Below are 56544 nucleotides of genomic sequence, written 5' to 3'. Positions count from 1 at the left end.
ATGACGCAGCCAAGCTGCGGCGAAACCCGGCACCCCGGCCTCGCGCAGCACGTCATCGATGGCGCGCTGATCCTGGGGCATCGAGGCGCCGGCGAACGCGAGCGCGACCGGCCCCAGGTCGAGGTCGAACAGGCGGTTGCCCGCGCGGGACTGGTAGTAGTAATCGCGCTTGGGCTGCGCGGTGGCGACGATCTCGATCTGCCGGCCATTGAGGCCGAAGCCCTCGTAGATCGTGCGGATCTGCGGCTCGGTCGCCTGCGGATTGGGCAGGAAGATGCGGCTCGCGCAGCTCTCGATGATCGCCGGGGCGATGGTCGAGTCCTTGATGTCGGCGAGCGACTGCGTGGCGAAGATCACGCTGACGTTCTTCTTGCGCAGCGTCTTGAGCCATTGGCGAATACGCGCGGCGAACACCGGGTCGTCGAGGAACAGCCAGGACTCATCGAGGATCAGCAGCGCCGGCGCGCCGTCGAAGCGCTCCTCGAAACGTGCGAACAGGTAGCCCAGCACGGCCAGCACCGCGGCCTTGCTGGGTATCAGCGCCTCCATCTCGAAGCACTGCACATCGGCCATGCCCAGGTAGTCGAGGTCGGCGTCGAGCAACTTGCCGTGCGCCCCACCGAGCACATAAGGCGCCAGCGCCTGGCGCAGTGCGTTCGATTGCAGCAGCACCGACAGGCCGGTGAGCGTGCGCTGCTCGACCGGCGCACCGGCGAGGCTGCCGAGCGCCGACCAGATGGCCGCCTTTTCGTCCGGCCCGACGGCCACGCCCTCGTGCGCCAGGCGGCCCTCCACCCATTCGGCCGCCCAGGTGCGGTAGCCCGCCTGGTCGATGTGCGCGAGCGGCTGGAAGGCGATCGCGCCATCGGCGCCCAGGTCATAGTGCTCGCCGCCCAGCCCCAGCACCGTCGCCCGCATGGAGCGCCCCATGTCGAAGGCGAAGATGCGCGAGCCGGGGTAGCGGCGGAACTGCAGCGCCAGCGTGGCGAGCAGGACGGACTTGCCCATGCCGGTCGGGCCCACGACCAGGGTGTGCCCCACGTCGCCGATATGGGTCACCAGCCGGAACGGCGTCGCGCCCTCGGTACGGGTGACGATCAGCGGCGGGCCGTCGAGATGAGCGTTGCGCTCCGGCCCGGCCCAGACCGCCGACACCGGCATCAGGTGGGCAAGATTCAGCGTCGAGACGATGGGCTGGCGCACGTTGGCGTAGGCATTGCCCGGCACCGACGACAGCCACGCCTCCACCGAATTGAGGGTTTCCGGGATGGTCACGAAGCCCCGGCCCTGGATGACGCGCTCCACCCTGCGCAGCTTCTCGTCGGCCGTGTCGGCGTCAGCATCGAGCACCGTCACGGTCGCGGTGACGAAACCGAAGGCGACCTGGTCGCTGCCCAGTTCCTGCAGAGCGGCGTCCGCGTCGGCCGTTTTGTTACTGGCGTCGGTATCGACCAGCGGGCTCTCCTGCTGGAAGAGGGTTTCGCGCAACAGCGCCAGGATGTTCTTGCGCTTGGCGAACCACTGGCGGCGCAGACGGCCGAGCTCCTTTTCCGCCTCGGCCTTGTCCAGGCAAAGGAAACGCGTGCTCCAGCGATAGGCGAAGCCCAGCCGGTTGAGGTCGTCCAGAATCCCTGGCCAGGTCGAGGTCGGGAAGCCACGCACCGTCACCACGCGCAGGTGCGCGTCGCCCAGCATCGGCGCCAGGCCGCCGAGCAGCGGCGTATCAGCCAGCAGCGTGTCGAGGTGGAACGGCACTTCCGGCGTGGCGATGCGGTAGCGTCGCGTCGAAATGGTCGCGTGCAGGTAGGTCAGCGTTTCGTCGTCATCGAGCCAGTCGAGCTCCGGCATCACGCCCATGAACAGATCGAAGATGCGTTCGGTCTCCGCGATAAATGCCGTGAGGCGCTCGCGCCAGTCCACGCCGGCGGTTGGCGTGTTCTCGTAAAGCAACCTGGCCGCGCGGGCATGCGACTCCTCTGGCGGCAGGTATTGCAGCGTGAGGTGGTAGCAACTCTCGAAGTGCTCGCCGGACTCCTCGAACGTCGCCCGCCGCTCCTCGTCCACCAGCCACGACAGCGGTTCGGGGAAGTCCGAGTGCGGATAATCCGCCGCCGGCCGGCGCTCGGCCTCGACGAACAGCGCCCAGCCCGCGCCGAGCCGGCGCAGCGCGTTGTTCAGCCGCGCGGTGGTGGTCATCAGCTCGCCTTGCGTCGCGCTGTCGAGATCGGGTCCACGGAAACGCGCCGTGCGCTGGAACGAGCCGTCCTTGTTCAGCACCACGCCGGGCGCCACCAGGCCAGCCCACGGCAGCCAGTCGGCAAGCAAGGCCGGGCGCTGGCGGTACTCGGTGAGGTTCAGCATCGCGGCGCCCTCCCCTCACACGTCCAGCAGCGGTTTGTGCTTGAGGTGCCGGGCGAACACCTGCATGAACTGCGGATCGACGCGCGCGCCCCATACGGCAAGTGCGTGGCCGACCAGCCACAGCGCCAGGCCCGGCAGCCAGAGCTGCAGCCCCAGCCCAACAGCGGCGGCCAGCGTGCCGTTGGCGATCGCTACGGTGCGCGGCGCGCCACCAAGCAGGATCGGCTCGGTCAGCGAGCGGTGCAGTGGCACCTCGAAGCCAGGCAGGTCGCTTGCCGTGCTCATACGACGGCCCCGCCGGAGAAGCTGAAGAAGGACAGGAAGAACGAGGACGCGGCGAAGGCGATGCTCAAGCCGAATACGATCTGGATCAGCTTGCGAAAGCCGCCCGAGGTGTCGCCGAAGGCCAGCGCAAGTCCCGTAGCGATGATGATGATCACAGCCACGATGCGCGCGACAGGGCCCTGGATCGATTCGAGGATGGATTCGAGCGGACCTTCCCAGGGCATCGAGGAACCGGCGGCCCTCGCCGTGCCGACCGTCATCAGCATGACGGCGGCCAGCAGCAAGCCACGCTGCGCGGGGCCGGCCAGGCGGCGCAGGCGTGCAAGAACCTGGACCGGATTTACGGAAAAGCGGAAAGCGGGGGCGCGTGTCGGCGTCATGGCAGTTCTCCAGGCGTGGTCGGGGACAGGAAAAAGGGCGTGAGCTGATCGGCGAGCGGCTCCCCCGGCACCTCCGCCAGGTGGTAACCCGCCTCGTCGAAACCGGTCACGCGGGCGATGCTCTCGATGCGGCGCTTGCGACCGCGGCCGGCGATGAAGACCACCACGTTGACCGCCTCGGCGATCAGCGCCCGCGGTGGATTCACCGCCACTTCGAGCACCAGTTGCTCCAGGCGCAGCAGCGCGCCCAGGGCGGAGCCGGCATGGAGGGTAGCGATACCGCCTGGATGGCCAGTGCCCCAGACCTTGATGAGATCCAGCGCCTCGCCGCCACGCACCTCGCCGACCACCACGCGGTCGGGGCGCAGGCGCATCGTGGCGCGCACCAGCTCGCGCATGGACACCACGCCCGCGCGGGTGCGCAGCGGCACGTGATCACGCGCGGCGCATTGCAGTTCGATGGTGTCCTCGAGCACCAGCACGCGGTCGCCGGTGGCGGCGATCTCCGCGAGCAAGGCATTGGCCAGCGTGGTCTTGCCGGTACTGGTACCGCCGGCGATCAGGATGTTCTGCCGCTCGCGCACCGCGCCGCGCAGGAACTCGGCCTGCGCGGCGGTCATCATCCCGTCGGTCACGTAGCGCTCCAGCGGGATGACGCCCACGGCGCGCTTGCGCAGCGCGAAGGCCGGCCCCGGCGCCGCCGGCGGCAGGATGCCCTCGAAACGCTCACCCGTTTCCGGCAGCTCGGCGGTCAGCAGCGGCTGGCCACGATGCACTTCCGCGCCGACATGCGCGGCGACCAGGCGGATGATGCGCTCGCCGTCCTCCTCGGACAGCTTCGCGCCTAGCGGCGCGCGCCCCGATGACAGGCGATCGACCCACAGCGTCCGGTCGGGGTTGAGCATGATCTCGACCACATCCGGGTCCTCGAGCGCGGCGGCGATCACCGGCCCCATCGCCGTGCGCAGCATGCGGATGCGCCGGTCCAGCGAGGTAGCCGTGGCACTCATGAGGCACGCTCCCGCGCTTCACCCAGCGCCGTCTCGTCCATGTGCGGGCTGTCCGGATGCAGCTCCTCGACCACGTCGCGTACCAGGCTACGGCCGCGCAACAGGTGGCGGCCGAGCTGCTCGACGAACTGCTCGAAGCGTGCCTTGCCCTGGGCCTTGGCCGCCTCCTGATGCGCCTCGGGCACCGGCGTGCTGACGGTCAGGAAGTAGCGCACGAACAGCGCCAGCGTCTCGATCTCGATGGTCTGGTCGCGCTCCAGGCGCTCGAACTGGCGCGACAGGCGATCCAGCCGCTTGGCGATGGCCGCCTCGCGCTGGTCGCCCGCGTCCGGCGACAGCCAGGACGCCAGGGCCGCCGCGACGATGGAGGACTTGGACACGCCCTTCTTGGCGGCCAGCTCGTCCAGGCGGCGGGCATGTTCGGGCTGGATGAACAGGTTGAGGCGGTACTGGCTCATAGCTGGATTCCGTCGTCGGGATCGAGGGAAGCCAGCCGGGCGACACGCTGCATGGCCGGATCGAGCTGGCGAGGGAGAACGGGCTGCAGGTCGTCGTCATCGAGCAGCGCCAGGTCGCTGCAGGCCGGCGCCCGCTCCGGGCTGTAGGCGACGGTCTCGGACAGTTCGGGCTGGTGGCGTGGGCCACCCTCCTCGACGCTGGCGGCCGGGTCATCGTTAAAACCCGCAATCGGTGTTGGCACGTCTGGCATGGCCAGGCCGCTCCAGTCGTCCGCTCGCGCCAGCGGTGCGTCGGCGTAGCGCCCGGCCACGAGGACGGGGGGCGGCAGCACGCGGCGCTTGAAGTTGGCGTCGCTGTAGTAGCGCAGCTTCCTGGCCCTGATCGGCGCGACGCTGGAGATCATCACCACGGCCTCGTCCGGCGGTAACTGCATCACCTCTCCAGGCGTCAGCAGCGGCCGCGCCGTTTCCTGGCGCGACACCATCAGGTTCCCCAACCATGGCGCGAGCCGGTGGCCCGCGTAGTTGCGTTGCGCGCGCAGCTCCGTCGCGGTGCCCAGCGTCTCGGAAATGCGCTTGGCCGTGCGCTCGTCGTTGGTGGCGAAGGTCACGCGCACGTGGCAGTTGTCGAGGATGGAATGGTTTTGCCCGTAGGCCTTGTCGATCTGGTTGAGCGATTGGGCAATGAGAAAGCTGCGGATGCCGTAACCGGCCATGAAGGCAAGCGCCGTCTCGAAGAAGTCGAGCCTGCCCAACGCAGGGAATTCGTCGAGCATCAGCAGTAGCTTGTGGCGGCGCTCGATGCCGTCAGAACCGTCGAGCGATTCGGTGAGCCGCCGCCCGATCTGGTTCAAGATGAGGCGGATCAGCGGCTTGGTACGGCTGATATCGGACGGCGGCACTACCAGATACAGCGACACCGGATGTTCGGCGGCGATCAGATCGGCGATGCGCCAGTCGCACCGCGAGGTGACCTCGGCCACCGTGGGGTCGCGGTACAGGCCGAGGAACGACATGGCGGTGCTCAGCACACCCGAGCGCTCGTTCTCCGACTTGTTGAGCACTTCGCGTGCGGCGGACGCCACTACTGGATGCGTCCCGTCGCCCAGGTGGCGCGTCGTCATCATCTGGTGCAGCGTCACCTCGAACGGGCATGCCGGATCGCTCAGGAAGTTGGCGACGCCGCGCAGCGTCTTGTCCTCGCCCGCGTAGAGCACGTGCAGGATGGCGCCGACCAGCAGCGCGTGAGAGGTCTTCTCCCAATGGTTGCGGCGCTCCAGCGCTCCCTCGGGATCGACCAGGATGTCGGCGATGTTCTGCACATCGCGCACTTCATGCGAGCCGCGCCGAACCTCCAGCAACGGGTTGTAGGCAGCCGACAGGGGGTCGGTGGGATTGAACAGTAGGCAGTGCGAGAACCTTGAGCGCCAACCGGCAGTGGCAGTCCAGATTTCCTTCTTGATGTCGTGGACAACAGCAGAACCTGTCCAGGACAACAGCGTGGGAATCACCAAGCCCACACTTTTCCCGGATCGGGTAGGCGCGAAAGTCAGGACGTGTTCCGGGCCCTCATGGCGCAGGTACTGACCGTCATGCAGGCCGAGGAAGACACCTGCCGGCCGGTCCAGGCCCGCCGAACGGATGTCGGCGGCCTCGGCCCAGCGCGCCGAACCATAGGTCGTGACCAGGCGCGACTGGCGCGAACGCCTGATCGACATGGCGATAGCGACGCCCACGGCCACCATGCCGCTGGCGGCTGCAATGGCGCCACCGATGTCGAAAACCTGTGGAGCATAGGCGCCGAAGAAGAACCACCAGTCGAACAACCGCCAGGGGTGATAGACCGGCGTACCGAAGCAGTCGAACCAGGGCGAGCCCAGGCGTACCTGGTAGCCCAAGGCGGCGGCTGTCCATTGTGTGGCGGTCCACACACCGGCGATCACGATGCCGAATACGGCGGCGATCTGCCCGAACAGCACGTTCGTCCCTTGCATCTCCCGGCTCCCAATCTCTCCAGTGAAGGCAGCAAAAATGCTGGCTGCGTGGTCGAGATTCGGTGCCGGGTCAGTGCCGGTCAAAGACCTTTATCGGGACAAGAATGAACTGGAGAGCATCAATTCATGCGAGAGCAGATGTAGGGAAAACACCGCAAGCACGAGCGCATGGCAGCGTGTAGGGCGAGAACACGGAAGGTGTGTGGAGGCCCCACCCACGATCAGAACTTGGGCGGCTCTTTCGGCGGCGTATAGGGCACTTTCCCATCGCCATAGAACCGTTTGCGCGTGGCCTCGGCCACACGGTTGCACAGCTCGTCACCCAGTTGGGCGCGCTCCAGCTTGCACTGCTGGCGCAGCTCTTTCAGTCGTGCGAGATCGGCCGCGAGCTCATCAACCGTAGGCAACGCCGACGGCGTCGGTGTTTCAGGCTGACCGCAGGCCGCAAGGATCAGGACACAGAGAAACGGCATAATTTTCTTCATGGCTCGATTTCCTCCCTGGTATTGGTCTGGCTAGCGATCTGGACGTCATCCGAAGAATCGATGGTCTGTACCCGCTCGATGAAACGAGCCAGCGTCGCCGATGGTTCACGCGGCGAACGCAGCAGATAGGTCGTAAGCTGGGGAGAACCCCTTAATGCGCGACCCACGACACCCGATTCGCGGCTAGCCGCGATGCACGACTCGCCGGTCAGACCCAGGGCGAAACCAGCCGCGACAAGCGCCATCATCAGGTCGCAGGAGGCCACCTGCTCCGCGACCAGGGGCTCCGCTTCGGTCTGGCGCAGGAAGCGCTCGACCTGCCGTGCATGTCCTTCGCACGCCTGTGGGTCACATAGCACCAGTGGATAACGCAGCAATTCTTCCAACGGAATGCGCTTGTGGGACAGGATGGGATGGCGCTCCGGCACCGCCGCCACCAGCGGCTCGCTCCAGGCCGGAATAGCAACGACGCCATCTCCGACCTCGTCCGACTGGGCGAAGCCCACGTCATAAAGATCGTCATGCAGTCCCTTGATCTGCTGCGACAGCGACACTTCAAACAGGCGAATCTCGACCTCCGGCTCCTCTTGCCGGCATAGCGCCAGAAACGAAGAGAAGCGCAAGGGAGATATCCCGTCCGAGAGAGCCACCCTCAGTTGGCCGCAGTACCCATTCGCGACGGCCTTCACGCTGTCGCGCGCCTGTTGCAAAGCAGTGAATACGCGCGGCACATGCTCCAGAAACAGTCGCCCGGCATGCGTAAGCCTCGTGCTCCGCGTGGTTCGCAGGAAGAGCTGCGTGCCCAGCTCTTCCTCAAGCTCCTTGATCGCACGCGATAACGGCGATTGCTCGATGTGCAACCGTTCAGCCGCGCGAGCAAAGTGCAATTCCTCTGCAACGGCAAGGAAGCAGCGCAGATGCCGAAGCTCCATTGCTTCATCCTCTCCTTCGGTGTGTGCCACTGGCTGATCGGAGATAACACCAGCGCCGGGCACGCTATTCAGCTTCAGCTACCACGACTCAGTAACGGAGATACCGCAAGCCTCTCGAGCCAAGCTGCCCGCATCGGAGATATTGCTCGAGCGGACGGCGGTTTCGGCCATGCTGCTCTGGCTCTACTGGAAGCGGCGAGAAGACTTGAACCACCTCAATCTTAGCACAGCTAAAATATCTTGACAGCGATAAGATTGATTCGTAGCCTGCGCTCCACAAGAAAGCCAGAAGAGGGGCTCCCCTCTGCGGCAATAGCCCGGAAGCCGATGTGCGCTGGCCCGTTCCAGGACGCCCATCGAATACCCAGGAGCAAACCATGACCGCCAGCATGCCTGAGTCGATCCTATCGCCGCGTCCTGCCAGGAACCTTGATTCCAGCGGTACCACGGTAGATCGCGACAAATCCTCCACCTGGGTCATCACCTCTTCCACGGGCGTCCTTTCCAGGACTTTTCCTGTCTAGTCCAAACCCGGCGAAGCACATGAACGGCTTCGCTGCGTGGGCTCGTGTCTGACCCTTATCGCCAAGCAAGAGGTTCCACTATGGCTTCACCCTACGAATGCTTCGAGGTGTCCGTCGAGGACGGCATCGCCCACCTGCAACTGAGCCGACCCGACAAGGCCAACAGCCTGACGAGAGCCTTCTGGAGTGAGCTGCCGGATGCGGTCGACCAGTTGAGCCGCTCAGGCAAGGTGCGAGCAATGGTCATTTCGGCTCAGGGCAAGGTCTTCTGCGGCGGCCTGGATGTGCAGATGTTTTCCTCGGCCAAGGAATTCCACGCTACCAGCCCGCAAGAGCGCGAGATGCTGCAAGCCAACCTGGAACTCATGCAGGGAGCGCTGAATGCCTTGGAGCGAGCGCGCTTTCCGGTCATCGCAGCGGTACAGGGCACCTGCATCGGCGCTGGCTTCGATCTGGTCGCGGCCTGCGATCTGTGCTTCGCCAGCGAGGCGGCGAAGTTCCGCATCGAGGAAACCAACGTCGGCATGATGGCCGACCTGGGCATTCTGCAACGTCTGCCACGGCTGATTCCGGCCGGCGTCGCACGCTATCTGGCGCTGACCGGGGATACCTTGGACGCCGCCGAGGCCTATCGACTCGGGCTTCTGGCCAAGGTCTTCGCCAACGCCGAGGATCTGCTCGCCGGGGCTTTTGCTGCCGCCCGAAGGATTGCCGAGCGCCCGCCAGTGGCAATCAACGGCATCAAGCGCGCGATGCTCTACAGCCGTGACCACGGCGTCTATGAGTCCCTGCAACACACGGTGCTGCTACAGAGCGCCATCCTCAGCGGCCAGGACATCCTTCGCTCCGTCGGGGCACGCGCGTCGGGTACTTCTGCGCAATTCGCCGACCTGATCGAACTGCAGAAAACCTTCTGAGTTTTTTTGACCAAATCTTATCGCTGATAAGTTGGAGATAGGTGATGAAGTATTACGATGCCGTGGTGATCGGTGCCGGCAACGCCGGGCTGACCGCCGCGACCGCGCTGCAGAGGGGCGGCAGTCGCACCCTGCTGGTCGAGCGCCACAACATTCCGGGGGGCTGCGCGACATCCTTCGTGCGCGGCAACTTCGAGTTCGAGGTCGCGTTACATCAGCTCAGCGGCCTGGGTACCGAGGACAAGCCGTTCGTGATGCGCAAGTTCTTCGACAAGCTAGGGGTGATGGACAAGGTCGAGTTCATCCAGGAACACGCGCTGTATCGCCTGGTCGTACCCGGTGAACTCGATGTCACCCTGCCGGCCAGTTGGTCCGGCATTCGCCGCCTGCTGCAGGAGATGTACCCGGCAGAGAGCGAGGCCATCGAACGCTTCATGCTGGTCTGCGAAAAGGTCAGCCTGGAAAGCTTCATGACCCTGCCCCAGGCCAGTCGCGCCAACAGTGAAGCCATGCTCAAGTCGATGTGCCCGTATTTCGTGCAATACGGTTTCCGCCCGGCCAGGGAGGTGCTGGATGAGTTCTTCCAGGACGCCAAGCTGAAGCACATCCTCGCTACCTACTGGCTCTACCTAGGCGTGTCGCCGAGCATGCTGCCGTTCTCCGACCTGGCCGTCATGCTCTACGCCTATGCGGTGTTCAAACCCTGGCACATCAAGGGCGGTTCCCAGGCCATGTCGAGCGCGTTGATCGAGTCGTTCCTGGAAGCAGGCGGCGAGGTTCGTTTCAACTGTGCGGTGGAGAAAATCCATACCCAGGATGGGCGCGTCAGCGCTGTCGGCCTGGAAGGTGGCGAGACGGTGACCTGCGCGGCGGTGGTGTCCAACGCCAGCCCGCTGATCACCTTCAACGAGCTGCTCGACCTCGACCGCCCTCCGCTGAAGATCCAGCAGGACTTCAAGTCACGGCGCATGGGCACTTCGGCCTTCGTCATCTATCTCGGGCTGGACTGCCCCCCCGAAGAACTGGGGGTCACCACCGCCTCCAGCTTCATCTACGAGACCCTCGACGAGGAGCAGATCCACGCACGCATGGGCAGCCTGGAGCCTCCGCTCGGCGGCATGCTCACCTGTTACAACCTGGAAGATCCGAGTGCCGCGCCAGCAGGCAAGAGCCAGGTAGTGCTGGTCTGCCTGCAATACGGCGACGTCTGGAAATCCGTGGCGCCGGAGCACTACGCGCAAACCAAGTACGAGTTCGCCGAGAAGCTCATCGCGGTCATCGAGAAGGTATACCCGAAGGTGCGCCAGCATATCGAGGAGGTCGAAGTAGCCACGCCGCTGACCATGATGCGCTATCTCAACACACCGGGCGGCGCCATCTACGGATTCCAGCAGAGCGCGGAGGACTCGGCCCTGCTGCGCGAACGCCTGGATGCCGTGCCGGGACTGTATTCGGCTGGTTCCTGGACGTCGATGGGTGGATTCCAGCCGGCCTACATGGCTGGCGAATCCACCGCCCGCGCGGTCCTCAAACAACTCAAGGAGAAGGAGGTGGAGCATGCCTGAGCAGAATCCGTTGCATCTGATCGCCGGCTACTCCGCCGCCGCAGAGGCCAAACTTGCTCTGGAACAGAGTGGCAGCGACTTCTATGAATTACGCGGTGAAGTAGGCAGTACCGTTAGGCAACTGCATCCCAAGCGCCTGGCGCTGGAAGTCGCCGAGATCATCGAGGATACGCCCAGCACCAAGACCCTGCGTCTGGTGGCAGCCGACCGCCAGATACTGCCGCCCTTCCAGGCCGGGCAGTACATCAACCTGTTCGTCGAGATCGATGGAGTTCGGACGGCCCGCCCTTATGCCATTTCCTCCTCGCCCTCGCAGCGGGCGTACTACGACCTGACGGTGAAACGGGCCAAGGGCGGCTTCGTCTCCAACCACCTACTCGACCGGGTGGCGGTGGGGCAGCGCCTCACCAGTTCGGGACCGATGGGCACCTTCCACCACAACCCGCTGTACCACGGTGACGATCTGGTGTTCCTCGCCGGCGGTTCCGGTGGCGCACCGGCGCGCAGCCTACTGCTGGATATCCTCGATCGCGGCCTGCCTTACCGCTTCCACCTCGTCTACGTGAACAGCTACATCGACGACGTGATCTTTGATGACGAGCTTCGTGGATTGGCCAATCGTCACGAGAACTTCACCCTGAGCGAGGTCATCTCCCGCCCGCCCACCGGCTACTGGGGCTATACCGGCCGCCTGACAAGTGAGTTGCTGCAACGGCTGGTAGGCGACATCGGCGACAAGATGTTCTACGTCTGCGGGCCCACCCCCTTCAACGACAACTGCGTGGCGCTGCTCACCGGACTGGGCGTCGCCCGTCGACGCATCCGCGTCGAGGCCAATGGCGCGCCCAAGGCACCGCACGAACAGGCCGGTTGGCCGGAGGGTGTGGCGCTGGAGGACGAAGTGCAGATCACCGTGCAGGGCCGCGGCAGCTTCCGCAGCAAGGTCGGCGAGCCACTGCTCAACGCCCTGGAGCGCAACGGCTACTTCGCAGAGAACGCCTGTCGCTCGGGCGAGTGCAGCCTGTGCCGGGTCAAGCTGGTGTCGGGCCCGGTGTTCAACCCGCAGGAGGCGCACCTGCGCAAGTCCGACCGTGACTTCGGCTGGATCTACTCCTGCGTCGCCTTCCCCACCGGAGATATCGAGATCCAGCTCTAGCCGCCGTTGCCGCCCGGATCGTCGGACGGCGCGAGCACTACCTGCACAGAACAAGAACAAGGAGCACTAGCCATGCCCATCTCCAATCCATGGGAACAGAGCTATCCATCGAACCTGCGCGGCTACCGCGTCGACCCGCAGGCGCTGCGGGGCAGCGTCGCCGACTTCGCCCGTCAGGGCGCCGAGCGTTTCGCCGGCGCAGCGGCCTTCACCATCGTGCTGCCCAATGGCCTGCATGCCGACCTGTCCTTCGCCGAGGTCGACCAGCTGTCCGATGCCTTCGCCGCCTACCTGCTGAAGCAGCAGGGGCTGAAAAGCGGCGACGTGGTGGCGATCCAACTGCCCAACAGCCTGCACTATCCCATTGCCGTGCTGGGCGCCTGGAAGGCCGGGCTGATCGTCACCAACGTCAACCCGCTGTACACCGCGCGCGAGCTGGAGGCACAACTGGTCGACAGCGACGCCAAACTGCTGGTCGCCTGCGACCTGTTCGTCGGCCGCGCCGAGGCGGTGATTGCCGAGAAGGGTGTGCGCCTGGTGACCACCAGCCTGGGAGACTTCTTCCCGCCAGCCGTCGGCGCCGCGATCCAGCAGAATCTGGCCGCCGAAAGCGGCGGCGACCTTACCCCGCGCATCGCCCACCAGCGCTTCAGCGAGGTTCTGGCCATCGGCCAAGGACAGCTACCGGCACAAGCCGAACCCCATCCCGTGGCGCTCTACCAGTACACCGGCGGCACCACCGGGCGCAGCAAGGGCGCCGTGCTGAGCCATGCCAACCTGCTCGCCGTGCTGCGCATGGCGGAGGACTACATCAGTGCCCATGGCGTGCATATCGAGACCGGCGAAGCGATCGTCACCGTGCCGCCGCTGTACCACATCTTCGCCTTCAACTTTAACTTCCTGCTGTTCTTCCGCCGCGGTGGACGCAACCTGCTGGTGCCCAATCCCCGCCCGCTGTCCAACGTGTTCCCGGCGTTCGACAAATTCCCGGTGCGCTGGATGACGGGAGTGGACACGCTCTATGCCGGCCTCCTGGCGGAACCCTGGCTGCAGGCCAATCCCCCCAAGCTCAAGCTGGCCGTTTCCGGCGGCACCTCGTTGCGGCCGAGTACCGCCGAACGCTGGCAGGCGGTGGTCGGCCCGATCCTGGAAGGCTACGGGCTGACGGAAACCAGTTGCTTCGTGTCGTTCAACCCGCCGGGGCCGACATCGCGGCCGGGCACCGTCGGCCTGCCCATGCCCGGGAGCGAGGTGCGCATAGCGGACGCCGAGGGACGCGAACTCGCGCCGGGAACGCCTGGTGAGTTGCTGGTGCGTGGCCCGCATATCGTCGAACGCTACCTGAACCGTCCGGACGAAACCGCCGAGGCCTTCGCCGACGGCTGGTTCCGTACCGGCGACATCGCGGTGATGGACGAGCAGGGCTACATCCGCATCGTCGACCGCAAGAAGGACATGATCCTGGTCTCGGGCTTCAACGTGTATCCCAACGAGGTGGAAGACATCATTGCCGAACACCCGGACGTGAGCGAGGTGGCGGTGATCGGCGTGGCGGACGACGCCACCGGCGAAGCGATCCGCGCCTTCGTCGCGCTGCATCGGCCCGGCCTGGACGACGAGGCGATCATCCGCCACTGCCGCGAACGCCTGACCGCCTACAAGGTGCCGAAGCAGATCGTCTTCCGCGAGCAACTGCCCAAATCGCCCATCGGCAAGATCCTCCGCGCGGAATTGCGCGCCGGACGCTGAGTGCGCAATCGGTTTAGGCCACATGAACCCGAGCTTGATATGGCCGGCGGGATGCCCACGACATCCCGTTCTTTTTATCCAGTGCTAACAGAGCTATCGATCTACTCGACGCGGGCCGATGACGCTGCGGTTCTGCCGCACGACTGGCTTCAGTCCGGGAAGCCGTGCGGCGGAGTACCGCAATGATCCATCGTGGCCGTCTTCGCCGATTCGATCCCGACTGGGCCGCGCGCCAGGCTATGCTCGAGTTCTGGCGACACGGCTACGCCGGAGCAACGCTGGCCAGGCTCAAGTCAGCCATGGGCGGCATCTGCTCTCCGAGCCTGTATGCCGCCTTCGGCTCCAAAGAGCTCCTGTTCCGGCGCGCCATCGATATCTATCTACGCGAGGAGCTGCTGCCCACCCGACAACTCCTGCAGGACGGCGGCCCCGTGGCCGTACGACGGTTCTTTCGTCAGGTGGTGCTGCGTTACACCGCGGAGGGCAAGCCCAGGGGCTGCCTGGTCGAGTCCTGCCTCGCCGAGCGCGAGCTGAACGGTACGAACGCCGAGCGCCTGCTTGCCCAGCAGCGGGCGGATACGCTGCAGGCACTGCGGACCTGTCTAGATCGTGGACTGCTCGAGGGCGAGTTGTCGGCAGCGGTCGACCCATTGCGCCTGGCTCGCCTACTGATCCTGTTCCTGCCTGTACTTTCCAGCCAGGCGCGAGAAGGGACACCGCGAGAAGAGCTGATGGCACTGGCAGAGGATCTGCTAGCCTGCGCACTGCTGCCGGGCAAGAAGGTCAATCCCGAGCAGCCCTAAAGGCCTGCGCCGCCCGGATGGCCATCACAAACCTGTTATTGCCGGCGGACTTCTACGTGCACCGCTTGCAGGAAGTCGGCAGCCAGATAATGCGCCCATGAACGTGCGGTGAGACCTGCAAGATAGGCGCAATGGCTACCGCGTGTGGTAACGGCCAGCAGTGTTCTGGGCATGCGCGCCATAGCCTGCTGATGATCCCTCACATTACCCACCACGCAGACCGGATCGTCCTCGGCGTTGAGAACCAGCAGCGGCACGCTGACCTTTTCCATCACCATCATAGGATTGCAGTTGTCCAGGAAAGCCTGCTGGCTGGGATAGCCGGCACACTCATACAGGTGTCGGTGAAACTCATCCAGGCTCTGCGCATCTTCCAGCGATGCGAGGCTGGGCAAGTGCGACAACGCCTGGCGGTTCGGGGTAACGAACTGGCGCACCAGTTTCCTGGCCATCAATCGGGTATAGGGGGCCCGTGATCGCGCGAAGGCAACCCGAATGTCGTAACCCGGGCAGTAGGCGAAAGCTCCCCGCAGCGGAGTATCCATCCCCTGCTCTCCCAGATAGCGGATCAACAGGCCGGAGCCAGCCGAGATGCCCGCAGCGTAGAGCGCCGACTGCGGATAGCGTTCGCCGACCAGCCGCAATTGCTCACGCAGATCGTCGGTATCGCCCATGGTGTTGAACCTGGGGCTGGTCAGCGGCAGCTCACCGTGACCACGACGCTCGCACAGCACTACTCGCCAGCCCGTCAGCCGCTGCAAGTCGCGCACGAAGCCCCGCATGCTGTGTGGTGAGCCGGTGATGGTATGCAGTACCACCAGAGTCGGCACCTGCTCCGGCAGCTCTGCCCCGAGCCAGTGCAGCGCCGTGGTGCCGCCGTCGGCCATGCGCAGGGTATCGACCCGGTCGTAGTTCAATCTTGGAGCAAAGGTCTTCTTCAGCCCCAGTCCGAGAAGTTGCAGGTGTCCATTGAACAGCCACGGCGTCGCCCAGAAGCGCCGGGTCAGACGCGGGACCTGGGCAATCAAATTCTGGTTCTCAGTGTTGGGCTGATAGATCAGCTGCGGCCTGCGCGCTGCCGTGCACAGATAGTAAGCACCGAACCCAGCAGCGAGCACGGACAAAATGGTGAACCAGGTCGACATCAGATGTCCTCAATCAACGAACGAGCAATTGCCGAAAACGGCGGTATCCCACAAGAGAACACTCCCACGACCACGTCTGGCAGCTCGCTCCGGCTTCTCAGGGCAATCGAAGTGCAAGTGGGCGATGTCATCCCCGAAGCTCACAGCAAAGCACCGTAGGTTGGGCCCAGGAATGCGCCCACGCACTCAATGTTAACAATGCTAAGATTGCATTTTAACACCGTCAAGTTTTTTTCGAATGCTAAGATCGAGGCGCCCGTAGCAACGAAATCAAGGCCTTTCCCCTCATGAGCAAGACACCCCAGCGAGCCCGCGACACATACCACGTAGGCAACCTCGCGCCTCAACTGCTCGATGCCGCCAGGGAAATGCTCGAAGAAGTGGGGCCGACCAAACTGTCGTTGCGCGCCGTCTCTGATCGTGTCGGCGTAAGCTCAACCGCGGCCTACCACCACTATGCCAATCGTGCCGAGCTGGTCGGGCAACTGGCGGCCCAGGGCTTCCGAGAGTTGGCTACGGCGTTGCGTAATGGAGACCAGGGAAATACCGGCATCCAGAAGCTGCGCGACGCCAGCCTGGCCTACTTCAGCTTCGCTCGCAGCAATCCGGCGCTGTACCAGCTGATGTTCGGCCCGGAGCTCGCCAGCAGCGAAATGCCCCTCGAATATCGCGATGCACGCGATGAGGCTTTCGACGAACTCAAAAGCACCATTGCCGAAATACTCGGGCAAAAAATGGACAGCGCAGAGGTTCGTCGGGCCGCTCTGGCGGGCTGGTCTTACACCCATGGCCTGGCATCACTTGTCATTCATGGCGTTCTGCAGCTTCCGAGCTCCACCACTGACGCCCGTTTCGTGGACAGCACCCTTCGAGGCTTTGAGCATTTGTTCCAGGCCGGGAAGAACACAGACTCGGGCGCTGCCCAGTAGGTGAATGCTGTGCCCCCGTCGCAGCCCTAGATCGTAAGGTGAGGTTCGTTGCCCTCTGCTAACGAGCGTCAACCGCCTCCCCCAAGCCCGCTTCCCAGGGCTTTGTTTTATTCATCCGATCCAGCCTTGTGTGGTCAGACTGACTCGCATCTACCTGCCACACACAGGCATATCTCAATCCTCCCATCGCCTCATCCCAGAGATTGGCAATCCTGAACTTAGCCAGCTCCTGTTCTTTATGATCATTTAGGCGTCACTTTCGATCATTGCCTCAGAATCAGAGGGGGGCTAACGTGGGCCCGACAAAAACTTATCAGTGCAAAGATAAATTGCCGTGTCCCTCATGCCTGGAGAAGAAGCGCCATGACATCCCCTCTCTACCCACATCTTCTGGCCCCCCTTGATCTGGGTTTCACCACCCTGCGCAACCGCACCCTGATGGGTTCCATGCACACAGGCCTGGAAGAGAAGCCGAACGGCTTCGAGCGCATGGCGGCCTATTTCGCCGAGCGCGCCCGAGGCGGAGTCGGCCTGATCGTCACCGGCGGCATCGGCCCCAACGAGGAAGGCGGCGTGTACTCCAACGCGGGCAAACTGACCACCGCCGAGGAAGCCGAGAAGCACAAGATCGTCACCCGCGCGGTGCACGAGGCCGGCGGCAAGATCGCCATGCAAATCCTCCACGCCGGCCGCTACGCCTACAGCCCGAAATCGGTAGCGCCGAGCGCCATCCAGGCGCCGATCAACCCGTTCAAGCCGCGTGAGCTGGACGAGGAAGGCATTGAGAAGCAGATTCAGGACTTCGTCACCTGCTCCGTACTGGCCCAGCAGGCCGAGTACGACGGCGTCGAGATCATGGGTTCGGAAGGCTACTTCATCAATCAGTTCCTCGCTGCCCACACCAACCACCGTACCGACCGCTGGGGTGGCAGCTACGAGAACCGCATGCGCCTGCCGGTGGAGATCGTTCGTCGCGTGCGTGAGGCCGTAGGCCCGAACTTCATCATCATCTATCGCCTGTCCATGCTCGACCTGGTCGAGGGCGGCAGCACCTGGGACGAGATCGTCCTGCTGGCCAAAGCCATCGAGAAGGCCGGCGCCACCATCATCAATACCGGTATCGGCTGGCACGAGGCGCGTATCCCGACTATCGCCACCAAGGTGCCGCGCGCCGCCTTCACCAAGGTTACTGCCAAGCTCAAGGGCGAAGTCAGCATCCCGCTGTGCACCACCAACCGCATCAACACCCCGGAAGTCGCCGACCAGGTGCTGGCCGAGGGCGATGCCGACATGGTGTCCATGGCCCGTCCGTTCCTCGCCGACCCGGACTTCGTCAACAAGGCCGCTGCCGGCCGTGCCGACGAGATCAATACCTGCATCGGCTGCAACCAGGCCTGCCTGGACCACACCTTTGGCGGCAAGCTGACCAGCTGCCTGGTCAACCCGCGCGCCTGCCACGAGACCGAGCTGAACTACATCCCGACCACCACCGTGAAGAAGATCGCCGTGGTCGGCGCCGGCCCGGCCGGCCTGTCCGCTGCCACCGTGGCTGCCGAGCGTGGCCACAGCGTGACCCTGTTCGATGCGGCCGGCGAGATCGGCGGCCAGTTCAACGTGGCCAAGCGCGTTCCGGGCAAGGAAGAGTTCTACGAGACCCTGCGCTACTTCAAGCGCAAGCTGGAGACCACCGGTGTCGACCTGCGCCTGAACACCCGCGTCAACGTCGACGACCTGGCCAAGGGCGGCTATGACGAGATCATCCTGGCCACCGGTATCGCCCCGCGCACCCCGGCCATCGAAGGCATCGACAACCCCAAGGTGATCAGCTACCTGGACGCCATCCTGCAGCGCAAGCCGGTCGGGCAGAAGGTCGCGGTGATCGGCGCCGGCGGCATCGGTTTCGACGTCTCCGAGTTCATCACCCACGCCGGCGAGACCACCAGCCTGAACCGCGACGCGTTCTGGAAGGAGTGGGGCATCGACACCGCGCTGGACGCCCGTGGCGGCATCGCCGGGATCAAGGCCGAAGTACATCCGGCGGCGCGCGAAGTGTTCCTGCTGCAGCGCAAGAAGACCAAGGTCGGTGACGGCCTGGGCAAGACCACCGGCTGGATCCACCGTACCGGCCTGAAGAACAAGAACGTGCAGATGCTCAACTCGGTCAAGTACCTCAAGGTCGACGACGCCGGCCTGCACATTCGTATCGCCGAAGGCGAGCCGCAGGTGCTGCCAGTCGACACCGTGATCGTCTGCGCAGGGCAAGACCCGCTGCGCGAGTTGCAGGATGGCCTGGTCGCTGCCGGCCAGAACGTGCACCTGATCGGTGGCGCGGATGTGGCTGCCGAACTGGACGCCAAGCGTGCGATCAACCAGGGCTCGCGCTTGGCCGCAGAGCTCTGATGCCCCAATCTAGCCGCGAGCAAGGCCAAGGCCTGAACAGGATGGGGGCGTCGCCCCCTTTTTCCCATGGGTTCGGAGGACGGAATCATGGCAAGTACCGCTGTGCTGGATTTCCTGGTCGATCGCGATGACCTTTCCCGCGGCGAGCTGCGGGAACAGCAACTCGATGCAGAAGCCCTGGCGCCAGGCCAGGCGCTGCTGCGGATCGACCGCTTCGCCTTCACCGCCAACAACATCACCTATGCGGTGATGGGCGAGACGATGGGCTACTGGCAGTTTTTCCCTGCTCCGGCAGGCAGGGGTCTTATTCCGGTGTGGGGCTTCGCTGAGGTACAGGCGTCACGCTGCGAGGGTGTCGAGCCGGGGGTGCGCTTCTACGGCTACTACCCCATGTCCACGCACCTGGTAGTGGAGCCGGTGCAGGTGAAGGAAAGTGGCTTCGTTGATGGCAGCGAGCACCGGCGGCCACTGCCGATCATCTACAACCAGTACCTGCGCTGCTCCCGCGACCCGCTCTACAGTGCCGACAATGAATCCCTGCAGATGCTGCTGCGCCCGTTGTTCACCACCTCGTTCCTGCTCGACGACTTCTTCACCGACAATCGCTTCTTCAATGCCGAACGCCTGGTGCTGACCAGCGCGTCCAGCAAGACCGCGATAGGCATGGCCTACCTGCTGCATCGCGACCGAGGCCAGCGCGAACAGCGCTACGAGATCGTCGGGCTGACCTCGCCGGCCAACCGAGCATTCGTCGAGGGCTTGGGCTGCTACGACCGGGTGCTTGGCTACGACCAAGTAACCGAGTTGGACGCCGGAGTGCCAACGGCAACGGTTGATTTCGCCGGCAATGGTGAACTGCTCGGCCGCCTGCATGCCCATTTCGCTGCGCAACTGCGCCATAGCTGCCTGGTCGGTGCCTCTCACTGGCACCAGCGCGGAGGATTGCCAAAGAACCTGCCCGGAGCAGCGCCACAGCTATTTTTCGCCCCGGCACAGGCCGAGAAGCGTCTGCTGGAATGGGGCGGTGCTGGATTTCACCAACGCTTGGCAGAACGCTGGTCCGCTTTCACCACGTTCACCGGGCAGTGGCTGAGCGTCGAGCATGGATTGGGCCCCGATGCGGTCAAACGAGCGTACCGGGAGGTACTGGCCGGCCACGCAAGCCCGCAAACCGGCCATATCCTGTCTCTGTCCGCCAGCCGGGGTGGCTCAATTTGAATGGCTTGTGTTGAACGGGCCCGTTCGCAGAAATCTCGGGAGCCTATTCGACAAGGGGTCAGCACACTCATCTGAATACCCGAGTTTGCGGGATGGCCGGGATCACAGCCGGCCATCCCGCTTTTTTATCCAATAGACGGTCCACGTCCAATCTCCCATGACGCCCTTCCATCGCGGAGTGTCGCGGTCAGCTGTTGCCCCAACCGCAGCGCGATAACGGGCTTCCACGGCACCAGGCTGAATCCCTTACCATCATCGAGCACGGCATAACGTCCATTGGCGAGCATGACGCTGCGCCGGTAGATGCCTGTCACGCGCTGGCCATCAAGCATTGGTCGGTGCTCTAACCCGGTTTCGGCGGCGATCTCCCGAGCGACCTGGGCCAGCTCTCGATTGCGCAACGTCGCCAGCAGGTTACGCGCCAGGATCACACGCCGACCTTGCCTCTCGGCCAGCCCCTGCTCAACCAGGAAATCGGCACGCTGCTGCATGGCCTGCCTCACCTCACCAGCAAATCCGAAGTCACCCAGCCCTCGCCCAGCGCCGATCAGTTGCTGGTCGAGCCAGGTGGCGCCAATTACGCGGGCTTGCCGTTCAATCGGCAGGTGCGATTTCAGCTCCACAGCAACTCCCCCTAGGCGCTGCGCGTCGTACTGGCGGCCACGCTCGGGCAAATCGTCCGGCACCTTCCACAGCCCTTCAGCCACACGCTCCACGATACCTGCACGACGCAGAGCTTCCAGGCGGCGGACGTGAGTCGCCACGACCTCCTGCGGATCGCGGCCAGCCTTTGCCTGACCTTGAGCAACCGCCAGGTGATGGTCGGTGCGATACAGGCCATCGCTCGCCAGCGCGACGATGGTGCGGTCGGCCGCGCGTATCTCAGCCGAGCCACGTACCTCCACCACCGATCCTGTGGGATAGTTCGCCAGTTCGTCGCGGGCGTTGAGCGCGACGTAATGGGCCTTGCCGTCCACTCCGTCAATGACCAGATACCCCCGGTCACGCAGCTCGTCGGCCAGCCCTTTGGCGGTCACCCGGCCGATCACGGTACGCCCCTCCTGTCCCGGCTCGAACACCGCCAGCTCACGCGGCTGCCCGCTCATGGCCCGCTGCATCGTGCGGATGATGTCGCCCCGCTCGCCCAGGGCGCGCAAGGTCTTTTCCGCGTCCGCTTGGACGGCCCAGGTGCCGGGCTGTGTCTCGTCGGCCAGGCCCATGCGCTGCAAGTGTTGCAGGCGGCCGATCAGCAGCAGGCGCTGGCGTTGCAGGCGGGGCTCGTTGAGGCGTTCGACATGTATCTGGCCATCGTCGCCAGCCTCACGTTTCAGTGTGCGATCCAGGCTCGTCCATCGCTCCTGCTCCACCTCGCGCTGCAGGGTCTGCTGGATCTCCAGTTCGGTGCGTGGCCCCAGCCACTCGGTGGCAAGTTCAGCGGCCCGGTGGCGGAAGCCGTGGGCGATGTAATCGCCAGCGATGATGAGATCCTTGCCGGTGTCGTCGCGCCCGCGCAGGACGATGTGGGTATGCGGGTTGTCGGTGTTCCAGTGATCCACCGCCACCCAGTCCAGCCGCGTGCCCAGGTCGGCCTCCATGCGCCCCATCAGATGCCGGGTGTAGGTGCGCAGGTCGTCCAGCTCGGCACCATCCTCTGGCGCGACGATGAAGCGGAAATGGTGCCGGTCGTCCTGGCAGCGCTCCCTGAATGCACCGAGGTCGGCCTCGTCCGCCTGCGGCCCATAAGCGCGACCCGGTTCGCCGTCGCGTCCGGCGCCGTCGCGTTCGATGTAGCGCAGGTGCTTGGCCAGCGACCGTGGGCTGGCCTGGCGCTGGTTGACCAGCAGGGTCTTGATGGTCACCCGGCGCGTGAATGGCGTAAGTGAGGCGCCCGCGAAGCGCGCCGCCGTGTGCCCGCGTCCCAGGCGCGAGCCGGGCCGCTGACCGGCGTGCTGTCCCTTGCCACTGGCCAGTGCAGGGCGCCGCACAGCCGACTTGCCACCGGCCTTGCCGACCTGCTTGAGCACCTTGGAGACAAAGCCCTTGCCCCGGTTCTTCGGGGCGTTGGGCCGAATGCGGAAATCGTCGTCACGACGGTCAGTCATGGCTGTTCCCTCGTCGAGCCAGGGCGTGTCCTGGCGCGTGAAGCACACGGGTATGCCGGCATCGGCGCGTGTTGCGCGTCGCACACAGCACGGCGGCGAAGCAGCGCCGTGCCGCTCCTCCCCCACGTGCAGACTGGTGTTGCGGGCGAGCAGGTGCCGCCCCCTTTTGTCTTGCCTTCCGCTTTTGCTCTGCCCTGCCCCCCTGGCCGCGGCGACCAGGCGGCTCTGCTGCACCAGCAGCCAGCCTGTCTGCGAATGCACCAATGGCCGCAGGCCGGACGCGTTCGAGGCAAGTCATCTGCACGTAGGACAGCTGCGCCGGATGTTGCGCGAAGCGTGGTGCGGATGCGCCCGCGCTGCACGTACGACGACACGGCAGCAGCAGCGAATTGGCGACCATCATGGACGTGTCTCCGACCAGATCGGGCGCGCGACGCCGATCACGGCGGACGCGCTGACCGGCCCGAAGTAGCGGCTGTCGAACGACGCCGGGTTGGTCACACTCAGCAGGAACAGTTCGTCCTCGGCCAACGGTCGGCATTGCAGCCAGGATGGCAGCGGCCGATCCAGGCGGTCGGCAGGCAAAACAGTGGCCACCGGCGCGCCGTTGATGCGCACCTGGTCGGCGACGATGCAGGCGTGCTGCGGCGCAACCGCGCCCACGCGCTTGAGCAGAGGGATGTGCGCCGGCAGGTAGCCGCGCTGCGCAGCGAGTGCGGTAGCGTCGGCAGGCAACCGGACCAAGACGATGCTGCCCACGGACAACGGACGAGGCAGCGAGCCGGCCCGGGGCTGAAGCGGTTCGACGCGATACCAACCGACCGGAACGCTGTCGGACGGATTGTAGATCAGGCGCGGCAACGGCTGCACGAAGGACGCCCAGGCCAGCGCAGCGAGGCCAACGGCGGACAGCCCCGCAAGGGCGATACGAGCGCGCAGGCGCGAGCGAGGACGCGGTGCGGGGCTTGTCGTGGAAACGATGGTCATGACCATGACCTCCCGGCGAGCCAGGCGGCGTGCCGCTCGACGGTGTAGCCGGGCAGCGGCGAGCGTGCCGCGAGCCGGTTGCCCAGCGTGCGCCAGTACGCCGGAGATGCGGCGACGGGGGCGATGCCCAGCGCCTCGATGGCGTCGATGCGCTCGAGCACGGCGCGCACCGTGTTATCGCCTTCCGTATGCAGCAGCAGGCGCGCGCCTGGCAGCACGCCGGGGATGCGCTGCACGGTGTCCAGCGGCGTGCAGGCCTGCATCACCATAAGTTGCCAGCGGATCGTGCCGTAGTCGTTGGCCTGCCAGCGGATGCGGCAAAAGACGGCACCCGGCAGGAACACCGCGACACGCCGCCATTGGTCCAGGCGGGTGATACACGCCGGCTCGCCAAAACGCAGGTAGAGCTTGATGCGTTGCTCCACATAGGCGAGCGACACGCGGGTCAACTGCGCGGCGTCAGTCTGGCCGGCGAGCACTGCGAGCGATGGCGGCGGCGCAGCCGTGGCCTTCGTAAGCTGGGCGTTCATGGGGATTTCTCCGGGAACTCGCGCTCCAGCAGTGCGCGCAACAGATCGGCGACCGTTACCCCCTGGGTGAACGCCGAGACCTTGATGCGGGCGCGCATGGCGGGCGTGATGTCGAGGGTCAGGCGTGCGGTGTAGAGGTCACCTTTCTGCAGGCCGCCGGCGTCCCCCTGGCGAACCCACGCCTCGGCGTGCGGATTCGCCGGCGGGCGGGCGCCGATGGCCGTGCGTTTGCCGCGCTCGCGGGTCATGCCGTCCACCGCAGCAGTTCGTCGACCAGCGCAGTGATCTCCCGCGCGGCGGCGCTGTCCGGCGCCGTCTCACGAGCGAGTCGCCCGGCGGCCACGCTATCGGCGAAGACGATGCGCTGGCGCACCTCGGCGCGCAGCGCCGGCAGTGGTTGGTCGGCCAATGCCTGGCGCGCCTCGCGACCGATGATGGTGGTGCTAACGCGCCGGTTGATGACAAAGGCCGCAGCTAGCTGCGGCCGGAATACCTGCGCCTCGCGGATCAGCGCGACCATCTCGGCGCTGGCCCACAGGTCGTAGGGGCTGGGCTGCACCGGGATCAGCACGCGCTCGGCCGCCAGCAGCGCGGAGCGCGCCAGGGCGGCGATGCGCGGTGGTCCGTCGATGATCACGTGATCGGCGCGACGCGCCAGTTCGGGCGCCTCCTGATGCAGGGTTTCGCGGGCGAGGCCCACGGCGCTGAACAACCTGGGCAAACCCTGCTGGGCACGCCGTTGCGTCCAGTCCAGCGATGAACCCTGTGGGTCGGCATCCAGCAGGACGACCTGCGCACCGCGCAGCGCCAGTTCGCCGGCGATGTGGGTGGCGAGCGTGGTCTTGCCGACACCGCCTTTCTGGTTGAGCAAGGCGATGATCATGGCGCGGCCCTCCCTGCTGGAAAGCCGGCCTGGCCGTGCCGTTTCGTGGTTGTCCACCGAAACGGCGCGCCCCTACAAAAAGTTAGAGCTTTTAAGTTAGAGAAGTTAAGAGAGGCTGGAGCCCGCGCAGGCTCTGGCCTGCAGAGGATTTCGTACGCCCGATAGCACGATAGTGATACGCCTGATAGCACGATACCCGGTACGCCTGATAGCACGAGCCCATTCACAGGTTTTACCGCGCTTATCCCCGTGCCGTGGGCGACACGGGCCGGAACGTCAGCAGCTCCACGTTGACCTCCGGTATGCGCTCGATGCCGAGCACATAGCCGGGCAACGACTGCCGCGCCGCCAGGGCACGCAGGTCGCAGGCGAAGTCGCAAAGCCTGGCCGTGCTGCCCGACTTGCGGTGCAGATGGCGGAAGTCGAACTGCCAGCCGTCCGGCTGCTTGCCGCCATGCTTGCGCACCAGGCGGTACAGCCAGCGCTCGATGCCGCCGGTGAGCCGGAAATACGCCGGGTCGATGGTCAGCACCAGGGCGGCGTCCAGCACGCCCGCGTAGAACCAGTCCGGCAGGATCAGCTCGATGCCCAGCGGCGTGCCGCAGGCATCGGCCAGCTCCTTCCACTCGTTGATCCAGGAGAAACGGTGCAGGCGCCGGCCGCTGGTCTCGCGGATAGAGGTGGCCACCGTGGTCGATTGCAGGCGATCCAGGGCGGCCTTGAGGCGCTGGTAGTCGCGCAGCGACACTCCGCGCCCGATGAAGCGCAGGATCTCGTAGGGCGTGGCGCGCATCAGACGCGACGGGTGCAGGCCCGCGTCGCGCGCCGCGACGATCTGGCTGGCCGCCCAGATCAGCACGTCGGCATCCCAGATCGTGGCGATGCCATGTTCCCGCGTGCCCTCCACACGTACGGTGACGCCGCCGGACTGGAAATCGATCGGCGCGGTGCGCCGAGACTTCGCCAACGAGAAGAACGGGTAGGCCATCAGGTCTTGGCTGTCGCGCGGCGCCATGTCGCCCGGCAAGGCACGGAACAGGTCGAGCTGTTCCCGCTCCGGCGCCGAGCTGGACATGGCGATGGCCTCCGGCGAGCCGCCGATCAGCGCGCACGGCTGTCGGCCGAGTGCTGCTCGGCGTACTCGGGATCGGAGGTGGCCTCGAAGCTGTGCTGGTCGGCCCAGGCATCGAGATCGGCGACGGCGTACATGACGCGCCGGCCGAACTTGCGAAAGCGCGGGCCGCCGCCGATCACGCGCTGCTTCTCCAGCGTGCGCGGCGACAGGCGCAGGTAGGTGGCCGCCTCGTCGTTGGTCAGGTAGCGCTGCGGCTGGGCAGTGGCGGCGGGTTGCAGGGGCTTGGCGTGGGCGGCAGCAGGTCGCACGGGAGCGGGTCGCATGGGGTGAGCCTCCATCGTTCAGGACAGCCCGGCCACACCAGCGCAGCCGGATGGAGGCAGTCTCAGAAAGGCGTGGAGGCCTGCTCAGGGTCGTTTTGCGGGCTGTGCCGAACGGCCCTCCCCGCGCCCGTCGACCTGTGCCAGGCGGCGATAGCCATCGTGCATCAGCTCCCGGCCGCGCCGCACCAGACGACGCACCTTCGAGCGCAGGCCGCCATCGGCGTGCCAGCCGTCAGCCACCGCCGCCGGACCGAACAGCCCCGCGGCCACCTCGCGCAAGGATGCCCCCGCCAGGGTGGCGTCGAGTGCTTGCAGCGTATGCAGCTCCAGCAGCGCAGCCGGGTTGGGTCGGCACCGAACCACCGCGAGCGGTACGGCATCGGCGGCCACTGCCAGCTTGTCCAGTTCGGCCATGAGGGCGCAGGAACGTGCGCACGGCCTGGCGCAGGCGTGCACGGCATGGACGTAGGCCATGCCCTGCTCCAGACCGGGCGCCACAGCCAGGCGCAGGCAGCAGCCCGGCCACCGTGTCGTCAGCAGCAGGCGCCGGCCATCATGGACCAGGCCTTTGCTGCCTGGGAGGCGCCAGAAATCGAACGCCACGGAGTCGGGCATGGGGTCGACATCGGGATACAGGTGAATCAGTTCCGGGGGGTCGGGAAACCAGACCGGATGCGCGTCACGCGCGTCCAGGCGCGGGTCTTCCAGCAGGCGCAGCCCCCAGCGTTGCGCCGCCTCGGGCCGACGCTGGCGATCCCGCCAGTCGCGGCGGTATTCAGGGTTCCGGCGCAGGTACTCCCAGGCCAGGGCGAGGTCATCCAGGTGCAGGACGTAGAGATAAGCGGCGGTGGGATACCAATGCTCGGCGTCGTGATCGGCCATGGGGCAACCTCCCTTTGCACAGGGGCCGTCGCCACGGGGCTCGCAACGCGAGGTCAGCGCCTCCTCGACACAGCAGTAGGTGGAAATACGTCAAACGACAGCATCAAGACCGATTGACTCCGAAGCGTTACGCAGATCATCCGAATGCGACAGAGCCGCCGCCCATCATTGGTACGGCGCCAGGCATATCCTGCAGTCTTGAGCGGTGGCCATCGTGATCGATTGGGTCAGGCTTGTAACGCCTGAGTGCAATAGTGCCAATTAAGACCGAGGCGGTCTGGACTCGGATCGAGTCGATCACAGTGCCCCCTGGACGACCTGGGCGGGATAGCCCGGATCGGTCAGTCCATGATCGAGCCGTTGAGCTGCGCCAGCCGTGTGTACTCCGACAGCGTGCGCGTCGCCCGGAAGTACAGGTCGCGCATGACCGGACGCTTGAGCGGACCGACGATGGCCGCCAGTTCGGACAGTTTCACAGTGCCCAGCTCGGGCAGACCGATGCCCAGGTCGCACAGCCCATAGGCCGTGTCCTCGTCGACCGGATCGAGCGAGGCCAGAAGCCAGGTCGCATGCGCGTCGGGGGTGAACAGACGTACCACCGGCAGCGGGTCGACGGCCTGGCCCACCGCCCAGGCGCGGCCGTTCTCCAGCATCTGTGCGCGCTCCGTCACGGTGATGAGCGGCAGGGTCATGGCCGCACGCCGGAATGCGACCTCGCCCTGCTTGCAGGCGTGAATGCACAGAGGTTCTTTCGCACGCATTCGCCAATCCGGTAATGCGGATTCGTGCATTTGTTCAGAGGCACGGATGCGCATGCCGGCAAATCCGCAAAGGCGCCAAGGCGTGAAATCGGCATTGCGCAAGTCAGGAAAGACACGGAGGCGCCTCTGTGGCTCTGATGAAATCAGCCAGTACGGGTTTCCGTAAAAGCACGAAAGCGGCTGAAATCTCAGCAATGAGTTAAATATAACGTGGTTTTGATTCTCCCTCGACCGGACGCTTCTGTCCATGCAGAAGCGATCCGTCCAGCCCGGCCGACCGGCCGGCACCACCACCTTCGATGCCGAGCTGGCACAAGCCTTCGGCGCGGCGGTGCGCGCGCTGCGTATGGAGCGCGGTATCGCGCAGGAGTCGCTGGCGAACCTGGCCGGCGTCGAGCGCTCGCACATGGGCAAGGTCGAGCGTGGCGAGCATATGCCAACGCTGGCGATCATCTTCAAGATCGCCGGCGCGCTCGATTGCAGTACAGCGGTGCTGATGGCTGCGACGGAAATCCAGCTCGCCGCGTCCAGGGCGTAGTCCTGCGACAACGCCCCGCCGCAACGGGCGGGGCGCCGAGGTGGCCGTCAGGCCGCCGACTTGCTGCGCGACCAGATCAGGTTGTGCGTACCGTCCTCTTCCTCGATCAGCCGGGCGTAGATCGTCGCCGGGAACGACGGATCGTCGAGGGTCACGGACAGGTAGGGCCGCTCGGCCTGGCTGACCTTCTTCCAGGCCGCGCCGATGTCGTAGCCGCCGGCCGCCTGGATGCGGTAGTCGGGGGCGTTCTCGCTGCTCCTGTCGTTGGGGACGAACTTGACCTTGACGTTGAGCGTCAGGGTGCGGACCGTGCCGGTGAAACCGTCGTTCTGAGCGGTGAAGGTGCCGATGTTGGCCATGATGATTTCTCCTTGCGGGGTAACCAAGGTCGCGCCCATCGCGTCCTTGTTGTGATCCGGCAGGCGGTGGACGGGCTGGCCGCACCGCGCAGCGGCCGCAACAGCGTGGAGGACCGGGAGGCACACAGAATTTGTGGGCGGGGAATCCGCGTAGCGGAGGGGAAATTGTTTGCGCCGGACGGTTGCGGCCCTGAAGCCCGAGGCGCAGCCGTGCCACCGCCAGGATTCACGACGAGCCAAGGACGCACCGGGCCGAACCTCCCCGGAAGGAGACAGGGCCGACTCGGTCTCACCGTGGGCGGCTCCACCGGCCTGTACCTTGACGCGTGCAAGACCAACACCCCGACGACGGGCGAGAACGCCCTTGCCGCGTCCTGCGGCGACTGGCTTGAGGCGGGGACTGGAGGCACTTGAGGCTGTGCCGTGCGGCATGCCCGTGGCCCATCCTTCGCGGCCTGGAATTGGCAACCGTCAGGGTCGGGGACGGTACGCGCATACACAACCTGCAGCAGCAAGTTGGGGCATGGACCCGGCTAGCGATTATCGGAGTTGAGCTGTTTGACTTCCTGGGGCGTCCGCCCGCTCCATTCCTTGAAGGCGCGGGTGAAGGCGCTGTGCTCCGAATAGCCCAACAGCATGGCGATGTCGACGATCTGCAGGCGCTGATCGCGCAGGTACGACTGGGCGAGTTCGTAACGGATCAGGTTCAGTTCGCTGCGAAAGCCGGTGCCGGCCTCCTGCAGGCGGCGCTGCAGGGTGCGCGGCGAGCAGCCCAGCTGCGCGCTGATCCGCTCGATGCAGGGCTCGCCCTCGCGCAGGGCGCGGGCGATGATCTTGCGCACCTGCTCCACGAGTTCGTGCTGCTGCGGCAGTTGGGCCAGCAGGCGATCCGCGTGCTGTTCCAACAGGGCGATCAGCGTCGGATCGGGACTCTTCATGGGCAGTTCGAGCAGTTGCGACGAGAAGCGCATCACCGCCTCGGGCCGGCCAAAGCGTACCGGGCAGCCGAAGAACGCCTCGTAGGGCGTGCTGTCGGCGGGGCCGACATGGTTGAACTCGATCAGCAGCGGGTTGGCCGTGCCACGCACCAGGTCGCGGCAAAACTGCACCATCGCGACGGTGCCGGTTTCGCTCATCAACGAGCCGAGTTGGTACTGGCTGACATCCCAGACCAGCTCGAACCAGCCCTCGCCGTCACGGCGGGTCATGGGAATCACGTCGAACACCAGGCGCTGGTAGCGTTCGAAGCGTTGCAACACGGCCGCCAGGCTCTCGCAGGCCAGCAGCACCGAGCCGAACACGCCGAAATGCCGGGCGCTGATGGTGCGGCCGAGGTGCAGACTCAACAGCGGATCGTCCAGCGTCTGCGCCGCCGTCACCAGCAGGCGCTCCCAGCGCTCCACATCCATACCGCCGATACCGCCTGGCGCAGGTTCGGGCCAGGGCTCGCCCAACACCGACTCCGGCTCGTGGCCAAGCGCTTCCAGGTATTCGTAGAGCAGTTGCACGTAGGTCTCTGGCACCACGCGCCGGTGCAGTGGCTGGTTCATCGAAGGCTCTCTTGTTGTTTGGCGCAAAGTGTCAAGCGAACAGTCGGATACCGTCAAGCCATCGCGTCGGCGCTTGCCGAGAATGCTGTCTTTCCAGCCACTCTGACGGAAGCCGACTATGAAGACCATCGCCGACCTGCTGGCCATGGCCACGATCCACTTTCCCTCCGACAGCTCGCATTACGCTCCCCCCATCGCCCTAGCTTGCAACCTCGCCGGTGTGAGTCCGGAGCGGGTTGCCGAGGAGGAACAGGCATGAGCACGCTTGAGTTCTACTTCGACTTTATCTCGCCCTATGCCTACATGGCTTCGACCAGGATCGAGGCCATCGCTTCCCGGCACGGACGCACCGTGAAATGGAGGCCCTTCAGGCTGGGTGTCACCGTAACCAAGGTGATGGGCCTGAAACCCCTGCTGGACACCCCCCTGAAAGGGGACTACCTGCGCTCCGACGTGCCACGATTGGCCCAAGCCTTGTCCATCCCCCTCTGCGACGACCTGAGCATCTTCAACCCCGTGCCGGCCCAGCGCCTGTTCCACGCTCTGCCCGAGGAAGCGGCCGGAGTGCTGGCCAGGAAGCTGCTTTCGGCCCGCTGGGAACAGGGTCGCAGATTGGACAATCTGGAGAGCCTGGTGGAGATCGCCGCCGAGATGGGCGTCACACGCGACACCGTCGAACAGGCGCTGGAATCGCCGCAGACGAAGGCGGCTGTAGACGGGGCCACACGGCAAGCCATCGAGCACGGCGTATTCGGCTCGCCAACCTGCATCGTCGATGGAGAGCTGTTCTGGGGGCTGGACCGGCTCTGGATTCTTGACAGCTTCCTGGCAGCAGGCAGCCGCTATGCGCCAGTCGCCCCGGAGCGCGCGGCGGCACTGGGCATGGCGCTTCCCTAGGTCGTGCACTGCTGCGCGGCCCGCCCCGCCCGGCAACCGACGAACTATCCGGCCCAGTCACACAAGGCGAGCGATCGATGGTTCGTCGCTCGGCCATAACCCCCACCGAGGTACTCAATATGCCTGGCTACACAGCGCCGCTGCGCGATATGCGCTTCCTGCTCCACGACGTGTTCGACGCCCCTGCGACATGGCTCCGCCTACCCGAACTGGCCGACCGGGTGGATGCGGAACTGGCCGACTCGATGCTCGAAGAAGGCGCCAAGATCACCGGCCAGCTCCTGGCGCCACTCAACCGCACCGGGGACGAGGAAGGTGCCTTCTGGAACGAGGGACGGGTAACCACGCCTGCCGGTTTCCGCGAGGCCTACAAGGCCTACGCCGAGGGCGGATGGAATGGCCTTACCGGAAACCCCGAATATGGCGGCATGGGTCTGCCCAAGATGCTGTCCGTACAGTTCGAGGAAATGCTCTACGCGGCCAACTGCGGCTTCTCGCTCTACGCCGTGCTCAGCGTCAGCGCCGGCCTGGCCTTGGAGGCACACGCCAGCGAAGCGCTCCGGCAGCAGTACCTGCCGAAGCTCTATGCCGGCACCTGGAGCGGTACCATGTGCCTGACGGAGGCGCATGCCGGCACCGACCTGGGCATGATTCGCACCCGTGCGATCCCCCAGGCGGACGGCAGCTACAGGATCAGCGGCAGCAAGATCTTCATCACCAGCGGCGAACACGACCTGACCGAGAACATCATCCACCTGGTTCTGGCCAAACTGCCCGACGCGCCGGCCGGGGCGAGGGGCATCTCGCTGTTCCTGGTGCCGAAGGTGCTGGTCGACGACGATGGCACCCTGGGCTCCCGCAACGCGGTGAGCTGTGGTTCCATCGAACACAAGATGGGAGTCAAGGCCTCGGCCACCTGCGTGATGAACTTCGACGGCGCCACCGGCTGGCTGGTCGGTGAGCCTAACAAGGGCCTGGCGGCGATGTTCACCATGATGAATCACCAGCGCCTGTCCTGCGGCCAGCAGGGCCTTGGCTGCGCCGAAGCGGCCTACCAGGGTGCCCTGGCCTATGCCCATGAGCGCCTGCAGGGGCGAGCCCCCCAGGGCGCGGTGGCGGCGGATCGCCCTGCGGACCCCATCCTCGTCCATCCCGACGTGCGGCGCATGCTGCTGACCGCCAAGGCCATGACCGAGGCTGGCCGCGCCCTGTCCACCTACCTGGGCATGCAACTGGATCTGGCCCGGTTCAGTTCGGAGAGGGAAGAGCGCAGCCGGGCCGAGGCGCTGGCGGCGCTGCTGACGCCGGTGGCCAAGGCCTTCAACACCGACACCGGGCTGGATAGCTGCCTGCTGAGCCAGCAGGTATTCGGCGGCCATGGCTACATCCGCGAGTGGGGCCAGGAACAGCTGGTCCGGGATTGCCGCATCGCCCAGATCTACGAAGGCACCAACGGCGTCCAGGCGCTCGACCTGGTCGGCCGCAAGGTCGTTGCGGACCAGGGCGCCAAACTGGAGATGTTCCTGGACGAGGTCGGCGCTTTTGCCGCCGAGCACAAGCCCTTGCACCACCAGGAACTGCTGGAGGCCGTGCGCCGTCTACGGGGCGTCACCTCCTGGCTACTGCAGAGCGCGGCACGGGCCCCCAACGAGATCGGTGCGGCCTCCGTGGAATATCTCCATCTGCTCGGCTATATCGCCTACGGCTACATGTGGGCCCGGATGAGCGTCGTGGCGCAAAGCCGCCTTGCGGACAACCCGGACTTCTACGGCGCCAAGCTGGCCACCGCGGAGTTCTACTTCTCCCGCCTGATGCCGCGAATACTGGGCCTTGAGATGACCATACGCGCCGGGGCTGCGCCCCTGCACGCTATCAAAGACCATCAATTCTGATAAAAGCCCGTTCGATCCCGCCCGGACTGGTGTGGCACGCCAGCCGGCCGGGATTTCTCTTCCGATCATACAATGCCGCCATCTTCGGCGTTTCGCAGGAGCGGCTTGAAGAGCGGTACTTCGCATGAGCCGCAGGTCGATTGCCAGTACTGCCGAGCCCGCAAGCCCCCGAAAACATCAAGACCGCTGAAAGTCGCTAGAACCAGGTAATCGTGTTACCAGTTCAGCCCCCATTAGCTTAGCTGGGGTATAGGCGCCACCGACGGGGCGAGCCTGTAGCAAATGCGCCACCACGGCCAGTGCCCCGTGTATGGTCAGGCTGTATACGTTGGCCGTGTGCACCCGGATCACTCGGCAGTCACCAGATGCGTTTCGGGCCTCACCCCACACCCAGGTGCCCTGCTCTGCACGCTTGCTGTCGTCGGGGCCAGTGACCGTTTTCCCTATGCGAGCCTTCAACAGTTTCTGTACGAGCGCAATGCCCAAGAGCGGCCGGAACAAATTGGCGAGCTTGGCACTTCGGATCATGCCCATGGAACCGGGGATGAATACCTCAATGTTGGGAATACCGGTGGTGTGGTAGGCGGTAGAGATGTCTCCCCAGGGAATCGTCATCGCCGGTTTCTCACCATCGCCAAAATCGATTCGACGAATCCTATATGCAAGTGGAACTGGAACGATCCGTCCATCTCGGCGCACTTTACCGCCCTGCGCCATTCCTTCGATGGACGTCTTGGCCGTCCCTGGCGACATGCTGGAGCGGGAGTCGAAGCCCAGTGCGAGATGCGTGGCATCGGGTAGCGCCTCCTTGAGTGCAGCAGCTACGCAATCAGTGGGGATCACATCAAATCCCACACCTGGGCACACCACCACGCCAACCGCTCGAGCACGATCATTCAAGGAGCGAGAATGTTCAAATACGCTGATCTCACCAGTGATATCCAGATAGTGGGCGCGTGCGCGCAAACAAGCAGCCATCATAGGCGCAGCCGTAGCTGAGAATGGACCGGCGCAGTGCAAAACCAACCCACACCCAGTGATGTGTTTGGCCAACACCAACTCATCATCTAGCCCAAAGACTCTGGCCTCGAGGCCCAGCTCACCGGCCAACGCATCAATTTTTTCGCGATTTCGCCCCGCTAGCACTGGCTTATGGCCCTGCCGAACAGCCTCGCGAGCAATCAACTCGCCTGTGTAGCCGTTAGCACCATAGATCATCCAGCTCATCTGCTTCCCCATGAGTACCTCTGAGTTTCGGACCGTACAGCCCATCTAGGTGCAAGGAACGCTAAGATTAAAGCTAGGTTTAATGTCAAGCCGTAGCGATGATCCAAGGATGCTCTGAAACGCGATATTTCTGGCCGACATCAGCCTCCGCATCGCCATCAACGGGTACGCCCGGCGGCCACCAAGTCCTTCCATGGCACCACCTGATCCATCTCGATCAGGAACAATTGCTTGCCGGCGTACGCGGCGTCGAAGGTCATCTGCTCCATCGGGATACTCGGCAACGTGATCGGAGTATTTCACCAGATTGGGGACGTCTTCTTCAGAGCATCCCTGAGCTCCACCTTCAGTTCCCCGCACGAATGCCAATCGCCCCCTTGAACGGGCCAGCTCCCAGATCACCATGCGTTTGGCGCAAAGTGTCAAGCGGCTAGACGGATACCGTCAAGCCATCTAGCCGGCAGTTGCCGAGAATGGCTCCACTCCAGTCATTCCAACGGATGCCGCTATGAGAAAGATCACCGACCCTCTAACCCCTACGACAGAGCGATTCGTCTCCGACAGCTCCCGTTGCGTGGCCGACTTCTACCGCCCGCTGGGCGCCGGCCCCTTCCCCGTGGTGGTGATGGCGCATGGGCTTGGCGGTACGCGCAAGATGCGCCTGCCGGCCTTCGCCGAGCGCTTCATGACCGCCGGCTACGCCTGCCTGGTGTTCGACTACCGCCACTTCGGCGACAGCGAGGGCAAGCCGCGCCAACTGCTGGACATCGGCCGCCAGCTCGAAGACTGGAAGGCGGCCATCGCCCATGCTCGCAGCCTCGCGGATGTGGACCCAGAGCGCGTCGTGATCTGGGGGACATCGTTCGGCGGTGGGCATGTGCTGGCCACTGCCGCCGAGGATGCGCGGATCGCCGCCGTCATCTCCCAATGTCCCTTCACCGACGGCCTGGCCTCCAGCCTCGCCGCCGAGCCTCTGGTATCGCTCAGACTCAGCGGGTTGGCCCTGGCCGACCGCATCGGCTCTCTGTTCGGCGCCGGGCCCATTCTGGTGCCGCTGGCCGGCCACCCCGGCGAGACCGCATTCATGACCTCGTCGGATAGCTGGGACGGCTACCACGGGCTGATTGAGCCGGGATCGCACAACCGCAACGAAGCCACTGCGCGCTTCGCCCTGGACATCATCCGCTACTACCCCGGACGCAAGACGCCCCGCATCCAGGCCCCCGTACTGTTCTGCGTGTGCGACACGGACAGCGTGGCACCGGCGAAGCGGACACTGGCTCACGCCCGCCGCACGCCACGCCACGAGATCAAGCGCTACTCCCACGGCCACTTCGACATCTACGTGGGCGAAGCCTTCGAGCAGGTCGTGAACGACCAGCTCGACTTCCTCCGGCGCACTGTGCCGATCATTCCAACCAAGAGAGCAAGAGCATGACCTACGATCTCGAAGGCAAAGTAGTGCTGATCACCGGTGCGGCGGGCGGCATTGGTTCCGCCACTGCGCGGGAGCTGTACATAAAGGGTGCCAACCTGGTGCTGACCGACGCCCGGCAGGAGGCGGTGGACGAGCTGGCTCGGGAGTTCGACGGTCGACGCGTGCTGCCGCTGGCGCTCGATGTCACCGACACCGAAGCGGCGAAGACGGTGGTGCGTCAGACAGTCGAGCGCTTCGGTCACCTCGACGTGGCCTTCGCCAACGCCGGCATCTCCTGGAAAGGTGTACCGGCGACCCTGCGCACCTGCGACGAAATGGAGTTCCGCCGCATCATTGAAGTGGACCTGTTCGGCGTTTGGCACATCGTGCGCGCCTCACTTCCGGAAATCATTCGCAACCGGGGCCAGGTGCTGGTCACATCTTCCACCTACGCATACTTGAACGGCATGGCCAATGCCCCTTACGCCCTGTCCAAGGCCGCGGTGGAGTCGCTTGCCCGGTCGCTGCGGGCCGAGCTGGGGGCAACCGGCGCGAGCGCCAGCGTGCTCTATCCCGGCTGGGTGGACACCGCCATCGCCAAGGTCGCGTTTGGCGGTAACGCCATAGTGACCGAGATGAACGAAACCGGACTGCCGCCGTTCATGCGCCGGGCAATCCCACCGAAACAAGTGGCGCGCGCCGTGGTAAGGGGCCTGCAAAAGCGCAAACCACGCATCATCGAACCCACTCGCTTTGTTCCCATCTCAATGCTGCGAGGCCTGTTCAACATGTTCACGGACTGGCAAATGCCACGCCATTCTCGTCTGCAAGAGCTGCTTCAACAGCTGGAAAGCGAGGTCGTTCGGACTCGTAGTCAGGATTGATGCCCTCTCCCAAGACTTGTTGAAGGTACCCTCATGAAACGCTCCACATTGAAAGACCGAGTCATCGCCATTACCGGCGCTACCGGCGGCCTCGGCAGGGCCGCTGCTCAGGCTCTGCGTGCCCAGGGGGCCAAACTCGCCCTGCTCGATCTTGACCAAGATTCAGTCGACAGCCTGGCTATTGAGCTAGGTGGGCCTGGAGTCGCCGCAGGCTGGGTGGCAAACGTGCGCTCACTCGAAAGCCTGGAGGCCGCACTACGAGAGGCGGCGAACCACTTCGGAGGGATCGACGTAGTGGTCGCCGGCGCCGGCATCAGCTCGGTGGTCGCCCTGGAGTACATCGACCCCGCCGCGTTCGAGCGGGTCATCGACATCAACCTGAACGGCGTGGCGCGTACCTTCCGCGCCGCGTTGCCTCATGTGAAGGAGCGCCGGGGCTACCTGCTGGCCATCTCGTCGATGGCGGCCTTCGTCCACTCGCCACTTAATACCGCCTACACCGCCAGCAAGGCCGGGGTATGGGCCCTGTGCGACAGCTTGCGCCTGGAGCTTCGACAGCATGGAGTGGGCGTCGGCTCGCTGCACCCGACTTTCTTCCAGACGCCCATGATGGAAGCCGTCAAAGATGGTCCGTCCTCCACCCTTGTCTGGAACAATCACCAAGGTGTCTGGCAGTTCGTCGCACTGGAGCAGGTCGTAGATGCCCTGGTCGAATGTATCGAGCGCCGTCGTGATTTGATGGCGGTGCCGCGCAGCAACAATCTGGTCGCGAAAGCGCCCGGTTTGCTGCGCCGGCTCATCGAGCGGCTCGGCTTTGATGACGAGCGTGTCGCTGAAGCGGTAAGGCTTTCCAATGAGGAAAAAGCGTTATAAAAGCGCGAGGCCAGATGCGCATCGCCGAGACGATGAAGCAATGCCACTGTGAACCACAACTGAAAAAACCTGACATTCGGCCTTTCCAAAGCTCCCTTATCTGCAGCGGCAGAACTCGAGGAATCTCTTCGCGGGTAGCTGCGCCCCGGCTTCCTTGCCGGGGCGCCGAGCGCATCAGGCAGCCAACGTGTGTCCGTGCACCTCGTCGTCGGCCTCTGCCGGCTCCTCCGCCACTTCCCGGATAGTCTGCGCCTCCGCACCCTGCCCTGCCGTGAATACGGCCGGCATCCAACCAGTGCCCTCGACCAGCCGTTCGGCCTCGCTGGCAATGTCGGTTTTCTTGAGTTTGGCCAGTCGATTAACGTGCTTCGGCGCGAACTCGCCCACCGCCTCCAGGATCACCGCCTTGGCAACATGCTTGAAGTAGCCCTCGGCGGTCGGCTTCCACCATGCGGCCATGTCCAGTCCCACGGCCTGCGCCAGCTCGGCTCCGGGCTGATGCTGGATCGCACGCGGTGTGACCACGTCGACGGTTACCGCCACGCACACCGCGAGCAGCCGTACCAGCTCGTCCTGGGGCATCGCCAGCAACGCAGCGAACAGCGCGGTGCCGTCCTGCGGCAGCTTCTCGCCCCAGGCCTGGCGCAGCTCATGCAGCGCCAGGGCAGCGGGCGGCTCCGGCCAGTCCGGTGCCAGGCTATCGAGTCGGTCCCGTACGGTCAGGCGCACACCGAGCGGCATGCTGTCGCCGTGATCATCGACCTGCAGGGCGGTGTGCACCATGCCATGCACCAAGGCCGCCAGCGCGACCTGCGGGTGCCGGGCCACTTCGATCTGCAGCGCCGCCGTGCGATGGGCACTCAAGCGCTGGGCCAGCCGGTCGGACAGGCTCGCCGCCCTGGGCAGCTCGGTGCCCTCGCCCGCCTCGTCGCTCGAACCTTCGCTATCGCCGATGCCCTGGCGCAGCCGCTCCAGGGTACGCAGCGCGTTGGCCTCGGCCTCGCGCAACAGCCCGCGATGGATCACCGCCTCGCCGCTGCGGTCGATGGTGACCACGGCGCCGGCCACGCTGAGCACTTCCGGGGTGTAGCCGTGCAAGGACTCAGCCACGGCATGCAGCTCGGCGGCCAGCTGTTCGCGCCGCTGCTCCAGCATCGGCACCTTGTCTTCGTCCTCGGTGTCGTAGGCGTCCTCCAGCTCGGCATCGACCTTTTCCAACCGAGCTTGCAGCGAGGCGATACGCCGCGCCTCGCGGGCGGTCGGTTCGCGGCGGATGCGCGACGCGCTCTGGAAGGCCTGCCGATCCGCATAGCTGAACTGCGGCACGGCTTCCACCCAGGCCCAGCCCTCGGCGCGCACCTCCTCGGCCAGTGCCTCCAGCTTGCCGCGTACCAGCGTCTCCAGCAGCGCGGCATCGGTGAGGTAGGTGCCGCTGTCGTCGTCGGCGAACAGGTCGCGGCGGATGCCGCCGCCCACCTCCGTATAGGCCTCCAGCCCGACGAAACCCACCAGCGGATGACGGACATCGATTTCACGCTCCGTCAGACGAGCACGGAGCGCCGCCGCGCCACGTTGCCACTCCGGCGCATCGTAGAACGCGGCCTCCTGGACGGCGTAATCATCGGTGATGGTCAGGGCCATCAGCTGCTCCAGGGTGACGCTGCCGGCCCGGTAATCCGCCATCAGACGCGGCGAGACGTTCGCCAGCCTCAAGCGGCGCTGCACCACCAGCGGGGTCACGCCAAAGTCGGCGGCGATATCCTCGACGGGGCGGCCTTCCTTGACCAGCGCGGCGAAGGCCTCGAACTGGTCGGCCGGGTGCATCTGATCGCGCAGCAGGTTCTCCGCGAGGCTGACGGTGCGGGCCGAAGCGTCGGGCACCAGCAGGCACGGCACCTCGAAGTCGGCGGCGATGCGCTTTTTCTTCGCCAGCAGCTTCAAGGCAGTCAGGCGGCGGTCGCCGGCCACCACCTCGTAATGCTTGCCATCGGTGGCGAGAATGACGACAAGGTTTTGCAGCAGGCCGATGCGGGAAATGCTCGCGGCCAACTCGTCGATGGACAGGCGCGGCGTGGTGCGCGCATTGCGTTTGGAACGGCGCGGCAGCAGTTGCGCCAGCGAAAGCAACAGCAGGTTCTTGGTCGGGTCGGCCACTTGCAGGGCGGACACGCTAACAGCTTCGGTGGGGATGATCGCGTTCATGGTGGTGCTCCATTCAAGGGATAACGACTGCGATTGAAATGGAGGAGCCGACTGCCTGACAGCCCCTCCGGGTGGGGTTCAGGCTTTCAATTGCCGCAGGCCATCGGCCAGCAGCCACAGGGCACGGTTCAGGCGCAGGTCCTGGTCGATGCCCTGCACGGGGCGGGTGCGCTGGCGGCGCCCGTTGCTGCCGCGCCCAGCCAGCCCACCACGAATGAGGTTTTCCTGGGTGCGGTTGAATATGCTCCACAGGTCGGCGCGGTTGTCATCGAGACGGCGCGGGGCCAGCACCTGCCTTTCGGTGATCGGTGCCGGCTTGTCGGGGTCGTCGTACTTGAGGGCGAGTGCGGCACGGGCGAAGACTTCGGCCTCGCCGCCGCCCAGAGTGACGGCGCGCATAGCCTCGCGGGACTCTTGCGCCTGCTCGAAGCCGTGCAACACCTCGTAGGCGCCCTCGATCACCTGGGCGGCCACGTCGCCCTTGTGCGGCACACACACGTCCGCCACGGTGTCGCCGCAGACCAGGCCGTTCTGGCAGACGAAGCGGAACATGCCGGCGAGCATCTGGTAGCTACTGGTGCCGTCGTGCGAGTTCAGCAGGATGATTTCGTTGGCTTCGCCTCGGGCATCGATCTGACTGGCGTGGCGCAGGCGGATCATGTGCTTGGTGAAGTCGCGCCGGTCGTCCCGACGCACGCGGGTCTGGCACACCATGAAAGGCTCGAAGCCTTCGCTGCGCAGCTCCTGCAGCACGGTCGCGGTCGGGATGTAGCTGTAGCGCTCGGAGCGGCTTTCGTGCGGGGCCTCGGCGAAGATGGACGGGGCCACGGCGCGAATCTGCTCATCCGACAAGGGGGATTCCGAGCGCAGTACCGGGGAGCGGTACGAGAAACGGGAAGCAAGTTGCATGGTCGTTCTCCTGACAAGGTTTGCTGGTCACCCCCACCGGATTCCTAGATTCGGAGCCCGCTTCGGCTTTTCCGGTGGGGTCGGCGCGGAGACCTGGGCCGGCCTCGTTGCCACCGTCTTTCCTGAGTTCATCGCCCGCGACGGTCAGGAGCGCGCGGACGGGGGCCGTCAAGGAGGCAAGCGCCGGGATGGTGCGGACCGCAGGCGCAGCCGAGGACACGGCCCGGCGCGCCTTGACGGCTCAAGGCCGCGGGCTACAGTCGCGACAAGGTGATGAAGTCAGGGAAAGGCGGATGACAGGTAACGGCCACAGCGTTGGCGCAGACGCCACGCAAGCGCAGCGCGCAGGCCCTGCCTAGCCGGGCCGAAGGCATCAGCCGCACGCAGTGAGGGAACGATGGAAACCCGAATGGGGCGAGACTCGCGCAGCGTGGCTCGATGCACAGCATGACAGCGCGCCCGGCCATTGGCCGGGATGCCCAAAAAACAAAGGTACCTGAGAGCAGGTCGAACAATGGGCTCTGGGGTACCGACAAGCGCAACTCGGCTCATTACGCTGCAAAGCATCCTCACCACTCAGAGAAGACACATGCGTACCGTACCGACCCCATCCCCGCAGCAAACCTGCGAGAACATCCTGATCGACGACAAAACCTACAACGTTGAGCACAACATCCTGCCCAGCGAAAACGCCATCATTGATCGCCTGCTCGCGCGACGCCTCGAGCTGAATGAGGCCTACGGTGAGCTGTACGACAAACTGCACCTGCATCCTCGGGCACTCCCGGCATTCCTGAGCCTCTTGCTCAGTACCGCAGCATTCTGGGCCCCAGATAAGATCGCCAGGGCTCGTGGTCAACGGGACGAACTTGTCGACACCAACCAGCAGATTGCGCAGAAAGCCGAGGAACTGGCCCAACTGCTGGAGCACCGCTCCAACCTGCACAATACATCGGGTTTCAGCAGTGACACTCACTACCATGTCTGTAACGTAATTGAGGATGCAGCGAAGGATCACTACCTCTTTAACGCCTATGTGAAGGAGCGCCTGAACACCGTTCGCAACCAGTTCGAATGGAAGTACTGGCCCACCGTGGAACAGTTCGTTCGAGCGCTGGGCAGAGATGCCAACGGCGCCGAACTGGAGGCCACAGATCCGCTGACTCGAGCCGCAACCGCGGCCACACGCCACTCGCCTGCGGACTTCTTCAAGGCACTCTTCGCCGCCATCGAGGAGAACAGCGAGCAGAGCGGTGGTCCGCTACCCGAAGGCTTCAGGCTCAGCGATGCCACGCTGGCCTCGCTGGTGAACTGCGCATTGGATCTGGGCCCTGACGAACTGAAAGACAGCGCCTACGTGAAGCGACTGCGACAACGCGAACGCAATAGCGACAAGTGATGCACGGCCAGCAGGCAGGGCGCAGCAAAAAAGGGGCCGAAGCCCCCTGCTGTCAGAGCAGCTCCTGCTCTGCGAATGATGCAGTTGCCTCGCCACCCACGATGATGTGATCCAGCGTGCGCACATCCACCAGCGCCAGGGCCTCCTTGAGGCGCTGGGTCAGCACCTTATCTGCCTGGCTGGGCTCTGGATTTCCGCTCGGATGGTTGTGCGAGAAAATCACCGCCGCTGCGTTGACGCGCAATGCCTCCTTCACCACTTCCCGTGGATACACCGCCGCCGCATCGATGGTGCCGCGAAACAACTCCACATACTCAAGCAGCCGATGCTGGCTGTCGAGGAATAGCGCCGCAAACACCTCGTGCTCAAAACCAGCCAGTTTGGTGCGCAGGTAGTCCTTGACCAGCTCCGGCGACGTGAACAACGCTCCACGTTGGTATTTCTGGTCGATCACCTGACGCGCCATATTCAGGATCTGATCTGCAGACGCAGGCAGGTAGCGCCCCTGTGCATCACGCACCAGCAGCATGGCATCGAACGAGGAAAAGGAAAGTTGCGACATGATCGTGCTCCGGTTGCTCGGGCGGAATTGCCCGGAACCGGCGCCAGCACGGCGCAGCGCAGCTGTCAGGGGTCAACGACGGCCGCCAGGACGCCAGCGTGCAAGGCACGCGCAGCCCTTGACGGCGAGAACGCCGTGATACGGTGAAGGGAACAGCAAGACCGCCCCCACTCCACCCATGCCACGGATCGGCAAGCGGAGCGCGCAGGCCCGCAAGGGCCGGAGGTATCAGGGATCAAAGCCGAATGGCCGCGACTCGGCACGAGGCGCGGGGCGCCGCCCGCGAGCCCGACGGCGGAACGCCGAGGCACACCAACGCATAGCGAACACACGAACTTGCAACTTCAAGTCAAAAAGAATGAAGTGATAAAACTCAGCGGCGAAAGATGAACTGTCGCCCATTGAAGGTTTCTCATAAGCACAAGCAGCACGAAGATATTGATCCGTTATAGGGCCGCTGCTAGGATCGAGTCTGGTTCTGGTATCCGCCTTGCTGCCTCGAGGAAAACCAGCTCAAATCGAAGCCCATATTTTTCCCCTTGTGGCCCGCCCGGCAAGCAGCATGCTCAGCAAAGCGAAAGCTTTAGCGGCTGCATTTTGTCGAGGAAATTTGTGATGTTCGATTTCGAATGTGTAGCTAACGCGGTTCGAGCCATGGAGCTGGACAGCGTGCCCGACGACCTTTCCCGCTGTCGTCAGCTGGAGCTCAAAGCAAAGCACCTGGGTTACCAAAACTGGAACCATCTGCTGGACACTTTGAAGAACGAGCCCGCAAAAGATCGCCTTCAAAAAAGCACAATGCGCCTGATGCAGCGGATTTGCCAGATGCGCTTGCCGCTCCGCAACAAAGCTTACGTTCAACTGACGGTCCTGCCCGGTGGCGGAGTTGGCCATTACAGCTACTGGATAGGCTGGGACAAGAAAGGCAATGAGGTTCGCGTACCACGCCCAATTGACGGCAGGGAGCAGGCGCGAAAACTCCGCAAGCTCCAGCCCTCACCAGTTTTTGCTATTGAAACAGAAAGAGAGTTTATAGCTTGGAATCACTTGTGGTTTTCGACTGCCATAGTGCCACCAGACTTAGCCAGAGAATTTTTCCCGGCGTTGTTCAACAAGAAGCACCTTGTGGCAAAAAATCCACCCATTGATCTCATCAAAGCAAAGTACGAGGCAATGGGTGACATCTATGCTAACAACCTCGAAGAAAACTAAATGAAGCTTCAGCGGCTCTTCTCGGAGCCGCTGAAGCAGCTCATAGAGTCGCACCGGACTAATCGGATTGGCCACTGCGACTGGGTAAGTCGGGCGATCAGCCCCTTCTTAGTTCTATGGGTTCAAGTACGGTCGAGGGCACTGCCAGGCAATACTCCTGCTCAACACCTCTACCCTTGCATTTGAGCAGGGCGAACAGATCCCGCAGGGGTGGGTCCTGCTGCTCTAGCCAAGGAAGCAGCGCCGGGACCAGAGCAAAGCTCTCCCGCCAGATGGTTTCGTCTCCATACTGATCGACTATTTCGGGACTCAGAAGTGGTACCAGCATACCCGCACAGGGCAAGGCTTCGGCTATGCGCCGGGCATTGGCTAGACCAACTGGATCAAGGTCAGGCAGCAGCCAGATCTTCGCGCCCTCCCAAGACACCAACAGCGCCAGCAGCCGATCAGATAGCCAACCTTCGTAATGAGCCACCAGCGCGCCGCTCAATACTGCCGGCAGCCGTGTCGGCAGATGCAGCAGGGTGTCACGGTTTTCCACTAGCACCACATGGCCGGTTGGCTTGGGGGTCGCGTCGGGTCTGCGCTCGTCGTGCCATAGCAACTTCAGAAACGCCGGTGAAGGCGATTCCCACTGCAGGATATTACCCTGTGCATCCTCCCAGCTGACGGCCTCGCCAGCGCTACAACTGATCATGAGCGAGGGCAGTCGCCCCCCGCGCTTGCTCGAGCCGCCGTGGATAATGTTCAAGCCGCGCACCGAACAGCTTTCCAAATCCTTGGGCGGCTGCAACCGGGCAATACGCTGCCCGAGAGAATCGGCATGCTGCACAATCACATGCGGCGATATTCGTCCGGGCACACGGCCCACCGTGACGATGCCGGAGACTCTGAGCTGATCGAGCACAGCCTCAAGCGCCTTCGGCCAACTGCGCAAAGGGACAGGCCCTTTGCGCAACCGCTGTAGTATTTCCAGCTCTCTCGACCGACTCATGACTGAGCTACCGTGTCAGCCTTCGCGGTCGCCACCTGCAAGCTATCACTGAACTGCTCGACGTCTACCTCGGACTTCTCGTCTCTCTCACTTCGCTGCGGAGCCTGCCCCAGCTTGACGTCTTCGTGGTGATCGAAGTGCTGCCAGTCCGCCTGGGTCACATAGATACGATTATCGGCGTTGATACACTCACTGATATTGATGCAATAGCGCACCGTGGTAGTCGGGTCGACGGATGCAAACACAGGGGTGAAACCAAGGTTCTCGCTGAATGCCAAGATAGTGCGCTGGTTGTTCGGATCAACCGAAGCGATCTCGTCCAAGTAGAACGGCAGGAACGGTTCGACCCGGGCGCCGCGGTCGGTCAGGTGGCGAATCAGAGAGAAATACAACAACGGTTTGAGCGTCATGGTCGAGCCATTAGAAGCCAGCTCGTCGAGTGCGTTGCAGACAACGACCTTGCCGTTGACCTCTTCCACGGTGAATCCGATGTCGAATAAGTCCCCGAGCTCGAGGGTACCGTCACGACCATCTTCAACCAGACGAGACAGCCGATCCATAGCACGCACCAGCCCGGCCTGGGATGCGCCCCCGTCTTGCTGGCCGAACAGGTCGGTCTCGTTTTCGTCAGCCTGGGCGATATATGAGGACAGGATATTAATGGCTTCCAGTATCGGCTCGTTCCTCTTCAGATCTAACCTGAAACCACGAAGGTTCGAGACTTTGCGCGCATTGATCCGGCGGTTGAATAGCGATATCTCGTGTTCCAGCGTCACGTAGTTCTCGGAAAGATCGCGCAGAGCTCCCGAGAGCTGGGCAATGCCCTCCTGATGGTAGCGCTTGAGCATCTCACGCATCTGCGGCAGCGTTTCCAACCGCTCACGTGCATGCTGCACCAGATCGCTCAGATTCGCATGTCGGGCAAGATCAGGTAGGTCGCCAACGATCGAGTGCTGGTAGTTCTTCATGGTCAGGGCTATGCGGTCGAGCGCGTTGCTGATCCACTCCAGCCGATTCAACGTGCCACCGAAGTTGTACCCGGTGAGATCGCGCTCGAAGTCCTCGTTCGGCCCTTCAGCGGGAATGAAGGGACTGCTCTGGATCTGGCGGTGCTGCTGCACGTCCTTGAGCTGGCGTGCCTGCTCGATGGCATCGTTGAGCTTCTGCTCGATAACGTTGATGGTCTGGGTGGCACCCTCGATCCGCTCCTGGTGCCCTTGCAGCCACTCGTCGATCTGGGCGAGACACATCATCACACCCTCGAGCACTTGGCGATCAACAGTCTCGGTGGTTTCCAAGGCCTCGAGCTCGGTCAGTTCCTGCAGGTAGCCCTGCTGGTTGCCCAGCTGCTTTGCCAGCGACTCCAATTCGGTACGCTTGAGCGTCTGGTTCTGGGCAACCTCGAGTTGCCCCTGAAGCTTGGCCAGGTCCTCTTGGTACATGGCGATTGACTGTTGCAGCTGCGCCGGATCATCGCTATGAAAATCCATTGGAGGCAGATCGGTCAGGTCTAACTCGAAACCCTGTAAATTGAGCAGCCCTTCCTTCGACATGAGTTGGGTGCGTACCCAATTGTTGAAACTGCCCGGGTGGATTTCAGTCAGTGCTGCGGCCTCAAGGCTGAACATGTCGCTGCGAAGCAGCCGCGACAGCTCGGCCTTTTCCGCGTCGACAAAGCCTTGGGTATCCAACAGTCCGTCGCCATTGCGGACCTGCTCCAGTCGCTTGTTGAGCTTGCGAATTTCATGTTCAGTGTGACGCAGTCTGCTACTGACGGTTGCCACATCGTAGATGTCAGCCTGGCGCAACTGATCGCTGAGCGTGGCGTGCTGGGCTGCCAGTGTGCGAATCGATTTCTCGACCGTCTCGCGGCAGGTCATCGCATTGCGCTCACGTAACTCGTCGAGGCGGGTCAGCCGGCCGGCCAAGGTGATGCGCTGCTCGACCGCTCGATCGCGTTCTTGCATGCGGCTATTAAGCTGTTCGTTGAGCTTGGCGCGCTTTTCGATTTCTTCCTTGTGAAGCGCGTTGAGCTCCTCGATGCATAGCGGTGCCCGCTCCACCGCCAGGGTCAGGTTTACCCGCAGCTCGCGCGCCAACCAGCCGCCTTCTTGCGAAAGTTCGGTGTATTCGTCGTATTCCTTGCCGAGGGCGAGGATGTCCTCGCGGCGGTACGCAAGTCGCTCGACTTCCCGCTCGGCAAGACGAAAGCGCTGGAACGCGCGCTCGCGGACCTCGAGGAAATTCAAATTGGCATTGCTCAGCTTTTCACTGAAGACGTTGAGGATGAGCTCCTTGATCTCGCGGCTCTTGAGTAGCTGCTGAGTGAGCAGGTTGCGATAGATCTGGCGGAACACCTGGTAGCGCCTTTCGTTGGCGTTCGCCAGCGGCACTATGGTCACGTCCCAGTCGCCGCCTTTGACCCGCCCGCTCTCTCCGTAGAGCATTTGGCGCATCTGTTCTCGGGTCAGGTTGCGCACCTCGATGCCCCGTTCGTACCAGTGCCGGAACAGCTCCTTGTAGGGGCGTATGCGGTTGATCGGGTCGACGAAATCACCCATGTCCAGCTCACCTTTAGCCACGAACAGTTCATATTCGTTGCCGGCGGTAGGTCCCTTGCCGTGAGCACCGACGATGAACACGCCGTCGGGGGTCAGCACCTCCATCAGTAGGTAGCTGTGGTCGCTGGGAAAGAAGAATGCGCGGCTGGTGTTGGCCTGGTGGGCGCCGAAGTGCATGTGTGCAAGGTGGGTGAAGAAGAGAAACTGCATGCTTTGCAGCGCCTGGGTCTTACCCAAGTTGTTGTGTCCGCAGATGCTCAGCGGCCCGTCCATGGGAAAAACCGACATGATGTGGTTGCCGGAGTTGACCATGGCGTAATGGCGCACGCCCCAGCGGGTCTTGAGTGCTTTGCTGCGCATCGTTACTCCGGGGTCTCGTCGTCTTCGTTGGGCTGGGTATTCAGAAAGTCGTCTGCCAGCTCGTCCACCGAGCGGTCGCTGTAGGAATAGCCTTCCCCGCGCTCTTGGGCCTCGAGCTGTTGCTGATGCTGTTCAGCCAGGTTCCGGCAGATGTCGAGGTAGAAGTAGGCCGGCAGGCCCAAGGTGTAGGCGACCTTGTCTTGGGAGAGACGGCGTTCATTCATCACCCCGACGTCGACCAGCCGGCGAATGCCGTTGTCGATGAATGACTCCACACTGCCCAGTCCAAGACGGGTGAGCCGGTCGTGGCACTGGCTGAACATCGCTCCCAGGTCGTCGAGGAGGATGGGTTCTTCATGGGTGATCATCGATTCGATCGGCAATCCCTTGTCGCACAGGTGCTCGATCAGGGAGAAGATCGCCGCGGCTGCCATGCGCTCGCGCTGGGGCAGCTGGGCCTGACTCATCTCGCGCGGCTGCAGATAGTAAAACCCTGTGGTGTGATGTCGAAGCTCATGCCCCATCATGCGCAACAACACCTCGTAGGTGTCCTGAAAGCGCGACAGCTCGCGATATTCCTTGATCCGGTCGGTGCTGCTGATAAAGCGCCCCGCCTCGAGCGCCTCGACAATCCGGGAGAACAGGCGGAGCTCTCGCTCGAGGCGCTGGGTATAGTGTCTGGCATCGCGCACTCGATCTTCGAGCGACAGCTCGAGATCCTCGGCAGACTCGTCCTGAGGCAGATCATCCATCGGCGGGTTCCCGGGTAGGCAAGGGTTCGTAATGGCTGTAGAAGGCGATCGGGGCCAATCGCCGCGGGGCCGGTTCGGCATTGTATGAGCGCCGGTTCATACGGATTTCGAGGTCCTCGAATCGGTAGTGCTGCATGTCGTCGTGGCGTTGGATGAAAGGCGCAGTCTTATCTTCCATCGTCAAGCGGGTCAGCACGCGCAACACCGAGTCAGGCCGGGCCTTGGGGTACTGAACCATCAGCTTCGCGACGACATCCTCGACAGGCTGCTGACTCTTCAGCCACAAGAGCATCTGCGGGGACATCTCCCGCCGCTCGCGGGCCTCGAGCGCTGCGGCCGAGGGGACGCGCACGAGAATCGCGTCGGGAGCAATCGACTGTAGCTCCTTGAGCTGCGCCCACCAGGCCTGCAGCGAATCCTGGTCAGGCTTATGGACGCGTCGCTTGCGCGGCGGCAGGGCCAGAGTGTCGCTGCGCGCCAATTGGCTGTTGTGGTGGCCAAGGTCCTGAAGGCCCAGCGCAGCTCCCTGGGCAATGCGCGCATTAATTTGCGCCTGGCGCACCAGCGGCGCCAGATGGCTCGCCATGTTCTCGATCGAATGATTGAGACTCTCGCGAAAATCGAGCATGCGAAACAGGATGCTGTCGATTTCGTAGCGTGCATCATCCATACTCAGCAGGTGCAGCGCCGGGTCCTGCTGCCACTCCTGCAGAGTGCGCTTGATGCGCATGAGCGAAAGATCGAACGGCCCACCCATGCTCTTCATCTGTAGTGCCGGTGTTACGTACTCGTCCCAGGCCTTGATCACCTGCTCATAACGCTCGGCCAGCGGCTGGCTCTGATCCGAGCGCTTGGCCTTGTCCACCAGCGCGTAGATAGCACGCGTATTAGATTCGACCATGCGGCGCAACGTCTGAAAGCGCGACTGCATCTCCTGGGACTTGGCGAAAAAACCCGTGCGCCGACCGCTGAGCAGGGCCGCAGCCAGCTCTTCAAGGTGCCCCTCGAGCCTGTTGGCGTTAGCGCTGATCTCCTCGATCAAGCCCAGACTCTGCTCATCAAGCAAAAACTGCACAAAGGGCACGATCTGCAGGTTCAGCGAATAGCCCTGCCCACCGCGGGAGAACTCCGAAAGGATGCCGATATCGACCATGCGCTTGACTGCAACCTGCTCAGGCTGGTCGGTACCGATAGTGAACGGGCGTACGATATGCAGCAGTTCACGCTCGGTCAGGGTGCGGGTTTCGTATCGAGACCAGATGGTACTTACGATGTCCCAGCAGTCACCAAGCGCACGAATGAAAGACCGTGGTTTCATTGAGCCTCGGACCTACTACAGATAAATGGGCCATAGACTGCCCATGCTCTGGAGCCTAAAAAGCAGGGCCGCGCCTCTACTAGACTCAACTTTCTTGCTCTTCGGGATACGCTGCTTGGGGAATTGATACCCAACCATCACGGGTAATACCCGCCCCGATGCGTATGTTCTTGCTTTCGGTTGCTGCCCAGTGCCCACCCCGGTGCAGTACAGCGCGAATCACCGACTTCCGTGGATGATCCTCATCCGCCTTAGCGGAGCTGCATATGGCATTCCAGGTATGTTTGTCTGGCATGCTGTCCAACCTTGGGCCAACCAACTGATCCAGAATCTCAGTCGAAACATTGTGTCGCCCGCCATGATGCGGCACCTGGAAATACCGAATGCCGGGCAACGTAAGTCCCGCAAAAGGTGCGTAGTCAATCACCTCTTGCAGCGCTTCACGCCCGGCGTCGCCAGTAAGCATGACGCGATGACCATTCAGGACAGCTGACTGGACTACACTCATTTCATTTTCACGACTAGTTGGCGCAGAGGGAAAATACTCGTCGCCCCACAAGGATTTGATGTAGGAAGTCGCAGCCTTAACTGCCCGAAAAATGCTGCTCAGAGCACTATCCATGGCACCCTCTTCAACAGCCTCAGGTGTCTTCGTGGAATCCACGATTAAGTCCATGTAGCGACCTAGCGTCGGTGCCATCACCGTGAAGGGACCGATGCTCTGCCCCTGAAGCGGGGCATGAATGGGGATTCCCTTCTCAAGCGCAATGCCCTCAAGCGCTGCAGTGGCATCGTAGACAGAACGTAATTTCCGCCTCAGCGCTTCCACTGACTCATAGGTCTCGAATCGATCTATCAACTGCTCTGCATATATCCACGGCCTATTGATCCAGAGATTCCTGACCGTACATTGCTCCAAGACTTTTCGAAGCCCATTGGCGTGATCGCGATCCGGATGCGTGAGGATCACGTGATCGATAACCGTTGTGCCATAGTAGGTTTTCAGGTGTTCAACGATCTGATCACCGGTATCCAGATACCCACCGTCAACCACGTGTATGCCTTCGGTGCCATTTACCGAGTAGCGCAGCGTGATTGCATCCCCGCTCTTCGCTGTTTCGACGCCAAGAAAATCGATCTCAAAGTAGTCAGCCATACATCCCTCTTGCCTAATACCAACGAAGTGCCGGTGGTTCTCCACCTACCAGCGATCCACCGCACATGTGAGTCCTGTCGGAGTCCATACCAACGACACAGCAGGAAGACCACCAGCATCCTCGGCGATGCCGCGCAACGTATGTCGGTCTATACCCGAATGAGCACCGCCTTTCGGGTGGCTGTGCCAAGTGCCGATAAAGGCGAGATATCCCAAAGAGGTCGAATTCGCAGTAAGCAAATTTTGAACAAGCCCATCGGTGCCCAAAACGAAGCGTGCGGCCTCTCGAACGCTGTCTGGCGGTGCGTCAACAAGCCCCGCAATGATGATGGTTCGATTTTCAAACGAGATGCGGCCGACCAAGGCACCGCCTGTTTCCAACGCACCCCAGCGCAGCGCATCAGCATGGATCGCTTGCGCGACCGGGTGCAGAATCCGAATGCTCCAACCACCATCGTCCGCCACATCGAGCACAGTGGTAGGACCAAGGCTGGTGCGAGTCCATGCTATGCCGAGGCCTTCGGCATCCGAGATCCCAGCGCAAAGAGTCGCTTCCTTAGGAAGCCCGTCAATGAGCCAGCGTTCCAGTTGCAGCCCAGCCAGTGAAGCAGACCGCGAAACGACGGCATCAGACATTGGCATGGTCAGTGAGCGGCAGTTGTCACCCACAAAGATACGCGTCGGCTCAGAAGTATCACCGGCAATCGACGCACGCAGCTCCGGCACAAATCGGCAGCACTCGAATAAAAATGCCGTGAGGTCATCAACCCGACCGTCGCGGCCAAGTCCTTCGAGCAAAACTGCAACACAGCGGCCCTGACCGTACATCGTGATCCGTACCAGCCGAGCAGGTGATTGATCCAGCGCTGTCGACTGTGTTTCTGCGGCTAACACCTTAAGTGAAGCTGTTGCGTCCACGATAAGCGCTGCATCCTGCGGAACAGCTGTGGCGAACTGTGCTGGATCGACTAGTAGGCTCACTGCGTCGGCGTCGAACGCGCGCGATTGAAGATGTGACAGCTCCTCAAAGGCCGTCTTCATCAGAGAAGCCTTTCGAGGTGGGACCAGCACTGATGCCCGCTCAATGAGTGCATGCCGTGCTGCGTTGTGAGGCGACATGGATTCGTTGTCGACAAAAGCCATTGAACCGAAACCGGCTCGCCCCAGATGCATCGCGATTTTCGACCCTACACTTCCGCAGCCGAGCATGACCAGCGGCTGAGATGTGGTCGCCGCTGGAATGCCGGACGTCCTTGCCAACAGTTCGGGAGACAATGCATGCGCATGAAAGGCTGGGTGAACCGTGGCGCTTCGCTCTAGGAGCGATTGAGCGTTGAGCTCATAGCGCACCACATAGGGCAGTACCTCAATACTTCGCCCTGGTGAGCCCACAAGCGATACAGGCCTTTGCACAGTCAGAATCACAACCGCGTACAAACCATGCACCCAGCCGCGCGAGTCCTGTTGCATATCCAGGATCGAGTGTCCGTAAAAACCATCCAGACTTTTGGCCAAAGCGTCGCGATCAATGCCGAGCTCCGCAGCTCGATCAAGCAACGTCGCGAGATCGAAAACCGTCTCCGGTTGATAACGTTCGATCACATGATGAAGGCCGTCGGTTGTTGGAGCGCGTGCGATGAAGGCCGCCGTATGACCGTTTCCCCATTTACCCAGCTTGTCGTTGTGAGCGTCCTGATAGAACACAGGATCGACTTGGGCGGTCAGTTCGGTATTGATGATGGCGTATAGGCCATCATCAATCGTCACATAGCTTACGGGAACGATCAAAATCGAGCCGTCAGCGGGAGCAGCGGACGCGACCTTCTCGGCGCTGAATACAATGGTCGAAGGACAACTGTCTCGACGCGTCGGCTCCCACCCCTGCTCAAGATTCAGCAACGCCCCAGCTGCAGCCTTGTGCAGCCAATCGATTAATTGATCGATAATCGCGTCCAGACCAAACCGATGCAGCAGCTCGTCCAATGCCCCCTCGAACAGGCAAGGTGAGACCAACTCGCCTTCGCGATGGGGGTTGATGTGCGGCAAGCTGAGCGGAAAGTCCGTACGCAAGAAAGGCTTGGGCGCGGATAGCGGCCAGTCATTGTCGAAGACCAGAATGCATGTCTCGACCGAACGTACGCCGGTCTCGGATACGCCATAGCGCCGAGACCGGCTCGGCAGCTCAACAGCAACATCGACTTCGATCTGCGTTAATTCACCGCTTACCCTTGGCTCCCCAACGCGGACCAGACCTCGATGCCGCTGAAGCTGATGCAGTGCATCCGCAATCCTGTCCATCACGATGCGCCGTGCGGCATGGGGGTACGCGCAGAGGTAATCACGGCTGCGGCCTTCGATCCAGCTTCTTTCTTCGAGGGAGGCTGCACCCCCTGAGTAGTGACGGTAAACACGAGAGGCTCAACAGATTTTTCGCTCGGGTATTCGCCCGTGCAGTAAAACTCGCCATTTGCTTCACCCACGATTGCGACGTACTCACGCTTTGCACGGATGCAGGGGGGATCACTGTCGTCGTCTGCAATAGGCATACAACTAGCAACGATGACGGCACCGTCACGAGTCTGCGAAAGCGCCTTACGAGCGTCGGCGTCGAGCTTGGCCTTTTCGCGATGGGTAGACCAGCTGTCTTCGGACAGCGAATGCCAAGAGCAATGATGCGGCGCCTGCATAATGTCGTACTCAAGCACATCGGCTTCAGCCTTGTGGCGCTGCCATTGGCGGTTCCAAATGAACACCTCAGCATCGCCACCAGTAAGAAACTTCGCGCCATCTGGCGTCTGTGCGTCAGCGGCCAATGTGATATTCAGGATCACGCTTGACTGGTTTTTGATCAGATTCTGCTCCTCTTCCTCGTCGTCCTGGGCATCCAAGGGCGCTAGAAGAAGAGCGGAGAAGTACGCAGAAGTCTTGCCATTGATCGTCGAGAAGCTCGTGTCTACCCTCCGCACAATCGGAGTGAGATCGTCAGTTTTTCCGTCGATGTCCTCGCCCATGATCTGAATACGATCACCGCTCCCAACAGCAAAATTCTTATCGCGATTAACCTGCACCCGCCGACGCGCCTCCGTGTTGAATGCCTTGGCATCGTCACTCAGGGTGTGCGTCTTGCTGGCGCGTCGAAACACGATGGGGGACGACCACATCTCGCGGATCACGATTTTCTTGTCCTTATCGTCCTTTTTGTCATCGGGGTACTTGTCCAGCGGTCCCAGATAGAAATGCCGCGTCAGCCCCCGGCAATGATCGTGATCCGGGTGGCTCAGCAAGAATGCATCGACATAAGGTCTTCCGTTCTCATCCCGCTTCAAACGGTCTCGCAGATCCCTGGCGACATCACGTGCCACCCCATCCGGGTCGTCAGCGTCCTGCCTAATGTTTATGTCGATCAGTAGGGTGGTTGCGTCCACATCGCCAAACTTGATGAGGGCCATATCCCCGTTGTCTACGGGAAAGAATGTGATGGTTGTAGGCATCTGGGTCTCCAGGTAGACGACCAAAGCAGCAGTCACGTACACTTAATGTACGGATATTTTTTATATCCGTCTACTTTTTAGATGGTGACTATGAAAAAAGCCTCGAATACTAATGTCGAACCCTCTGAGCCCAAGAGCTTGAGCTGGGGTCTGGAGAGCAGGTTGCAATTCATCGATTTTCGTCTGCGCTGGGAGCGACGCATCAATCGGATGGATCTCACCGAGCATTTCGCCATATCGGTTCCTCAGGCATCACTGGACATTGCTAAGTACACAGAGCTGGCGCCGAGCAATCTGACCTATGACCGTCGCTCCAAGACCTACACCGCCACCTCACACTTTCAACCGCTGTACCAACGAAGCTCGGCTCAACGCTATCTAGCGGAACTACTGGCAACCAAGATGGGCGTTGTCGAACCGAGAGCCAGCTTTATTGGCTCAGCCCCCGAAACAGATTGGGCTCCATCCCCCTGGCGCTCAATCAATGAAGAGACGGTAGAAGCAGTGGTCCGGGCTATTCGGCAGCAGGAAGCTATTCGAGTGAGCTACCAGTCCATGACGTCTCTAGACGAGTCAATCCGACTGCTTTCGCCGCACGCTCTCGGCAATGACGGTTTTCGCTGGCACGTGCGAGCGTATTGCCACAAGCGTCAGCGCTTTAGCGATTTTGTTCTCGCTCGAATTTTGCACATCGAAGGTTTCGAGCCGAGTCATGTGGACTCCAGCCAGGATGCTCATTGGCACAACGTGTTGACGCTAGTGCTTGCACCGCATCCCGATTTGCCTGCAGCCAAAAAACGAGTATTGGAGCTGGATTACGGCATGGAAGAAGGGCAGGTCAAGCTTCCCTGCCGTCAAGCGTTTCTGTACTACACGCTAAGGCGTTTGGGCTTGCATACCAAGGAAGCGCCAGACCCTCTCGCGCAACAGATCACGCTGAGAAATCGTGATGAAATCCAACCCTACATCGATGCTTTAACAGCCCAGGCCTGACCTCCCATGACAACAATTTTCGAACTAGTTAAAGACCCATACGAGCGCAAAGCTCGCGTGGTTCCAGGTCTTCTCGTAGCGTTGCCATTGCTCGTCCCTTTGCTATGCGTATACGGAGCAAAGCATCCTGTGCTCACAGGTGTTATCGGTTTACTTGGCGGCTGCGGCGCCATTTACGCGCTTGCGAGCGTGGCACGTGGGCGCGGCAAAAAGCTTGAAGAGCTTTTAGTCAAAAAATGGGGCGGCATGCCTACAACCATAGCCCTGCGGCATCGCGACAATTTTCTCGATAGCGTCAGCAAGCAGAGGTACCACTCTGCGATCACAACTAAACTGGGTATTGACATACCAACGGCAGAAGAAGAATCAGCGAACCCTGACAAAGCGGACGACATCTACATCGGAGCAACCAAGCGACTTCGCGAACTCACGCGTACCAATAAGCAACTCCTACTGAAAGAGAATATTGCCTACGGATTCCACCGCAATATGCTGGCGATGAAGCCTGTCGGCATCCTGTCGAGCCTCCTGGGAATCCTCTACGGATTACTGATTGCAAAGGTTCTGCAGATCACGCCTCCCCATTTTTACCCCGTGCATTTTGCAGACCCGGGGCTCGCTGCTGGCTTGACGCTGCTTATTTCGATGGCGTTACTCGCGGCCTGGCTGCTGTATTTCGATCAGAGTGCCGTGAGACGTATGGGGTTTGTGTATGCGGAACGTCTGTTTGAGTGCCTGCCGTCGCTGACTTCTTCAGCATCACGAAAGAAGGCACCAAAATCGACATCTACAGAATGATCCCCTCCGGCTGCACTCCCGTGCAGCCGGCTGAGCTGCTGGGATAAGGGGCAGGATCGAATTAACTGGAGAACTGCCACAACCTCAGCGATGAAATAACATCACTGAAAGCTATCTAGCAACCAATAATCGCACCAAGTCTGCCCCTGTACGCCGCAGCGGGTTGTCCCGATAAGGCACTGAACCTCACAGTGTGTCCATCCAGCCAGACCCATGGAGTGCGGATTCCACGGTCATCTGGCCACCCATTCCATGAGCATCTGACCACCGATTCCACGCTGATCCGGCCACCCATTCCACGCGCATCCGGCCACTGATTCCACGGCCATCCGGCCACTCAACCGGG

Annotated in this window: 50 protein-coding genes and 1 pseudogene (1 of these 51 only partly in view); 19 read left to right on the top strand and 32 right to left on the bottom strand. The window is 63.0% G+C overall.

Translation table 11 applies throughout. From position 1 onward, the window contains the following. The 8 genes from trbE to G7020_RS10220 form a co-directional block, all read right to left on the bottom strand. Positions 1 to 2361, bottom strand: partial view of a conjugal transfer protein TrbE gene (gene trbE / locus G7020_RS10255; RefSeq protein ID WP_181084031.1) — the 5' portion only. It extends 78 nt beyond the left edge of the window; the window shows 2361 of its 2439 coding nt (coding positions 1–2361); its start codon is at positions 2359 to 2361; the stop codon falls past the left edge of the window. A 15-nt stretch (positions 2362 to 2376) separates the two neighbouring features. After that, on the bottom strand, positions 2377 to 2646 hold the full coding sequence (locus G7020_RS10250) for a VirB3 family type IV secretion system protein (protein ID WP_034032010.1): 270 nt from the start codon (positions 2644 to 2646) through the stop codon (positions 2377 to 2379). Continuing rightward, on the bottom strand, positions 2643 to 3026 hold the full coding sequence (locus G7020_RS10245) for a TrbC/VirB2 family protein (protein ID WP_181084029.1): 384 nt from the start codon (positions 3024 to 3026) through the stop codon (positions 2643 to 2645). Before G7020_RS10245 ends, G7020_RS10250 begins: the two co-directional genes overlap by 4 nt. Further along, complete coding sequence (gene trbB / locus G7020_RS10240) at positions 3023 to 4036, bottom strand: P-type conjugative transfer ATPase TrbB (protein ID WP_181084028.1); 1014 nt, start codon at positions 4034 to 4036, stop codon at positions 3023 to 3025. The genes G7020_RS10245 and trbB overlap by 4 nt, the downstream gene beginning before the upstream one ends. After that, on the bottom strand, positions 4033 to 4494 hold the full coding sequence (locus G7020_RS10235; RefSeq protein WP_181084026.1) for a ribbon-helix-helix protein, CopG family: 462 nt from the start codon (positions 4492 to 4494) through the stop codon (positions 4033 to 4035). Before G7020_RS10235 ends, trbB begins: the two co-directional genes overlap by 4 nt. Next, positions 4491 to 6488 carry a conjugal transfer protein TraG gene (locus G7020_RS10230; protein ID WP_181084024.1) on the bottom strand — a complete coding sequence of 666 codons (1998 nt, stop codon included), beginning with the start codon at positions 6486 to 6488 and terminating at the stop codon, positions 4491 to 4493. Before G7020_RS10230 ends, G7020_RS10235 begins: the two co-directional genes overlap by 4 nt. A gap of 221 nt (positions 6489 to 6709) precedes the next feature. After that, positions 6710 to 6973 carry an EexN family lipoprotein gene (locus tag G7020_RS10225; protein ID WP_181084022.1) on the bottom strand — a complete coding sequence of 88 codons (264 nt, stop codon included), beginning with the start codon at positions 6971 to 6973 and terminating at the stop codon, positions 6710 to 6712. Then, entirely contained in the window at positions 6970 to 7905 is a 936-nt protein-coding gene (locus tag G7020_RS10220) for a LysR family transcriptional regulator (RefSeq protein ID WP_181084163.1), read from the bottom strand. Before G7020_RS10220 ends, G7020_RS10225 begins: the two co-directional genes overlap by 4 nt. 604 nt (positions 7906 to 8509) lie before the next feature. Between G7020_RS10220 and G7020_RS10215 the strand changes: the two genes are divergently transcribed. The 5 genes from G7020_RS10215 (at position 8510) to G7020_RS10195 (ending at position 14619) form a co-directional block, all read left to right on the top strand. Beyond that, entirely contained in the window at positions 8510 to 9346 is an 837-nt protein-coding gene (locus G7020_RS10215; protein ID WP_181084021.1) for an enoyl-CoA hydratase-related protein, read from the top strand. 44 nt (positions 9347 to 9390) lie between these two features. Beyond that, entirely contained in the window at positions 9391 to 10911 is a 1521-nt protein-coding gene (locus tag G7020_RS10210; RefSeq protein WP_181084019.1) for a phytoene desaturase family protein, read from the top strand. Beyond that, positions 10904 to 12067 carry an FAD-binding oxidoreductase gene (locus G7020_RS10205; RefSeq protein WP_181084017.1) on the top strand — a complete coding sequence of 388 codons (1164 nt, stop codon included), beginning with the start codon at positions 10904 to 10906 and terminating at the stop codon, positions 12065 to 12067. The genes G7020_RS10210 and G7020_RS10205 overlap by 8 nt, the downstream gene beginning before the upstream one ends. Before the next feature lie 72 nt (positions 12068 to 12139). Then, a complete protein-coding gene (locus tag G7020_RS10200; RefSeq protein ID WP_181084015.1) occupies positions 12140 to 13816 on the top strand; it encodes an AMP-binding protein in 1677 nt (558 codons plus the stop codon). A 182-nt stretch (positions 13817 to 13998) separates the two neighbouring features. Continuing rightward, the gene (locus G7020_RS10195) at positions 13999 to 14619 is read left to right on the top strand and encodes a TetR/AcrR family transcriptional regulator (protein ID WP_181084013.1); all 621 of its coding nucleotides are present in this window, start codon (positions 13999 to 14001) and stop codon (positions 14617 to 14619) included. A 35-nt stretch (positions 14620 to 14654) separates the two neighbouring features. Here the strand turns inward: G7020_RS10195 and G7020_RS10190 are convergent, their stop codons facing one another. After that, complete coding sequence (locus G7020_RS10190) at positions 14655 to 15764, bottom strand: YheT family hydrolase (RefSeq protein WP_181084011.1); 1110 nt, start codon at positions 15762 to 15764, stop codon at positions 14655 to 14657. 287 nt (positions 15765 to 16051) lie between these two features. On the opposite strand from G7020_RS10190, the gene G7020_RS10185 reads away from it, so the two are divergent. The 3 genes from G7020_RS10185 (at position 16052) to G7020_RS10175 (ending at position 20311) form a co-directional block, all read left to right on the top strand. Next, positions 16052 to 16693, top strand: a complete 642-nt coding sequence (locus tag G7020_RS10185; protein ID WP_181084009.1) for a TetR/AcrR family transcriptional regulator — start codon at positions 16052 to 16054, stop codon at positions 16691 to 16693. 363 nt (positions 16694 to 17056) lie between these two features. Beyond that, entirely contained in the window at positions 17057 to 19093 is a 2037-nt protein-coding gene (locus G7020_RS10180; protein WP_181084007.1) for an NADPH-dependent 2,4-dienoyl-CoA reductase, read from the top strand. A gap of 87 nt (positions 19094 to 19180) precedes the next feature. Then, positions 19181 to 20311 carry a DUF2855 family protein gene (locus G7020_RS10175; RefSeq protein WP_181084005.1) on the top strand — a complete coding sequence of 377 codons (1131 nt, stop codon included), beginning with the start codon at positions 19181 to 19183 and terminating at the stop codon, positions 20309 to 20311. Positions 20312 to 20436: 125 nt separating this feature from the next. On the opposite strand, the gene G7020_RS10170 is transcribed toward G7020_RS10175, so the two are convergent. The 9 genes from G7020_RS10170 to G7020_RS10130 all read right to left on the bottom strand — a co-directional run bounded on the left by G7020_RS10170 (position 20437) and on the right by G7020_RS10130 (position 27785). Then, on the bottom strand, positions 20437 to 22413 hold the full coding sequence (locus G7020_RS10170; RefSeq protein ID WP_181084004.1) for a relaxase/mobilization nuclease and DUF3363 domain-containing protein: 1977 nt from the start codon (positions 22411 to 22413) through the stop codon (positions 20437 to 20439). 399 nt (positions 22414 to 22812) lie between these two features. Continuing rightward, positions 22813 to 23400: a S26 family signal peptidase gene (locus G7020_RS10165; protein WP_181084002.1), complete on the bottom strand. Its 588-nt coding sequence runs from the start codon at positions 23398 to 23400 to the stop codon at positions 22813 to 22815. Further along, positions 23397 to 23930 (bottom strand): DUF2840 domain-containing protein, encoded by a 534-nt coding sequence (locus G7020_RS10160; RefSeq protein ID WP_181084000.1) that lies wholly within the window; start codon positions 23928 to 23930, stop codon positions 23397 to 23399. Before G7020_RS10160 ends, G7020_RS10165 begins: the two co-directional genes overlap by 4 nt. After that, positions 23927 to 24178 (bottom strand): hypothetical protein, encoded by a 252-nt coding sequence (locus G7020_RS10155; protein ID WP_009616232.1) that lies wholly within the window; start codon positions 24176 to 24178, stop codon positions 23927 to 23929. The genes G7020_RS10160 and G7020_RS10155 overlap by 4 nt, the downstream gene beginning before the upstream one ends. Next, positions 24175 to 24813 (bottom strand): ParA family partition ATPase, encoded by a 639-nt coding sequence (gene parA, locus G7020_RS10150; protein WP_181083998.1) that lies wholly within the window; start codon positions 24811 to 24813, stop codon positions 24175 to 24177. The genes G7020_RS10155 and parA overlap by 4 nt, the downstream gene beginning before the upstream one ends. Before the next feature lie 241 nt (positions 24814 to 25054). Continuing rightward, the gene (locus tag G7020_RS10145; protein ID WP_181083996.1) at positions 25055 to 25888 is read right to left on the bottom strand and encodes a replication initiator protein A; all 834 of its coding nucleotides are present in this window, start codon (positions 25886 to 25888) and stop codon (positions 25055 to 25057) included. Between the two features lie 26 nt (positions 25889 to 25914). Beyond that, positions 25915 to 26211, bottom strand: a complete 297-nt coding sequence (locus G7020_RS10140) for a helix-turn-helix transcriptional regulator (protein WP_181083994.1) — start codon at positions 26209 to 26211, stop codon at positions 25915 to 25917. An 84-nt stretch (positions 26212 to 26295) separates the two neighbouring features. Next, positions 26296 to 27093, bottom strand: coding sequence for a DUF2285 domain-containing protein (locus G7020_RS10135; protein WP_181083992.1), 798 nt, complete (start codon positions 27091 to 27093; stop codon positions 26296 to 26298). Positions 27094 to 27434: 341 nt separating this feature from the next. After that, on the bottom strand, positions 27435 to 27785 hold the full coding sequence (locus G7020_RS10130; RefSeq protein WP_181084161.1) for a DUF2958 domain-containing protein: 351 nt from the start codon (positions 27783 to 27785) through the stop codon (positions 27435 to 27437). A gap of 316 nt (positions 27786 to 28101) precedes the next feature. Between G7020_RS10130 and G7020_RS10125 the strand changes: the two genes are divergently transcribed. Further along, positions 28102 to 28392, top strand: coding sequence for a helix-turn-helix domain-containing protein (locus G7020_RS10125; protein ID WP_181083990.1), 291 nt, complete (start codon positions 28102 to 28104; stop codon positions 28390 to 28392). A gap of 47 nt (positions 28393 to 28439) precedes the next feature. On the opposite strand, the gene G7020_RS10120 is transcribed toward G7020_RS10125, so the two are convergent. Together G7020_RS10120 and G7020_RS10115 are read right to left on the bottom strand one after the other, a co-directional pair. Next, entirely contained in the window at positions 28440 to 28751 is a 312-nt protein-coding gene (locus tag G7020_RS10120; protein WP_181084160.1) for a DUF736 domain-containing protein, read from the bottom strand. A 533-nt stretch (positions 28752 to 29284) separates the two neighbouring features. After that, positions 29285 to 30301: an AraC family transcriptional regulator ligand-binding domain-containing protein gene (locus tag G7020_RS10115; protein ID WP_181083988.1), complete on the bottom strand. Its 1017-nt coding sequence runs from the start codon at positions 30299 to 30301 to the stop codon at positions 29285 to 29287. A 118-nt stretch (positions 30302 to 30419) separates the two neighbouring features. On the opposite strand from G7020_RS10115, the gene G7020_RS10110 reads away from it, so the two are divergent. The 3 genes from G7020_RS10110 (at position 30420) to G7020_RS10100 (ending at position 33090) form a co-directional block, all read left to right on the top strand. After that, positions 30420 to 30560: a hypothetical protein gene (locus tag G7020_RS10110; RefSeq protein WP_181083986.1), complete on the top strand. Its 141-nt coding sequence runs from the start codon at positions 30420 to 30422 to the stop codon at positions 30558 to 30560. Then, a complete protein-coding gene (locus tag G7020_RS10105) occupies positions 30557 to 31198 on the top strand; it encodes a 2-hydroxychromene-2-carboxylate isomerase (protein ID WP_181083984.1) in 642 nt (213 codons plus the stop codon). The genes G7020_RS10110 and G7020_RS10105 overlap by 4 nt, the downstream gene beginning before the upstream one ends. A gap of 119 nt (positions 31199 to 31317) precedes the next feature. After that, entirely contained in the window at positions 31318 to 33090 is a 1773-nt protein-coding gene (locus tag G7020_RS10100; protein ID WP_181083982.1) for an acyl-CoA dehydrogenase C-terminal domain-containing protein, read from the top strand. Positions 33091 to 33267: 177 nt separating this feature from the next. Here G7020_RS10100 and G7020_RS10095 read toward each other — a convergent pair whose 3' ends face one another. Together G7020_RS10095 and G7020_RS24355 are read right to left on the bottom strand one after the other, a co-directional pair. Continuing rightward, complete coding sequence (locus G7020_RS10095) at positions 33268 to 34317, bottom strand: saccharopine dehydrogenase family protein (protein WP_181083981.1); 1050 nt, start codon at positions 34315 to 34317, stop codon at positions 33268 to 33270. 126 nt (positions 34318 to 34443) lie between these two features. After that, positions 34444 to 34586 (bottom strand): annotated as a pseudogene (locus G7020_RS24355) (IS5/IS1182 family transposase); the annotation flags it as partial. Positions 34587 to 34825: 239 nt separating this feature from the next. Between G7020_RS24355 and G7020_RS10090 the strand changes: the two are divergent. The 3 genes from G7020_RS10090 to G7020_RS10080 are packed head-to-tail and all read left to right on the top strand — an operon-like array spanning position 34826 to position 37491. Next, positions 34826 to 35755 (top strand): alpha/beta hydrolase, encoded by a 930-nt coding sequence (locus G7020_RS10090; RefSeq protein ID WP_181083979.1) that lies wholly within the window; start codon positions 34826 to 34828, stop codon positions 35753 to 35755. Continuing rightward, entirely contained in the window at positions 35752 to 36618 is an 867-nt protein-coding gene (locus G7020_RS10085; RefSeq protein WP_181083977.1) for an SDR family NAD(P)-dependent oxidoreductase, read from the top strand. The genes G7020_RS10090 and G7020_RS10085 overlap by 4 nt, the downstream gene beginning before the upstream one ends. Positions 36619 to 36651: 33 nt before the next feature. Further along, positions 36652 to 37491, top strand: a complete 840-nt coding sequence (locus G7020_RS10080; protein WP_181083975.1) for an SDR family NAD(P)-dependent oxidoreductase — start codon at positions 36652 to 36654, stop codon at positions 37489 to 37491. A 174-nt stretch (positions 37492 to 37665) separates the two neighbouring features. Here G7020_RS10080 and G7020_RS10075 read toward each other — a convergent pair whose 3' ends face one another. Both G7020_RS10075 and G7020_RS10070 read right to left on the bottom strand, forming a co-directional pair. Next, the gene (locus G7020_RS10075) at positions 37666 to 39693 is read right to left on the bottom strand and encodes a ParB/RepB/Spo0J family partition protein (protein ID WP_181083973.1); all 2028 of its coding nucleotides are present in this window, start codon (positions 39691 to 39693) and stop codon (positions 37666 to 37668) included. A 78-nt stretch (positions 39694 to 39771) separates the two neighbouring features. After that, positions 39772 to 40602 (bottom strand): DUF932 domain-containing protein, encoded by an 831-nt coding sequence (locus tag G7020_RS10070; protein ID WP_181083971.1) that lies wholly within the window; start codon positions 40600 to 40602, stop codon positions 39772 to 39774. A gap of 589 nt (positions 40603 to 41191) precedes the next feature. Here G7020_RS10070 and G7020_RS10065 point away from each other — a divergent pair. Then, a complete protein-coding gene (locus G7020_RS10065) occupies positions 41192 to 42001 on the top strand; it encodes a hypothetical protein (protein ID WP_181083969.1) in 810 nt (269 codons plus the stop codon). 52 nt (positions 42002 to 42053) lie between these two features. Here the strand turns inward: G7020_RS10065 and radC are convergent, their stop codons facing one another. Next, positions 42054 to 42563, bottom strand: a complete 510-nt coding sequence (radC, locus tag G7020_RS10060) for a RadC family protein (RefSeq protein ID WP_181083967.1) — start codon at positions 42561 to 42563, stop codon at positions 42054 to 42056. Positions 42564 to 43178: 615 nt separating this feature from the next. Between radC and G7020_RS10055 the strand changes: the two genes are divergently transcribed. After that, positions 43179 to 43775 (top strand): hypothetical protein, encoded by a 597-nt coding sequence (locus G7020_RS10055; RefSeq protein WP_009616212.1) that lies wholly within the window; start codon positions 43179 to 43181, stop codon positions 43773 to 43775. 97 nt (positions 43776 to 43872) lie between these two features. Here G7020_RS10055 and G7020_RS10050 read toward each other — a convergent pair whose 3' ends face one another. From G7020_RS10050 to G7020_RS10020, 7 genes are all read right to left on the bottom strand, one after another. Beyond that, complete coding sequence (locus G7020_RS10050) at positions 43873 to 44682, bottom strand: hypothetical protein (RefSeq protein WP_181083965.1); 810 nt, start codon at positions 44680 to 44682, stop codon at positions 43873 to 43875. A gap of 83 nt (positions 44683 to 44765) precedes the next feature. After that, on the bottom strand, positions 44766 to 47690 hold the full coding sequence (locus G7020_RS10045) for a hypothetical protein (protein ID WP_181083963.1): 2925 nt from the start codon (positions 47688 to 47690) through the stop codon (positions 44766 to 44768). Positions 47691 to 47692: 2 nt separating this feature from the next. Continuing rightward, entirely contained in the window at positions 47693 to 48442 is a 750-nt protein-coding gene (locus tag G7020_RS10040; protein WP_181083961.1) for a condensin complex protein MksE, read from the bottom strand. Beyond that, complete coding sequence (locus G7020_RS10035; RefSeq protein ID WP_181083958.1) at positions 48435 to 49595, bottom strand: hypothetical protein; 1161 nt, start codon at positions 49593 to 49595, stop codon at positions 48435 to 48437. The genes G7020_RS10040 and G7020_RS10035 overlap by 8 nt, the downstream gene beginning before the upstream one ends. A 250-nt stretch (positions 49596 to 49845) precedes the next feature. Then, positions 49846 to 50916 carry a ComEC/Rec2 family competence protein gene (locus G7020_RS10030; protein ID WP_023087039.1) on the bottom strand — a complete coding sequence of 357 codons (1071 nt, stop codon included), beginning with the start codon at positions 50914 to 50916 and terminating at the stop codon, positions 49846 to 49848. A 45-nt stretch (positions 50917 to 50961) separates the two neighbouring features. After that, complete coding sequence (locus G7020_RS10025) at positions 50962 to 53217, bottom strand: Mov34/MPN/PAD-1 family protein (protein ID WP_181083956.1); 2256 nt, start codon at positions 53215 to 53217, stop codon at positions 50962 to 50964. Further along, positions 53214 to 54407 (bottom strand): hypothetical protein, encoded by a 1194-nt coding sequence (locus G7020_RS10020; RefSeq protein ID WP_009616205.1) that lies wholly within the window; start codon positions 54405 to 54407, stop codon positions 53214 to 53216. Before G7020_RS10020 ends, G7020_RS10025 begins: the two co-directional genes overlap by 4 nt. Before the next feature lie 81 nt (positions 54408 to 54488). Here G7020_RS10020 and G7020_RS10015 point away from each other — a divergent pair, with 81 nt between their 5' ends. Together G7020_RS10015 and G7020_RS10010 are read left to right on the top strand one after the other, a co-directional pair. Further along, positions 54489 to 55400, top strand: coding sequence for a helix-turn-helix transcriptional regulator (locus tag G7020_RS10015; protein ID WP_009616204.1), 912 nt, complete (start codon positions 54489 to 54491; stop codon positions 55398 to 55400). Between the two features lie 6 nt (positions 55401 to 55406). Beyond that, positions 55407 to 56198: a hypothetical protein gene (locus G7020_RS10010; RefSeq protein WP_009616203.1), complete on the top strand. Its 792-nt coding sequence runs from the start codon at positions 55407 to 55409 to the stop codon at positions 56196 to 56198. The last annotated feature ends 346 nt before the right edge of the window (positions 56199 to 56544 follow it).

This window comes from Stutzerimonas stutzeri (assembly GCF_013522825.1).
In the GTDB taxonomy this organism is placed as follows: domain Bacteria; phylum Pseudomonadota; class Gammaproteobacteria; order Pseudomonadales; family Pseudomonadaceae; genus Stutzerimonas; species Stutzerimonas stutzeri_AK.
The sequence above is the reverse complement of the archived record's forward strand: the minus strand, read 5'-3'. Positions and strand labels throughout refer to the sequence as shown.

What these genes read in the sequence shown, in the direction of transcription:
- G7020_RS10250 (WP_034032010.1), bottom strand. Translation starts at nt 2,646, where the DNA reads ATGAGCACGGCAAGCGACCTGCCTGGCTTCGAGGTGCCACTGCACCGC.
- G7020_RS10245 (WP_181084029.1), bottom strand. Translation starts at nt 3,026, where the DNA reads ATGACGCCGACACGCGCCCCCGCTTTCCGCTTTTCCGTAAATCCGGTC.
- trbB (WP_181084028.1), bottom strand. Translation starts at nt 4,036, where the DNA reads ATGAGTGCCACGGCTACCTCGCTGGACCGGCGCATCCGCATGCTGCGC.
- G7020_RS10235 (WP_181084026.1), bottom strand. Translation starts at nt 4,494, where the DNA reads ATGAGCCAGTACCGCCTCAACCTGTTCATCCAGCCCGAACATGCCCGC.
- G7020_RS10230 (WP_181084024.1), bottom strand. Translation starts at nt 6,488, where the DNA reads ATGCAAGGGACGAACGTGCTGTTCGGGCAGATCGCCGCCGTATTCGGC.
- G7020_RS10225 (WP_181084022.1), bottom strand. Translation starts at nt 6,973, where the DNA reads ATGAAGAAAATTATGCCGTTTCTCTGTGTCCTGATCCTTGCGGCCTGC.
- G7020_RS10220 (WP_181084163.1), bottom strand. Translation starts at nt 7,905, where the DNA reads ATGGAGCTTCGGCATCTGCGCTGCTTCCTTGCCGTTGCAGAGGAATTG.
- G7020_RS10215 (WP_181084021.1), top strand. Translation starts at nt 8,510, where the DNA reads ATGGCTTCACCCTACGAATGCTTCGAGGTGTCCGTCGAGGACGGCATC.
- G7020_RS10210 (WP_181084019.1), top strand. Translation starts at nt 9,391, where the DNA reads ATGAAGTATTACGATGCCGTGGTGATCGGTGCCGGCAACGCCGGGCTG.
- G7020_RS10205 (WP_181084017.1), top strand. Translation starts at nt 10,904, where the DNA reads ATGCCTGAGCAGAATCCGTTGCATCTGATCGCCGGCTACTCCGCCGCC.
- G7020_RS10200 (WP_181084015.1), top strand. Translation starts at nt 12,140, where the DNA reads ATGCCCATCTCCAATCCATGGGAACAGAGCTATCCATCGAACCTGCGC.
- G7020_RS10195 (WP_181084013.1), top strand. Translation starts at nt 13,999, where the DNA reads ATGATCCATCGTGGCCGTCTTCGCCGATTCGATCCCGACTGGGCCGCG.
- G7020_RS10190 (WP_181084011.1), bottom strand. Translation starts at nt 15,764, where the DNA reads ATGTCGACCTGGTTCACCATTTTGTCCGTGCTCGCTGCTGGGTTCGGT.
- G7020_RS10185 (WP_181084009.1), top strand. Translation starts at nt 16,052, where the DNA reads ATGAGCAAGACACCCCAGCGAGCCCGCGACACATACCACGTAGGCAAC.
- G7020_RS10180 (WP_181084007.1), top strand. Translation starts at nt 17,057, where the DNA reads ATGACATCCCCTCTCTACCCACATCTTCTGGCCCCCCTTGATCTGGGT.
- G7020_RS10175 (WP_181084005.1), top strand. Translation starts at nt 19,181, where the DNA reads ATGGCAAGTACCGCTGTGCTGGATTTCCTGGTCGATCGCGATGACCTT.
- G7020_RS10170 (WP_181084004.1), bottom strand. Translation starts at nt 22,413, where the DNA reads ATGACTGACCGTCGTGACGACGATTTCCGCATTCGGCCCAACGCCCCG.
- G7020_RS10165 (WP_181084002.1), bottom strand. Translation starts at nt 23,400, where the DNA reads ATGACCATCGTTTCCACGACAAGCCCCGCACCGCGTCCTCGCTCGCGC.
- G7020_RS10160 (WP_181084000.1), bottom strand. Translation starts at nt 23,930, where the DNA reads ATGAACGCCCAGCTTACGAAGGCCACGGCTGCGCCGCCGCCATCGCTC.
- G7020_RS10155 (WP_009616232.1), bottom strand. Translation starts at nt 24,178, where the DNA reads ATGACCCGCGAGCGCGGCAAACGCACGGCCATCGGCGCCCGCCCGCCG.
- parA (WP_181083998.1), bottom strand. Translation starts at nt 24,813, where the DNA reads ATGATCATCGCCTTGCTCAACCAGAAAGGCGGTGTCGGCAAGACCACG.
- G7020_RS10145 (WP_181083996.1), bottom strand. Translation starts at nt 25,888, where the DNA reads ATGTCCAGCTCGGCGCCGGAGCGGGAACAGCTCGACCTGTTCCGTGCC.
- G7020_RS10140 (WP_181083994.1), bottom strand. Translation starts at nt 26,211, where the DNA reads ATGCGACCCGCTCCCGTGCGACCTGCTGCCGCCCACGCCAAGCCCCTG.
- G7020_RS10135 (WP_181083992.1), bottom strand. Translation starts at nt 27,093, where the DNA reads ATGGCCGATCACGACGCCGAGCATTGGTATCCCACCGCCGCTTATCTC.
- G7020_RS10130 (WP_181084161.1), bottom strand. Translation starts at nt 27,785, where the DNA reads ATGACCCTGCCGCTCATCACCGTGACGGAGCGCGCACAGATGCTGGAG.
- G7020_RS10125 (WP_181083990.1), top strand. Translation starts at nt 28,102, where the DNA reads ATGCAGAAGCGATCCGTCCAGCCCGGCCGACCGGCCGGCACCACCACC.
- G7020_RS10120 (WP_181084160.1), bottom strand. Translation starts at nt 28,751, where the DNA reads ATGGCCAACATCGGCACCTTCACCGCTCAGAACGACGGTTTCACCGGC.
- G7020_RS10115 (WP_181083988.1), bottom strand. Translation starts at nt 30,301, where the DNA reads ATGAACCAGCCACTGCACCGGCGCGTGGTGCCAGAGACCTACGTGCAA.
- G7020_RS10110 (WP_181083986.1), top strand. Translation starts at nt 30,420, where the DNA reads ATGAAGACCATCGCCGACCTGCTGGCCATGGCCACGATCCACTTTCCC.
- G7020_RS10105 (WP_181083984.1), top strand. Translation starts at nt 30,557, where the DNA reads ATGAGCACGCTTGAGTTCTACTTCGACTTTATCTCGCCCTATGCCTAC.
- G7020_RS10100 (WP_181083982.1), top strand. Translation starts at nt 31,318, where the DNA reads ATGCCTGGCTACACAGCGCCGCTGCGCGATATGCGCTTCCTGCTCCAC.
- G7020_RS10095 (WP_181083981.1), bottom strand. Translation starts at nt 34,317, where the DNA reads ATGAGCTGGATGATCTATGGTGCTAACGGCTACACAGGCGAGTTGATT.
- G7020_RS10090 (WP_181083979.1), top strand. Translation starts at nt 34,826, where the DNA reads ATGAGAAAGATCACCGACCCTCTAACCCCTACGACAGAGCGATTCGTC.
- G7020_RS10085 (WP_181083977.1), top strand. Translation starts at nt 35,752, where the DNA reads ATGACCTACGATCTCGAAGGCAAAGTAGTGCTGATCACCGGTGCGGCG.
- G7020_RS10080 (WP_181083975.1), top strand. Translation starts at nt 36,652, where the DNA reads ATGAAACGCTCCACATTGAAAGACCGAGTCATCGCCATTACCGGCGCT.
- G7020_RS10075 (WP_181083973.1), bottom strand. Translation starts at nt 39,693, where the DNA reads ATGAACGCGATCATCCCCACCGAAGCTGTTAGCGTGTCCGCCCTGCAA.
- G7020_RS10070 (WP_181083971.1), bottom strand. Translation starts at nt 40,602, where the DNA reads ATGCAACTTGCTTCCCGTTTCTCGTACCGCTCCCCGGTACTGCGCTCG.
- G7020_RS10065 (WP_181083969.1), top strand. Translation starts at nt 41,192, where the DNA reads ATGCGTACCGTACCGACCCCATCCCCGCAGCAAACCTGCGAGAACATC.
- radC (WP_181083967.1), bottom strand. Translation starts at nt 42,563, where the DNA reads ATGTCGCAACTTTCCTTTTCCTCGTTCGATGCCATGCTGCTGGTGCGT.
- G7020_RS10055 (WP_009616212.1), top strand. Translation starts at nt 43,179, where the DNA reads ATGTTCGATTTCGAATGTGTAGCTAACGCGGTTCGAGCCATGGAGCTG.
- G7020_RS10045 (WP_181083963.1), bottom strand. Translation starts at nt 47,690, where the DNA reads ATGCGCAGCAAAGCACTCAAGACCCGCTGGGGCGTGCGCCATTACGCC.
- G7020_RS10040 (WP_181083961.1), bottom strand. Translation starts at nt 48,442, where the DNA reads ATGGATGATCTGCCTCAGGACGAGTCTGCCGAGGATCTCGAGCTGTCG.
- G7020_RS10035 (WP_181083958.1), bottom strand. Translation starts at nt 49,595, where the DNA reads ATGGTCGATATCGGCATCCTTTCGGAGTTCTCCCGCGGTGGGCAGGGC.
- G7020_RS10030 (WP_023087039.1), bottom strand. Translation starts at nt 50,916, where the DNA reads ATGGCTGACTACTTTGAGATCGATTTTCTTGGCGTCGAAACAGCGAAG.
- G7020_RS10020 (WP_009616205.1), bottom strand. Translation starts at nt 54,407, where the DNA reads ATGCCTACAACCATCACATTCTTTCCCGTAGACAACGGGGATATGGCC.
- G7020_RS10015 (WP_009616204.1), top strand. Translation starts at nt 54,489, where the DNA reads ATGGTGACTATGAAAAAAGCCTCGAATACTAATGTCGAACCCTCTGAG.
- G7020_RS10010 (WP_009616203.1), top strand. Translation starts at nt 55,407, where the DNA reads ATGACAACAATTTTCGAACTAGTTAAAGACCCATACGAGCGCAAAGCT.